Consider the following 56,034-nt stretch of genomic DNA (forward strand, 5'->3'; position numbering starts at 1 on the left):
GACCGCGCGGGACCATCTGCGGGCGCTCGCGGCGAGCAACCGCCTGCCCGAGACCCGCGTGGACGAGGTTCTGGCGGAGGCCGGCCTCGCCTCGGTCGCCCGCCGCCGCGTCAAGACGTACTCCCTGGGCATGCGGCAGCGCCTGGGCATCGCCGCGGCCCTCCTGGGCGACCCGCCGGTGGTCCTGCTCGACGAGCCGTCCAACGGGCTCGATCCCGAAGGCATCATCTGGATCAGGGAGTTGCTGCGCCGGCTCGCCCGCGAGGGCCGCACCGTGCTCGTCTCCAGCCACCTGATGCACGAGACCGCGTCGTTCGCCGACCACCTCGTCGTGCTGGGCCGCGGCCGGCTGCTCGCCGACATGCCGATGCGGGAGTTCGTCGAGGCGCGCGTGGACCCCCGGGTACGGGTACGCACCACGGACGGCGCGGCCCTTCGCGATCTGCTCGCACGGCACGGGTACGAGGCCGCGCGCAACGAAGGAGCAGGCGAAGGCGAAGGAGGGGGACGCGAAGGGGGACGTGGAGGCGAAGGGGGAAGCGCCGGAGGAGGCGGCGGAGGCGGCGGGGGCGAACGGTGGATCGTGCACCACGCGCGCGTGGACGACATCGGCCGCCTTGTCTCGGGGGCCGGCCTGCCCCTCCTCGAACTGGCGGCGGAGGAAGGCACGCTGGAACAGGCCTACCTCGATCTGACGGCCACGGAGGCCGAGTTCGCCGCCCTGCCCGCCACCCCGTCCCCGACCCAGCCGCAGGAGGCCTGACCGTGTCGTTCGCACCCGTACTCCACTCGGAGTGGCTCAAGATCCGCACCCTGCGGTCGCTCGTCGTGGGACTGGCCGCCGTCGTCCTCGCCACCGCGGCCTTCACCGCGCTGGCCGGGGCGGACAGTTCGGGGGACGCGGACGGGGACTTCGACCCGCTGTTCACCGCGTTCTTCGGCGTCAACTTCGGGCAGATCGCGGCGATCACGTTCGGCGCGCAGGCCATGTCGTCCGAGTTCCAGGGAGGTGCCCTGCGGGTCTCGCTGACCGCCGTGCCCCGCCGCGGACGGTGGTTCGCGGCGAAGATGACGGCCGTCGGTGTCCCCGCCCTGGCCGTCGGCCTCCTCACCGGATGCGTGGCCCTCGCCGTGGGCAAGGCCCTCCTCGGTGACCGGGCCGACGGGTTGAGCTGGGGCGAAGGGCTGCGCGCGGTCGTGGGCTGCGGGATCTATCTGGCCCTCATGGCACTGTTCGCGGCCGGCCTGACCGCGTTGCTGCGCAGCGGCGTCACCACACTCAGCATCCTCATCCCCTTCCTCCTGCTGGTCTCCTTCGTGGTCGGCGACATGTCGGGGAACGCCGCCGACCTCCTGCCCGACCGGGCGGGGCAGGTGGTCCTGCACGAGACCTGGGACGGCCTGCTCGGGCCGTGGGCGGGGCTCGCGGTGACAGCGGTGTGGACGTCGGCCGCGCTTCTGGCCGGATGGTGGGGTGTTCGGCGTCGGGACGCGTGAGTCCGGACCGTCGCGTGAGTCCGGACCGGCGTTGTCACCTGACGAGCCGCCACATGTCAGTGGTGACCGCTTTACTGGACTTCATGACCACTGAGCGACACCTCGCCACGATCGACGAGCTGTGCGTCCGCGACTTCCCCGCGGCGCACGGCTGGTCGGAGGTCGGCGCGGGGGGACCCGGCTACCACCTGGTGGTACTGGAGGCGACGCACGGTTTCGGGACGGGTGACCGGGGCGGGCGGGAGGAGATCGCGGACCAGTTCACCGCCTACAGAGAGGGCGTCTCGCAGCGGTTGGGGGAGCGGTGGGGTTCGGCGGAGCCGCGGAGTCTGGCGGGTGTCTTTCTGCGCTCCGAGGATCCGGAGGAGCGGATACCCAAGCCGTGGGCCTACCTCAGTGCCTACGTGGGGTGGGTGGACCTGTGGGAGGCCGACGGCACGGGGCGGTGGGTGGCTGTGGGGGTCGCCGAGCCGGTGGATGGGTCGGAGTTTCAACTCCTGGCCCTGGTGACGGAGTTGCCTCCGCCCTGACCGGACTGCTGGCCGCGATGGGAGCGTGATGATTCGTCTGCGGGCCGGTGGGGGCTGGTCGCGCAGTTCCCCGCGCCCCTGAAGGGCGCCGGCACCGCGCCCCTAGCCGGCGCTGGCCTCCCGCAAGCGCCCGTACTCCTCCGCCATCGTCTTCGCCGTCCAGTGGGCGTTCAGGCCGCTGGGGTTGGGCAGGGCCCATACGCGCGTGGTGCCGAACGTCCGCTCCTGCGGGCCGATCATGGCCTTGCGGTCGTCGAAGGCCGCACGGTAGGCGGTCACGCCCACCACCGCGAGCCATCGTGGCCGCAGCCGTTCGACCTTGGCGGCGAGCAGCCGCCCGCCCTCCCGGTACTCGGCGGCGCTCAGCTCGTCCGCCCGGGCGCTGGCCCGCGCCACCACATTGGTGATGCCGAGCCCGTACGACAGCAACTCGTCCTGTTCCGAGGGCTTCAGCTGCCGCGGGGTGAAGCCGGACAGGTGCAGGACCGGCCAGAAGCGGTTGCCGGGGCGTGCGAAGTGGTGGCCCGTCGCGGCCGTCATCAGCCCGGGGTTGATACCGCAGAACAGCACCTGGAGACCGTCCGCGACGACATCCGGCACGAGCCGGTCGCGGGCGGCCTCCAGTTCGGCGGGGGTGAACCGCGTCAGAGGATCGCCCCCGGCGTGTAGCCCGCGGCCTCCGGGTGCTGCTTCAGGATCTCCTCGACGCGGGCGACGACCGCGGCCACCTGGTCGGCGGCGGCGCCCGTGAAGGACAGCTTGTCGGCCATCAGCGCGTCGAGCTGGGCGCGGTCGAGCGGGATGCGCTCGTCCGCGGCGAGCTTGTCGAGCAGTTCGTTGCGCTCGGTGCCCTGCTCGCGCATGGCGAGGGCGGAGGCGACGGCGTTCTCCTTGATGGCCTCGTGCGCGACCTCACGGCCGACACCCGCGCGCACGGCGCCCATCAGGACCTTCGTCGTCGCGAGGAACGGCAGGTAGCGGTCCAGCTCGCGCGCGACCACGGCCGGGAACGCGCCGAACTCGTCGAGGACGGTGAGGAAGGTCTCCAGCAGGCCGTCAAGGGCGAAGAACGCGTCGGGCAGCGCGACCCGGCGCACCACGGAGCAGGACACGTCGCCCTCGTTCCACTGGTCGCCCGCCAGCTCGCCCGTCATCGAGGCGTAGCCGCGCAGGATCACCATCAGGCCGTTGACGCGCTCGCAGGAGCGGGTGTTCATCTTGTGCGGCATCGCCGAGGAGCCGACCTGGCCCGGCTTGAAGCCCTCGGTCACCAGCTCGTGCCCGGCCATCAGCCGGATCGTCTTGGCGGTCGACGAAGGGGCCGCGGCGATCTGCACCAGCGAGGTCACCACCTCGTAGTCCAGCGAGCGCGGGTAGACCTGGCCCACCGAGGTGAACGCCTGCGAGAAGCCGAGGTGCCCGGCGATCCGCTGCTCCAGGTCGGCGAGCTTCGCCGCGTCCCCGCCCAGCAGGTCGAGCATGTCCTGCGCCGTGCCCACCGGGCCCTTGATGCCGCGCAGCGGGTAGCGGGCGAGCAGTTCCTCGACCCGGCCGTGCGCGACGAGCAGTTCGTCGGCGGCGGTCGCGAACCGCTTGCCGAGGGTGGTCGCCTGCGCGGCCACGTTGTGCGAGCGGCCCGCGATGACCAGCTCCCCGTACTCGCCCGCGAGCCGGCCGAGGCGCGCGAGGACGGCCACCGTGCGGTCACGTACCAGCTCAAGGGAGAGCCGGATCTGCAGCTGCTCGACGTTCTCGGTGAGGTCGCGGGACGTCATGCCCTTGTGGACGTGCTCGTGCCCGGCGAGGTCGTTGAACTCCTCGATCCGCGCCTTCACGTCGTGCCGCGTGACCTTCTCGCGCTCGGCGATCGAGGCCAGGTCGACCTGGTCGAGGACCCGCTCGTAGTCGGCGAGCGCGGCGTCGGGCACCTCGATCCCGAGGTCCTTCTGGGCCCGCAGCACGGCGAGCCACAGCTGACGCTCCAGCTTCACCTTCTGCTCGGGGGACCACAGGGTGGCGAGCTCGGCCGAGGCATAGCGGCCGGCGAGGACGTTCGGGATACGGGGCTTTGCGGGCGCAGTCACGTAAACGGATTCTACTGGCGGTTCCTGCAGGCCAGTGCCACGGGCCGCTTTGTCGGAACCTACGAAACCCTCAGGCCCCCGGCCGGTGCCCCCGCTCCACCGCCCCCTTGTACTCCTCGTACGGCAGCAGTTCCGGGCGTTTGGGCGCACGGCCGTCGCCCGACGAGCGGCCGGTCAGCCTGCGGCCGATCCACGGCAGTAGGTACTGGCGGGCGAAGCGCGCGTCGGCGGCCCGGCGGGCGACCCAGCCGGGCGGGACCGAGGGCGGCATCGGGGTGCCCCACTCGGCGTCCTCCGCCGCGTGCCCGAGCGCCTGCCACACCGCTTCGGCGACCCGGCGGTGCCCCTCGCCCGTCAGATGCAGCCGGTCCACGTCCCACATGCGGGGGTCGCCCAGCGACTGCGCTCCGTAGAGGTCGACCACGAGCGCGCCGTGGCGGGACGCGAGCTCGTCGATGCAGACGAACAGCTCCTCCATCCGGGGGCGGAACCGCTCCATGACCGGGCCCTGGCGGCCGGGGCTGCGCATCAGGACGAGCTGCTTGCAGGCCGGGGCCAGCCGCTCCACGGCCTCCTCCAGGAGCCCGCGCACGCGCACCATGTCGACCTTGGGCCGCAGGGTGTCGTTGAGGCCGCCGACCAGCGTGATCACGTCGGGCTGCATCGCCACCGCGGCGTCCACCTGCTCGGCGACGATCTGTCCGATGAGCTTGCCGCGCACTGCCAGGTTGGCGTAGCGGAAGCCGGGCGTCTGCGCGGCCATCCGGGCCGCGAGGAGATCGGCCCAGCCCCGGTACGTACCGTCGGGAAGGCGGTCCGACATGCCCTCGGTGAAGGAGTCGCCGACCGCGACAAGGCTGGTGAAAGTGGCATTCGTCTGCATGGCGGAAGAAATGATAGCGCGTGCACATACCCACTGGTCTGCCGTGCGCCATGACCCCACGCCCCGCGCCACCGCCGGGGACCGGCACCGGCACCGACACCGGCACCGACACCGGCACCGACACCGGCACCGGGACCGGGACCGGCACCCGCGCCCGGCAGCGCCGTGTTCACGCCGACTGGCCGAACAGCTCCCTCAGTACGTCCTCCATCGTCACCATCCCGGCCAGCCGCCCGTCCTCGCCGAGGACCGCCGCCAGATGCGTACGGCCGCGCCGCATCGCCGTCAGGACGTCGTCGAGCGGCGTGTTCTCCCGGACCCGGGCGATGGAACGCATGTCCCGCACCTGGAACGGCAGGTCGCGGGGCATCGCGTCCAGGGCGTCCTTGACGTGGAGGTAGCCGACGATTCGCAGCCCGTCGTCGACGACGGGGAAGCGGGAGAACCCGGACTCGGCGGACAGGGCCTCCAGCTGCTCGGGAGTGACGCCCACGCGCGCGTAGACCACACTTTCCCGCGGCAGCACCACGTCCCGTACCGGCCGCCGCCCCAGTTCCAGGGCGTCGTGCAGTCGCTCCTGGGCGCGGTCGTCGATGAGCCCCGCCTCACTGGAGTCCTTCACCAGGCGGGCCAGCTCCGTGTCGGAGAAGGTCGCGGACACCTCGTCCCGGATCTCCACGCGCAGCAGCTTCAGCAGCCAGTTGGCGAACGCGTTCACCGTGAAGATCACCGGCCGCAGCGCCCGGGACAGGGCGACCAGCGGCGGCCCGAGGAGCAGGGCCGTGCGCACCGGTTCGGCCAGCGCGATGTTCTTCGGCACCATCTCGCCGAGCAGCATGTGCAGATACGTGGCCGCGGCGAGCGCGATCACGAACGAGATCGCGTGCCCCGTGCCGGTCGACAGCCCCATCGCGTGGAAGGCCGGCTCCAGCAGATGCGCGATCGCGGGTTCGGCGACCACGCCCAGGACCAGCGTGCACAGCGTGATGCCGAGCTGCGCGGCGGCCATCAGCGCGGACACGTGCTCAAGCCCCCAGATCACCCCACGCGCCCGCCGGTCCCCGGCCTCGGCGTACGGTTCGATCTGGCTGCGACGTACCGAGATCAGCGCGAACTCGGCCGCCACGAAGAAGGCGTTCACGACGAGGGTCGCCAGACCGATCAGCAGTTGTACGGCCGTCATCGACCCAGCCCTCCTTCGGTTCCGGCCTCTTCGGTTCCGGCTTCTCCCGGTCCGGCCTCTTCCGGTCCGGATGTCCGGGGCCCGGTTCCCTCGGTGCGGGTGTCCCCGCCGCCCGGCGCGTGCATCAGCACCCGCGCGGCCCGCCGCCCCGTCGCGTCCACCACGTCGAGCCGCCATCCGGCGACCTCGGCCGTGTCCCCCTCGACGGGGATGCGGCCCAGCTCCGTCGCCATGAGGCCCGCGAGCGTCTCGTACGGGCCGTCGGGCGCGCGCAGTCCGACGCGGGCGAGCCGGTCGGTGCGTACGGACCCGTCGGCGGAGTACAGCGTGCGGCCCTCCTCATCCGTACCGGCCGGGGCCAGGTCGGGTGTCTCGTGCGGGTCGTGCTCGTCGCGCACCTCACCGACGACCTCCTCGACGATGTCCTCCAGGGTGGCGACCCCGGCGGTGCCCCCGTACTCGTCGATGACGACGGCCATCGTGCGCCTGCCGGACAGCCGGTCGAGGAGCCGTTCGACGGTCAGCGTCTCCGGTACGAGCAGAGGCTCGCGCATGACCTGTGACACGGTCGTACGGGCCCTGCGGTCGGCCGGCACGCCGATGACGTCCTTGATGTGCGCGACCCCCACGACCGAGTCGAGGTTGCCGCGGTGGACGGGGAAGCGCGAGAGACCGGTCGCCCGGGTCGCGTTCGCCACGTCCTCGCAGGTCGCCTGGACGTCCAGGGAGACGACCTGGACCCGCGGTGTCATGACGTTCTCCGCGGTGAGGTCGGCGAGGTTCAGTGTGCGGACGAACAGTTCGGCGGTGTCCGCCTCCAGGGCGCCCAGTTTCGCGGAGTGCCGGGCCAGGGCGACCAGTTCCTGCGGTCCGCGCGCGGAGGCCAGCTCCTCGGCGGGCTCGATGCCGAAGCGGCGTACGACCCGGTTGGCGGTGTTGTTGAGGTGGGAGATGAACGGCCGGAACACCGCGCTGAACCAGCGCTGCGGGGTCGCCACCCGTTTCGCCACGGCGAGCGGCGAGGAGATCGCCCAGTTCTTGGGCACCAGCTCGCCGACGACCATCAGGAAGACGGTCGACAGGGCCGTACCGATCACCAGCGCGACCGACGGGGTCGCCGAACCCGGCACCCCGGCCGCTTCGAGGGGCCCGGCGATCAGCTTCGCGACGGACGACTCGGCGAGCATGCCGACGACCAGGTTGGTGACGGTGATGCCGAGCTGGGCGCCGGAGAGCTGGAAGGTGAGGTTCTTGACGGCCCTGAGGGCGCCCGCCGCGCCGACCTCGCCGCGCTCGACGGCCCGTTCCAGCTGACTGCGTTCGACGGTGGTCAGTGAGAACTCGGCCGCGACGAAGGCGCCGCAGGCCAGCGAGAGCAGTACGGCCACGGCCAGCAGGAGCACTTCTGTCATCGGGTCACCTCCGTCCCATGATCAGGCAGGTACGGAGGAAGCGCGCGATGTCGACGCGGTGGGACGCCGGGGCGCCGGATGTCGGGGGACTCGCGCATGGGCGGACGCTCACACCTTTCCTGGGGGTTTCCTGGGGGGCGTGTCACTCGACCAGCGGCTTGACCCAACGCCGCCAGTGCTCTTCGGGCGCATACCCCGCGGCGCGCCAGGCATGGTGCGCGGTTTCGTTGCGTGCCAGCACCATCGCGTCGCCGCGGCGCCCGCCGAGCCGTACGAACCGTTCCTCGGCCGCGGTCAGGAGCGCCGAGCCGATGCCCTGGCGGCGCCGGGCCGGGTCCACCGCGAGCCGGTACAGATGGCAGCGCCAGCCGTCGAAACCGGCGATGACCGTGCCCACCAGTTCCCCGTCCCGCTCGGCGAGGATCAGCGCCTCGGGGTCGCGGACGACCAGCCGCTCCACACCGTCCCGGTCGTCGCTGATGCTGGTGCCCTCGGCGGCGGTCCGCCAGAAGGCGAGGACGGCGTCGAGGTCGTCGGGCACGGCGGCCCGTATCCGAAGATCACTCATACGCCGATCCCATCACGGGCGCCGCACATGGACACCGAATTCCACGATCCGGACACCTTGATCCCGACACCGTGATCCCGACACAGTGATCCGGACACATCGATCCGGATGCGTCGATCCGGCGACATCGATCCGACCGCGTCGATCCGGACAGATTCCGGGACGGGGTCACCCGCCCCGGGCCGGTCACTCGTGCGCGATGGCTGCGAGCACGTTCATGCGGGACGCGCGCAGCGCCGGGAGCAGGGCCGCCACGATGCCCACGACGGCCGAGCCCACCACGACCGCGACCAGCGTGGTCCACGGGACCGCGAACGCCTCCATCCCCTGCAGGGCGAGCACCTGCTGCACGCACACGCCCCACACGAGACCGAGCGCGAGCCCCAGGACCGCGCCGAACACGGCGATCACCACCGACTCCAGCCGGATCATCCGGCGCAGCTGCCGGCGGCCGAGACCGATCGCGCGCAGCAGCCCGATCTCGCGGGTGCGCTCCACGACGGACAGGGCGAGGGTGTTGACCACGCCGAGCACCGCGATGACGATCGCGAGCCCCAGCAGCGCGTACACGAGGTACAGCAGCACGGCGATCTGGTCGTGGATCAGCTTCTTGTAGTCCGCCAGGTCACGTACCTGCACCTGCGGATACGGGTCGAGCGTCTTGTCCAGGGCGGCGCGCAGGGCGCCGTCGGAGGTGCCGGAGGCCGCGTTCACGTACAGCGCGGAGTCCTGGCCGCCCGGCACGAACTTCTCGACGGTGGCGAAGCCCAGGAAGAGCCCGCCCTGTGTGCCGAAGCCCTCCGCGGCGTCCTGGTCGGTCAGCGCGGCGACCTTCAGCTCCGTCTTCCGTCCGCCGGGGAACTCGACGGGGATCGTGCTGCCGACCCGCACGTCGTGGTCCTCGGCGAAGCCGGCGTCCATCGCGATGTTCCCGTCCGCGAGCGCCGCGGCCGTGTCCCCCTCGGCGTAGGTGATGCGGGCGACGTCGTCGAGGTCCGGGTCGTAGCCGGACGCGGTCGTCTCGACGCGCTTGCCGTCCGGCAGCCGGACGGCGACCGGCGCGAACCGCTGCCGTACGACGAGCCCCGCACCCTCCGTGGCCATCACCTTCTCGGTGATCTCCTGCGGGAACGGCATGAAGTTGGCGTTCTGCACCACGAAGTCGGCGCCCAGCGTCTTGTCGATCTGCTCGTCGAAGGACTTGGTCATGGACGCGCTCGCCACGGACATTCCGCCGACGAGGGCGAGGCCCACCATCAGGGCGGCGGCGGTGGCGCCCGTGCGACGCGGGTTGCGCAGCGCGTTGCGCTGGCTCATCCGGCCGACCGAACCGAACACGGCGGGGAAGAATCCGCCGAGGACCCGGATCACCGGACGGACGAGCAGCGGCCCCGCGATCACCGTCGCGACGAGGGTGAGGACGACACCGAGGCCCAGCAGCGAGGCGGCGGACGAGGTCTCCGTGGAGGTCGCGCAGCCCACGAGGGCGGCGGCGCCCAGTGCGCCGACGATCGCGCCCACGACGGCCCGTACCCGCAACGGCCGCCCCACGCCGGCGATCTCGGCGTCCGCCAGCGCGGCCATCGGCGACACCGTGGCCGCCCGGCGGGCCGGCAGGTACGCCGCGACGAATGTGACGCCCACCCCGACGACGTACGCCGCCACGGGCGTCCCCCACCCGACGACCATCTCGGTGGTCTTCAGGTTCATGCCGAACACACTCATGAGCTTGATCAGCCCGTAGGCGAGGGCGATGCCGGTGGCAAGGCCGAGCGTCGAGCCCACCAGGCCGAGCAGGACCGCCTCCGTGAGCACGGACCGGCGCACCTGCCGCCGGTCGGCGCCGAGCGCGCGCAACAGGCCCAGTTCGCGGGTGCGTTGAGCGATCAGCATGGAGAAGGTGTTGACGATCAGGAAGACCCCGACCAGCACCGCGATACCCGCGAAGCCGAGCATCACGTACTTGATCACGTCGAGGAATCCGCCGAGCTGGGAAGCGGCCGAATCGGCCTGCTCGTCCGCGGTCTCCAACTCGTACCTGCCCGAACCGAGTTCGGTGGCGATACGCCGCTTGAGCTGGGCGTCGGTCACTCCCTGGTCCGCGTCCACCTGGATGCTGGTGGCGACCCCGTCCCGGCCCAGCAGCTTGTCCGGCGCGACGGCCGGGTCGACGAAGACGAGTGCGGCGCCCGGGTTGGTGGTCTTGAAGGTCGCGATGCCGACGACCTCCACCTTGAACGACCCCGGCTGCGCGATCACCGTCAGCGGATCACCGATGCCCACGTTCTTCTTGTCGGCGGTGTCCGCGTCGATGAGTGCCTCGCCGGGGCCGCGGGGGGCGTGCCCCGAGGTCAGTTTCACGGGGCTGCGGTCGGTGACGTACCAGTCGGCGGCGATGGTGGGCGCGCCCGTGGTCGGGCCCACCGACTCGTTGTCCTTGTCGACGACGGTGACGTTCTCGACGGAGACGTCCGGCCGGGCGAGGGCGACCCCGTCGATCTTCGAGATGCGGTCCACGAGGCTCGTGGGCACCGTCTCGACGGCCCCGGAGGGTATCTGGGACTCCAGATCCTCCTTAGGGCTCAGGGTGACGTCGGCCGAGGTGGACGCGAAGAGCCGGTCGAAGGTCCGGCTGACGGTGTCCGAGAAGATGAGGCTGCCCGCGACGAACGCCACGGACAGGACGACGGCCAGCGCCGAGAGCAGCAGCCGGCCCTTGTGGGCGAGGAAACTCCGGAGTGTCGCCTTCAGCACGACGGCCTGCCTCAGTCCCTGTCGGGGGCGATGCCCTGGTCTGGAACGCTCTTGTGGTCGCTGCTCTGGTCGCCGCCCTGTTCGGGGACGCTCGTACGGTCGGATCCGGAGGAGGGGTCGGATACGCGCTCGGGCTCGGACCTACGCTCGGGCTCGGACCTACGCTCGGGCTCGGACCCGCGCTCGGGCTCGGACCCGCGCCCGGAATCGGACCCGCGCTCGGGCTCCGACCCGCGCCCGGAATCGAGGCCGGGCCCGGAGTCCCCCTCGGACTCCGAGGCCCCGCGGATCGTGTCGAACCTCTTCATGCGCTCCAGTACCGCGTCCGCCGTCGGCCGGGCCATCTCGTCCACGATCCGCCCGTCCCCGAGGAAGAGGACCAGGTCGGCGTGGGCCGCCGCGCCGGGATCGTGGGTGACCATGACCACGGTCTGGCCCAGCTCGTCGACGGCGTCCCGCAGGAAGCCGAGCACCTCCAGGCCGGCGCGCGAGTCGAGGTTCCCGGTCGGCTCGTCCGCGAAGATCAGCTCGGGACGCGAGGCGAGCGCCCTGGCGCAGGCCACCCGCTGCTGCTGACCGCCGGAGAGTTGCGCGGGCCGGTGCTTGAGGCGGTCGCGCAGACCCAGCTGGTCGATGACCTGGTTCAGCCACTTCTCGTCGGGCTTCTGGCCCGCGATGTCCATCGGCAGGGTGATGTTCTCCGCCGCGTTCAGCGTCGGGATCAGGTTGAACGACTGGAACATGAAGCCGATACGGTCCCGCCGCAGCCGGGTCAGCTCGCGGTCCTTGAGCCCGGTGATCTCGGTGTCGCCCAGCCACACCTGGCCGGCCGAGACGGAGTCCAGCCCCGCCAGGCAGTGCATCAGGGTGGACTTCCCGGATCCCGAGGGACCCATGACCGCCGTGAAGCGGCCCCGCGCGATGTCCACGTCGACCGAGTCGAGGGCGAGCACGGCCGTCTCACCCGACCCGTACGCCTTCGTCAGACCTCGGGCACGGGCCGCCGACTCCTCGGCGCCCGTGCGCCCGAGGGCGTGCTCCGCAGCTGCTGTGGACAAGGCCGCCTCCCCGTGGTCGGACTCCGGTGTCCGCGGGCGAGCCTAGTGTGATACGGGGCACACCCGGTATCCCCCCGAAGTGCCGGGTGTTCTCCGCCGCAGGTCGGTCCTCTCAGGGTCCATGTAAGGGGCACCCTTAAGGGGTGCCCGGAGGATCGGCCACCCTCGGCCCCTCTTGCCCTTGCTAGCGTTTCGGCGCTAGCTTCGAAGCATGGCTAAGACCCAGCTGAACGTGCGCGTGGACGAGGGCACCGCCCGGGCCGCGCGTGAACGCGCCCTGGCCCGCGGGGTGAGCGTCAACCGCTACATCGAGGAATTGGTCAGACAGGACACCGGGGAAGCCGGCCACACCTTCGTCGAGGCCGCCGCCGACTTCATGAAGCAGTACGAGTCCGTCTTCACCGAGGAGTTCGGCACGGACCGGGCGGCGGACCGGAGCGCGAACCGGGGTACGGACCGGGGTGCGGACCGGGAAGGTCATCGCTGAGCCCTTGAACGAACCACTGAACATCAGAGTCGACCTCGCCTGGCTCCTCATGGTCGCCGAGCACAAGACACCGGGGGACCCGCAGGTCGTCGACTGGGGTGCCCTCGTCGCCGCGGTCGGCCGCCACGAGGCCGAGATCTTCGGCGTCCCCGTGTACGACAGCCCGCACGCCCGTGCCGCCGCACTGCTCCAGGTGCTGCTGCACGTCCCGGCGCTGGAGCGCTCCAACGCGATGTACGCGATGGCCGTCGCGTACGCCTACCTCGTCGCCAGCGGCCTGAAGGTCGTCACCTCGCCCGAGCAGGTCCGCGACCTGGCCAGACTGGTCAAGACGGGCGAGGCCACGGTCCAGGACATCGCGCGCGAGCTGCGCCAGTGGACTCTTTGAGCCCTATCCGCCGGGACATGGTTTCAGGAGGCGGACGGGCGGCGAGCGGTGCCCAGCACGCAGTACGAGCTGGGCGTGCGCGGCCCCCTCTCGGGCACCAGCAGCCGCCGGTGAGGGCCGAGTTCGTACCCCGCGTCCCGGATCGCGCCGACCGGGTCCCGGCCCACATGGCAGCCGCCGAACAGCGGGGGCCACACCGTACGGTCGAGGAGGCGCTGGCCGGCCGCCATCGCCCGGCCACCGCCACTGCCGTGCTCGAAGAAGCGCAGCTCACCGCCCGGACGCAGCACGCGGTGGATCTCGGCCAGGGCCCGCGGCAGATCTCGTACGCTGCACAGCACCAGGGAGACCACGGCCCCGTCGAACGCCTCGCTCTTGACCGGCAGGGCCTCCGCGACCCCCGGCACCACGTCGACGGGTACGTCGGAACGGAGCGCCGCGGTCACGGCCAGCTGCCGCAGCCGGCGCTCGGGTTCGATCGCGACGACCTCCGAGACCGTGCTCGGATAGTGGGCGAAGTTCAGTCCGTTGCCCGCGCCGATCTCGATGACCCGGCCGGAGAGTCCGGCGAGCAGTTCCTCGCGGTGGACACCGATCGTCGGCTCCGCAGCCACGCTGAGCCGGGCGTAGAAGCGGGCGAACAGCGGATGGTGCACCGGAGTCGTGGACAGCGCGCCGGTCTGGGCGGTGCTGGAGCCGCGCGATCGCATGAGGCCTCCCCCTGGGGCGTGGACCTACCGCGATTGTCCCCCCGAAGGACCGCGCTCACCCGTCCGTCACCGCGCATTGCCGCCGCGGCCCGCCCCGCGGACGCCCGGTGCCTGCCCCGCGGCCCCGGTCGGGCGGGGCCACGGGACGGACGCGGACGCACGCGTGGGACGTCAGGCGATGAAGTCCCGCACCTGCTCATAGACGCCGTAGTCGTTGTTCATGTCGGTGTGCGAGACGCATCCGACCTCTACATTGGTGGCGCCGCTGAGGATCGCGCTGGTGTCGGGGGTCAGGGCGTCGTCGCAGTTCGACCAGTAACTGGCGTAGGAGACACCGCCGGGTGTCTCGTCCCCCGTGTTGAGCGACGTCAGGAACGAACTGCCCGTGTACATCTCAGCGGTGGCCAGTTGCTGGGCGGTCGTGACGTTCGACCGGCCCCAGTCGTACGACCAGGAGTGGAGCTCGGCACTCGTGTAGCCGTCGGCCTCGAAGTCGGCGACCCAGTCGTCCCAGCTGCTCGACGAACTGCTGAGTCCGTGTACGAAGACGACGGGATTGTGGGTGCCGCGTGGGCCGGGGAAGCGGGCAGGAACAGGAACATGAGCAGCGACGCGAGCGCGGCTGCGAAGACCGTGCCGGCAGTGCGAATGCGGCGGGTCATGACGCCTCCTGACGGGGGTGGGTTCGGCAGGAGTGTCCGGTGGGGTCTACGCGCGCCGCATCGGTGTAATCGCCGGTCTTTACGCACCACTTAACTCGCCAGTAACGTAACTGGCGTGGTGACCTCGGTGAACCCCCCGCCTCTCCCGCACCCTTCGCCACCGCCCCTGATGAACGTCCCGCAACAACCGGACAACGCCTCGCGGCCCCCCACGCGAACGCCGTTGTCCGAGGGCGTCCGGGTCAGGGTGCTGTGCGCCGCGCACGGTGATCCCCTCGCCGCGGCGGAACTCGCGGCCGTCCTCGGCGAGCGCCAACGCGCCGGTCTGGACCCGCTTCCGGCGGACCTCGTCGGTGCGGTACCGGGCCTGCTGCGCGCCCGCCGCCCCGAACTCCGCTCGCTCGCCCCGGCCACCCGGCGCCTGCTCCTGATCGCCGCCGCCGACCAGCACCCGTTCGCCGCGCGCGCCTACCAACGGGCGCTCGCCGCCGCCCGGTTGGACACCGGTCCCCTCGACGACGCAGAGGCGGCCGGGCTCGCCCGTACGACCTCCGAGGGTGTCGTGTTCCGGGACCCCTGGACCCGTATCGCCGCCTACGAGACGGCGTCCGCCGTCGACCGGCGCGAGACGCACCGCCTGCTCGCCCGGGTCCTGCGCGGCGAGGGCGAGGCGCCCCGGCGGTCCTGGCACCGGGCCGCCGCCGCGCTCGGCCCCAGCCGGCGCCTCGCGGCGGAACTGCGCGCCTCGGCCCACGAAGCGCGCGCCGCCGGCGAACACGCCCTGGCCTGCGGGCTCCTCGAACGGGCGGCAGCCCTGACCCCGGACCCGCGCGAACGCCCGCGCCTGCTGGCCCGGGCCGCCGCCGACGCCTGGCGCTCCGGCGACGGCGACCGGGCCCGCCGCCTGGCCGCCCACGGAGACGTCGACGTCGACGGCCTGAGCGGAGTGCTCGCTCTACGCGCGGAGAACGCCACGGAGGCGTTCGACGCGCTGCTCACGGCGGCGGAGCGGGGCGCGGCGCGCGGCGGGGAACGTGACGGGACGGGCGGCGGGCAACGTGACGGGACGCGCGGTGGACAACGTGACGGGGAACGGGACGCCGGCACTGCAGCGCACCTGGTGGCACGTGCCACCGAAGCCGCCATCTACACCGGTGACCTGCGCCGCTGCCGGGAGGCCGCCGCCGTCGCCGCCCGGCTCGGCATCGCCGTGCCCGGCACGCTCGGCGGACTGACCGCGGCGTTCGAAGGCCGGTACGAGGACGCCCGCGACCTGCTGCGAGCGGCCGCCGGACGCTGCGGACCCGGCGGCGACCCCACCGCGCTGATCCACTCCTCCATCGCCGCGCTGCTCCTCGGCGACCACACCCGCGCGGCGTCCGCGGCCGTCCGGGCCGCCGCCTCGGCCCGCGCCCTGGGCGAGCCCGCGACCGTTCCGCAGGCCATGGAGTTCCGGGCGTACGCCGAGTTCTGGACGGGACGCCCGCGATCCGCCGGGGCCGCCACGCTGGAGGCCCTGCGACAGGCGTACGCCACCGGGCAGGACAACGGCGCCTGCCACCTCCAGGCGGCCCTCGCCATGTTCGCGGCCGTCGCCGGGGACGAGGAACTCTGCCGGGCGCGCGCCGAGATGGCCCGCGCGCACGCCCTGGAGCACGGCCTCGGGCTGCCCGCCGCGCTGGCCCTGTGGGCGCTCGCCTTCCTCGACCTCGGCACGGGCCGTTACGCGGCAGCCGCGTCCCGGCTGCGCGCGCTCGCCGGATTCGGCCCCGGGCACGGGCACCGGGCCGTCCGCCATCTCGCCACCCCGCACTACGTGGAGGCCGCCGTCCGCACCGGCGACACGCGCGTCGCGCGCAGCGCCCACGCCGACTACGACCGCTGGGCCCATGTCGTGCGCAGCGCGGACGACCTCGCGCTGAGCGCCCGCTGCCGGGCCCTGCTGACGACCGGGCACGAGGCCGCCGACCACTACCGGACGGCTCTCGACCTCCACGCGGGCGGCACCCGGGACTTCGAACGGGCCCGTACGGAGCTGCTGTTCGGCGGTGCGCTGCGGCGGCTGCGGCGGCGGACGGAGGCGCGGGACCGGCTGCACAGTGCGCTGGAGGCCTTCGAACACTTCGGGGCGCCGCACTGTGCGGCTCAGGCGCGGGCGGAGTTGCGGGCGCTGGGTGCGCCTGTCCGGTCTTCGGCCGGCTCAGCGGGCATGGCCGGTCTGCTGACCGCGCAGCAGCTCACGGTGGCGCGGATGGCGGCGGAGGGGGCGACCAACCGGGAGATCGCTGCTCGGCTGCTGCTCAGTCCGCGGACCATCGACCATCACCTGCGCGGGGTCTTCAACCGCCTGGGCATACGATCCCGGATCGAACTGGTGAGACTCCTGACCCCGGAGGAGTGAACGCACCGACCGCGGGCCGGTGGGGCCGTTCGCGCAGTTCCCCGCGCCCCTGAAGACGTCGTTCGTCCGCGGGCCGGTGGGGGTTGCTCGCGCCGTTCCCCGCGCCCCTGAAAACCGCGTTCGTCTGCGGGCCGGTGGGGGTTGCTCGCGCCGTTCCCCGCGCCCCTGAAAACCGCGTTCGTCTGCGGGCCGGTGGGGGTGGGCCGCGCAGTTCCCCGCGCCCCTCGGGGAGGGGCTGCGCCCCGTCCCACTCAGGGGCGCGGGGAACGGCGCAGTCTTTTCGTCTTTGGCTTTTAGGGGCGCGGGGAACGGCGCGATCTTTTGTCTTTGCTCTTAGGGGCGCGGGGAACGGCGCAATCTTTTGGCTTTGGGCCGCACAGGAACGTGGCGCCCAGCCCGGTCCTTCAGGGGCGCGGGGAACTGCGCGGTCGGCCACACACGGCCCGCACCCCACCACCGGCCCGAGCCCATCCCGCTCAGACGGCCCCCGCGTGCGCGGCCGCGAACACGTCCGCGTCCCACGTACCGCCCAGCCCCGGCCCCAGCCAACTCCCCACCGCCCCGGGGAACTCCGCAGCCGGCCCCCGCCCAACCCCCTCCGGCAACGCGCCCAGCAACGGCGCACCCGCCACGACAGGAAGATCGAGGACGTTGCATCGCGACGCCAGATCCGGTTCGTCCGGCCAGCTGCCGATGACCACACCGAGCAGATCGAGCCCCCGGGAACGAAGTTCCCGCGCGGTCAGCTCCGTCGTGTTGAGCGTTCCGAGCCCGGCGGAGGCAACCACCACCACAGGGGCCCCCAACAGCCGCGCGGCGTCCGCGAGCGTCCCGCCCGCGTCGTCGAACCGGACGAGCAGCCCGCCCGCCCCTTCCACCAGCACGAGGTCGTGCTCGGTGGCCAGCTCGGCCGCGGCCTCCGCCACCTGTTCGGGCCGCACCGGCGCGAGACCGGCCCGCCGGGCGGCCGTTCCGGGCGCCAACGGCTCGGGATAGCGGGCGAGTTCGACGGCCGTGACCGCACCGGCGAGCCGCGCCACTTCCTCGGCATCGCCGGGTTCGCCCGGCAGCACACCTGTCTGCGCGGGCTTGAGTACGGCCACCGACCGCCCGGCCGCGACGGCCGCCGCGGCCACCGCGGCCGTGGCGACGGTCTTCCCGACCTCCGTGCCGGTCCCCGTGATCACCAGTACCGTCATCTCAGCCCTCTCGCGCCGCCGCGCACGCGGCGGCCGTGATCCGCGCCAGATCGGCGTCACCGGTGACGTACGGCGGCATCGTGTAGACGAGGTCCCGGAAGGGACGCAGCCACACGCCTTCGCGCACCGCCGCCCGGGTCGCCGCCGCCATGTCGATCTCGTGGTCCAGCTGCACGACCCCGATGGCACCGAGGACGCGTACGTCCCGGACGCCGGGCAGTTCCGCCGCCGGCGCCAGCCCGTCCCGCAGCCCCGTCTCGATCCGTTTGACCTCGGTCTGCCAGTCCTGGCCGAGGAGGAGGTCGATCGAGGCACACGCCACGGCGGCGGCGAGGGGGTTGCCCATGAAGGTCGGGCCGTGGGCGAGTACCGGCACCTCGCCCCGCGAGATGCCTTCCGCGACCCGCGAGGTGCACAGCGTCGCCGCCATCGTCAGATACCCGCCGGTCAGCGCCTTGCCGACGCACATCACGTCCGGCGTCACGCCCGCGTGGTCCGCCGCGAACAGCGCCCCGGTGCGCCCGAAGCCCGTCGCGATCTCGTCGAACACGAGCAGCACGTCGTGGGCGTCGCACGCCTCGCGCAGCACCCGCAGATACGCGGGGGAGTGGAACCGCATCCCGCCCGCGCCCTGCACCACCGGCTCGACGATCACCGCTGCCAGCTCGTCCGCGTGCCGTTCGATCAGCGCACGCAAGTGATCGGCGTACGCCTCCTCGTACGCGACCGGTGGCGCGTCGGCGAAGACCTGGCGCTGGAGCACGCCCTGCCACAGCTCGTGCATCCCGCCCTCGGGGTCGCACACCGACATCGGCTGCCAGGTGTCGCCGTGATAGCCGCCGCGCCAGGTCAGCAGTCGCTGCTTGCCGGGGCGGCCGAGCGAACGCCAGTGCTGGAGGCACATCTTGACGGCGACCTCGACGGACACGGAGCCGGAGTCGGCCAGGAAGACGTGCTCAAGTCCTTCCGGAGACATGTCGACAAGGCGCTTCGCCAGTCGCACGGCCGGTTCGTGCGTGAGCCCGCCGAACATCACATGGCTCATCCGGCCGAGCTGGTCGCGGGCCGCCTCGTTGAGGGCCGGGTGGTTGTAGCCGTGGATCGCGGACCACCAGGACGACATGCCGTCGATCAGCTCGTCGCCACCCCCACCGCCACCGTCGTCGGCCAACCGCAGCCGCACCCCGCTCGCCGACTCCACGACGAGCGGTTCCTGCCGACCGGGCATCGGTCCGTACGGGTGCCAGACGTGCCGCCGGTCGAGTTCGAGCAGCTCACGCACGGCAGGGCCGGGGGACGGGGGCAGATCAGGCATTGGGTGCGAGATCCGTTCCGGCGCCCCGACGGCGTACCGAGACCAGGTCCGTACGCGCCTCGGAGTTCCGCACGGCCTCCTGGACCAGCTCCTCGGGAGCCGTCTCCTGTGCGGTCGAGCCGCAGGGTCCGCAACCGCCGCCCCCGTGCGAACCGCACCCCGTACCGGCCTCGGTGTCAGTGTGCGAGCCGCAGCCGGCGTGCGCGGTGGCCCGGTGCTCCGGGAGCGTCACCTCGCCCGTGCCCTCCACCTCGAAACCGGCGTCCGCGATCATGTCCAGGTCCGCCTTGCCCGCCTGGCCCTCACTGGTGAGGTAGTCGCCGAGGAAGATCGAGTTGGCGAGGTGCAGGGCGAGGGGCTGCATCGTACGGAGATGGACCTCGCGCCCGCCCGCGATGCGCACCTCGACGTCCGGGCAGACGAACCGGACCATCGCGAGGATGCGCAGACACCGCTGCGGGGTGAGGTTCCACTCCTTGGCGAGCGGGGTGCCCTCGAAGGGGATCAGGAAGTTGACCGGGACCGAGTCCGGGTCGAGGGCCCGCAGCGCGTAGACGACGTCGACGAGGTCCTCGTCGCTCTCGCCCATGCCCGCGATCAGACCGGAGCAGGCGGACAGACCCGCCGCGTGCGCCCTGCGGACCGTGTCCACGCGGTCGGCGTACGTGTGGGTGGTGGTGATGTCCCCGTACGTCCCCTCGGACGTGTTGAGGTTGTGGTTGTAGGCGTCCGCCCCCGCGTCGCGCAGCCGCTCGGCCTGGCCGTCCGAGAGGAGTCCGAGGCACGCGCACACCTCGACGCCCTCGTTCTGGTCCTTGATCGCCTTGATGGTGTCCGAGACCCGGTCGACGTCACGGTCGGTGGGACCGCGTCCGCTCGCCACCAGGCACACCCGCTTGGCGCCGCCCGCCAGCCCGGCCGCCGCGGCCTCGGAGGCCTGGTCGGGCTTCAGCCAGGTGTACTTGAGGATCTCGGCCTTCGAGCCGAGCCGCTGCGAGCAGTAGGAGCAGTCCTCGGGGCACAGACCCGACTTGAGGTTGACGAGGTAGTTGAGCTTCACCCGTCGGCCGAACCACTGGCGGCGTACCTTGCCGGCCGCGGCCACCACATCGAGGAGTTCGTCGTCGGAGGTGGCCAGCACGGCCAGGGCCTCGTCGCGGGTCGGCAGCTCGCGCCGAAGCCCCTTGTCCAGCAGCGTGTTCAGCAGGTCCATGAGATCCGATCCTGGCCTATCCGACCGTGCCGGGCCAAGGAGGGACCGGACAACAGAGACGGTTCGACGTGTGGGTATTGCCACATCATGGGCGGCTGGTGATCCCGCTAGGGTCTGTGCGTTGCCTACAAAAGGCAGCTGTGCGTTGTCTGCACAGGACAGTGGGGACGGCCGGGCGGAAAGTCGTGTGTCGGGGCCCCATGGGACACCCGCACCCACACCCCATCTCATGGCCGGAGGGCACATGGCGCGATCGCCGTTCGAGTGGATCGACGAGCAGGCGCGAGCGCGCTCCAAGGCCGGACTCGTCCGCACCCTGCGCCCGCGCCCCGCGGACTCCGCGCTCCTCGACCTCGCCGGGAACGACTATCTGGGCCTGGCCCGGCACCCCGAGGTCACGGAGGGCGCCGCGCGGGCCGCCCGGACCTGGGGCGGCGGTGCCACCGGCTCCCGGCTCGTCAGCGGCTCCACGGAGCTGCACGCGGAACTCGAACACGAACTGGCCGAGTTCTGCGGCTTCGAGTCCGCCCTCGTCTTCTCCTCCGGCTACGCGGCCAACCTCGCCGCCGTCACCGCGCTGGCGCCGCACGGCTCGCTCATCGTCTCCGACGCGGGCAACCACGCCTCGCTGATCGACGGCTGCCGGCTCGCGCGCGGCACCACGCAGGTCGTCGCCCACGCCGACCCGGACGCCGTCCGCAAGGCGCTGGACACGCGGACCGGGCCCGCGATCGTCGTCTCCGACACGGTCTTCTCGGTGGACGGCGACGCGGCCCCGCTGACGGCCCTGGCCGCGGCCTGCCGGGACGCGGGGGAAGCGGGGCAGTCCGGCAGGCCGGGCGCGGCGCTGGTGCTGGACGACGCGCACGGTCTCGGCGTCATCGGCGACGGCGGGCGGGGCGCCGCGTGGGCGGCGGGACTCGCGGGCGCGCCCGACGTCGTCACCACCGTCACCCTGTCGAAGTCGCTCGGCAGCCAGGGCGGCGCCGTCCTCGGACCGGCCCACGTCATCGAGCATCTGGTGAACGCGGCCCGCACCTTCATCTTCGACACGGGACTGGCCCCCGCGGCGGCGGGCGCGGCCCTGGCGGCCCTGCGTCTGCTGCGCGGGGAACCGGAAAGGGCCGCACGCGCGCGTGCCGTCGCCACCGCCCTCTACGAGCGCCTGACGGCCGAGGGTCTCGAAGCCGTACGGCCCGACGCCGCCGTCGTCTCCGTACGCGCCCCCTCCCCGGAGCAGGCGCTGCGCTGGGCCGCGGAGTGCCGTGCGGCGGGTCTGGCCGTCGGCTGCTTCCGTCCCCCGTCGGTGCCGGACGGCATCTCACGGCTGCGGCTCACGGCCCGCGCGGATCTCACCGACGGGCAGGTCGACCGGGCTGTCGGCGTGATCATCGAAGCGCGCCGATAAAGCCTTCCCAGGCGGCGGGGGCGAAGAGGAGGGCGGGCCCCGACGCGTTCTTGGAGTCGCGCACCGCGAGCAGCCCGGCCCACGGGCCGAAGTCCGGCCGGGCCGTCTCGACGCAGTTGTTCATTCCTGTGCTGCGGCTGCTGCGCTGCCACCGCACACCGTGCAGATGAGCGCTGGGATGGGTGCTGGAAGGTACGTACCGAGGCGTGGCGGGCATGGTGCCTCCTTATGCGCCGTCAGCTACACCGGCGATGAAATCCAACGTGTCCTCGGGCGAAAGGGCCTGGCCCTGAAGGGAGTTGAAGGCCTCCTCGTACGACTGGAGGTCCTCTCTCTGTTCGAGATAAAGGCTACTCGTCAAGTGGTCGAGAACAACCACATCCAGATCAGATCTGTTCGTAAACGAAAAAATAACAAAGGGGCCTGTGACTCCGATGTGAGCCCCAACTCCGAAGGGCAGCACCTGAATCCGCACGTGAGGGAGGTGCGCGGCCTCCCGCAGCCGGTCCAACTGCCGTGCCATGACCTCCGGTCCACCGACGGTCCGCCGCAGCACCGCCTCATCCAGAACGGCACTCAGCCGGAGCGGTTTGTTCGAACGCAGCACCGCCTGGCGCGCGAGACGCACCTTCACCAGCATCTCGACCAGGGCGTCGATCTTGCCGTCGGGCACCCCGTCCAGGGCGGCCCGTGTCACCGCGCGGGCGTACTCCGGTGTCTGCAGGAGGCCCGGAACCACGGAGTTCTCCAGCGTGCGCATCGCGCCCGCCTGCGCCTCAAGGCTGATGAAATCGCTGTACGTCGACGGCAGAAGGCCCCGGTAGGCGTGCCACCAGTGGTGCCGGCCGTCGCCGTCCGCGCCCGCCAGCACGACCAGCAACTCGTACAGCTCCGGGTCCCGGACGTCGTACGCGTCCAGGAGCCGCCGTACGTCCGCGGGCTTGACCCCGCTGCGGCCGGTCTCGATCCGGCTCACCTTCGACTGGTGCCAGCCCACGAGGCGCGCCGCCTCACCGCTCGTGAGGCCCGCGCGGGCACGCAGGGCACGCAGTTCGGCGCCGAGCTTACGTCGGCGCACCGCGGGGCCGTACTGCATGGCCGTCTCCTTCCGACCGTCGCGCAAGCGCTATAGCGCCCGGCGTCACGCCGACGGTAGAGGACAAACCAGCCGCCCGCCCAAATACGGTCGACGGTCGCAGAGTTCACCGCTTCGAGCGACAGATATATGCATATCTTGGTGGATCGGCACCACGAACGCCGAGGTAGTGGCACTCTGGCGCAAGCACCAGTCCGGGACCGACTCGAAGTCATCCGCTTCGGTCGGACCCCGGTCCCGTGGGAAAGGGACGACGTCGCATGGCAGACCACCAGGAAGCATCCGTCACTCTGCCGAGCGATCCCGCCTCGGTCTCCGCCGCCCGTACGTATGTCACCGACGTACTGGCGGAATGGGGACTACCGGCCGACTCGGAGACCGCCGACACGGTTCGGCTCATCGTCTCCGAACTCACCACGAACGCGGTACAGCACACCTTCGGACTGTCACCCACCTTTACGGTGGACATCGAACTCGACCGTGACGAACAACTGCGCATCGGTGTGACCGACAGCCACCCGCGCTTCCCGAAACGGCTGCCGGCGGCTGTTCAGCAGGACAACGGCCGGGGCATGGTGATCATCCGCTGGCTGACCGCGGAGTCCGGCGGCAAGCTCACGGTCCGCCCCACCAGCGAGGGCGGAAAGACGGTGTCGATCATGCTCCCCTGGACGGCCCCCGCACAGCCGGTGCGCGCCGAGTAGGGCCCTGAAGGGGCGCGGGGAACTGCGCGCCCAGCCGCGGCGAGCCCGCACGCAGACAACGTTCCCAATGTTCGGAGGAGCGCCCGTCCGGAGAAGCCCTTTAGTCGTCCGGAGCCTTGTCCGCGGCCCGCTTCAGCAGATACGGCAGGACCTCCCACAGCCCGACGCACAGGAGCAGCGTGGTCGCCCCGGCCACGATCCCCTCGGTCCGGTCCACCGCAACGTCCACGACGAGCAGTACGGAGCCGGTGAGAGCGAGCGCGAGGGCGGCCAGACCGAGCTGCGCGAGCCGGGACGAGGCATTGACCACCAGGGGCTTGGCGCCCTGCTGGAAGAGCCTGCGGTGCAGGGCGGCGGGGGCCGTGAAGAGCGCGGCCGCCAAGACCGAGAGCAGCAGGGTGACGACGTACGTGGTGCGCTGCACGGTGTCGAGGGACGGGAACCGCGGGGTGAAGGCGAGGGTCAGCAGGAAGGCGAAGAGGATCTGGATGCCTGTCTGGGTGACCCGGAGCTCCTGAAGGAGTTCGAGGAAGTTCCGGTCGGCGCGCTCAAGACGGGTCTCGTTGCGCTCCTCGTGGTGGTGCGGAGCGGTCATGAGTGAACGAGTAACCATTCGACGGCCGAAATCACGCGTGAGGCCCTGGCCACTCACGGGTGTCGGGCCGGATCCCGTACGGGCGTCGGGTCGGATCCCCTCACGGGCGTCGGGCGGATCCCTCACAGGTGTCGGGCCGGGTCCCTCACGGGGTGGCCGTGGCGATCGCCACGGCCACCCCGTGGGCGGATCACCTGACCCGGCCGTACCAGACGCTCTTGGTCCAGATCTTCTGGAGCTTCACCACGTCCCCGGTCTTCGGGGAGTGCCAGATCCGTCCCTTCCCGGCGTAGATGCCCACGTGGTAGACGTTCCGGCCCGAGTGGAAGAAGACCAGGTCCCCCTGCTTGCGGTTCGAGGAGGAGACGTGGTTCGTCTTGTTGTACTGGGCCGCAGCCGTGCGGGGCAGCTTCTTGCCCGCCTTCTTGAACGAGTACAGCGTGAGGCCGGAGCAGTCGAAGCGCTTGGGCCCCGTGGCCCCGTACTTGTACGGGGAACCCTTCTTGGAGGCCGCCACCTTGAGTGCCTTCGTCGCGGGGGTGGCCGCTTCCGCGTCGGACGCGAAGCCAGGGGCCACTATGCCGCCGCCTACGGCGGCAATGGTGAGGACCGATGCGGTACCGGCCCTGCTGAACAGCGACGGGACACGATTGAGCGCAGTCATGCGCAACCCTTCGTCAGCCGCCTGTGAAGGATGACCTGTCGGATTCGGGCTGGCGAAGTTGCCCGGCCGCAGCTGCGGCTTCACCCCAAGGGCCACTCGGATCTCTCCGGCGGCCCGTCATGCTTGGGTCCTCCACTCCTGCCGATGCACTTCTGTCGACCGGTCATCCGGGCAGCGGCAGGACTCGGCGTCCGCCCGGACCGCCCCGCCGCTTCTGGCGGGGGCTTGTCGTCGCAGGGATCTTGACGCACTGATGTCCCAAAAGCCGAGCGGAATCGGCGATTTGTGGGCTTACTCACCACTCACCCGTTCGGGTGGACAGCCCTTTCTACGGGTGGGCGTCGAGGGCCTCAAGGACCCCCGCACCAGCACCGGAATGGTTGATTCCGCCTCGGACGTACGCACGTTGCGCAACTCCCGGGGGCCTGCGGGAGCAGCCCCGACTACGCCAACCGGGGGTACTTCTTCTGGTCCGTTTCAACTCTGGTGCGGACGCCTCGTCAAATGCCTGAGTGAGCCCGGACCGATGGGTGTACGTCAGGTGTCGGAGCCGGGCGGCAGGGCGATCCGGCCCGCCCTGCGCTCACCGTCGAGGACGCGCAGGGCCCGGGCAAGGGTTGCGGCATGCAGTTCGTGTTCGCCCCGCTGGTGCATCAGGGTCAGGGCGTCGCGCAGCGCGGTGGCCCTGCCGACCAGGGCCTGGGCCGCGCGCAGTCCGCGGTAGGTGTCGCCGGAGCGGGCCGGGTTGATCCGGCCGAGCAGGTCGACCACCTCCAGATAGCGGTCGATCAGCTCGGCCTCGGCCCGCGTCAGGGCCGGCAGCGGGGGCAACTCGGGTGGGAGCATCGACGGATCACCCCACGCCGGGGGTGCCGGACGTGCCTGATACGTCGTCGGACGCGCCGAGGGCTGCCTTGCGGCTCGGGACGATCCTGTCGATCAGCCCGTACTCCAGCGCCTGGCGGGCGTCGAGGATCTTGTCCCGCTCGATGTCCGCGCCGATACGCTCCCGGCTCCGCCCCGTGTGCAGGGCGAGCATTTCCTCCATCCGGGCGCGGGTGCGCAGCAGTTCGTCCGCCTGGATGGCCAGGTCGGACGCCTGCCCCTGGACCGGCTCGGACAGGTACGGCTGATGGATGAGGACGCGGGCGCCCGGCAGCGCGTACCGCTTGCCCGGTGTGCCCGCGGCCAGCAGTACCGCGGCGGCCGACGCGGCCTGCCCGAGGCAGATCGTCTCCACCTCGCAGCTGACGAACCGCATCGTGTCGTAGACGGCGGCCATCGCGCTGAAGGAGCCGCCGGGGGAGTTGATGTAGAGCGAGATGTCCCGGTCGGGTGCCTGGTACTCAAGGTGCATGAACTGGGCCATCACGTCGTTCGCGGACGTGTCGTCGATCGGCGTCCCGAGAAACACGATCCGCTCTTCGAGGAGCTTGGAGTACGGGTCCATGGTCCGCGTCCCCGAACTGGTGCGCTCGGTGAACTCGGGCAGGACGTGGCGGGCGGACGGTCGGGCGGACGGTCGGGGTGTTGAGCGGGTCACGACACACGCCTCCTCCGGGAGAGGTCCTGTAAAAAATGTACAGGACGTACATGACGTTATGATGGGGAGCATGGCCTACGAGATTCCGGTGACGCAAGCCAGGGCTGAACTCGCCGACCTGATCAACCGCGTGGTGTACGGCGCGGAACGCGTCGTCGTGACGCGGCACGGAAAGCCGCTCGTCGCGCTGGTCTCGGCGGCTGACCTGGAACGACTTGAGAAGCTCGACGCGGTGGGGGACGAGCAGGTGATCAGCGCGGTGTCCGGGGTCCGGCCCGCGCCCGCGCCCGGGTCCGGCGACCGACAGCGATTCGGGATCACGGCGGAGCATCGGGGGCCGGGGGTGTCGTAGGCGGGACGTTGGGGTGCGCGGGTCCCTGACGGGGTGTCCGGGGTCCGTCGTCGGGTGCGGGCCCGGTGGGGGCTGGTCGCGCAGTTCCCCGCGCCCCTGAGGTGGGTGGGGGCTGGCGGCGGATGTCGAGTCCGCCGGCCTCTGGCCGACGGGACGCTCCGGCCGTCACTCCGCCGGCTATGCCGCCGCGGTCGACGGACTGCCCGCACCGTCACTACCCCAGGGGCGCGGGGAACTGCGCCACCAGCCCCCACGGGCCCGCACCCGGCATCGAAGCGCAAGCGGCCGAACTTGTCCGGCTGCCTGGCCGTGACTCGCCCAGGGGCGCGGGGAACTGCGCGGCCGGCCCCCACGGGCCCGCACCCGGCGTTGGAGGGTCAGGCGGGTGAAGTTGTCGGGCTGCCTGGCCGTGACTCGCCCGGGGGCGCGGGGAACTGCGCGGCCGGCCCCCACGGGCCCGCACCCGGCGTCGGAGGGTCAGGCGGGTGAAGTTGTCGGGCTGCCTGGCCGTGACTCGCCCGGGGGCGCGGGGAACTGCGCGGCCGGCCCCCACGGGCCCGCACCCGGCGTTGGAGGGTCAGGCGGGCGAGCTTGTCGGGCTGCCCAGGCCCTCACTCGCCCAGGGGCGCGGGGAACTGCGCCACCAGCCCCCACCGGTCCGCACTCGAAGCAAAAGACCGTGCACCCCCGTCCGCTACTGCGGGGGTGCACGGTCGGTTCGTGGGGTGGGGCGTCAAGGCGTCCGCGCCGACCCCCGCCCAGACACCGCGCGGCGCTTCAGCGCGCTGCCCAGCAGCACCGCCCCCAGCCCCAGCGCCGCCCACCACGCCAACGTCAGCGCCGGCCCGGCCGCCGCCGCCCCGTCGAAGAAGGAGACCGAGCGCAGCAGCGAGGCCCCGGCCCCCGGCGGCAGCCACTGGCCGATCACGCCGGCCGGCGCGGGCAGCATCTCGGGCGCCGAACTCGCCCCGGAGAACGGATTGCCGATCATCATCACCACGAACGCGCCAAGCCCGATCCCCGGCGTGCCGAGCAACGCCGCGAGCCCCGCCACCGCGCCGCTCACGGCCAGTGTCGAGAGCGCCAGCGCGCCCGCCTCGGGCCACCAGCTCCCGGTGAACGCCCCGAGCCAGCTGCCCGCGATGAGCGCGGCCACCGTACCCACCACCGCGGCCGCGCCGACCAGCGCGGCGACCGCGCGCCGGCCGCGCAGACCCAGCAGGGTCACCACCGCTCCCGCGGCGATACCGGCGAGCGTCATGGGCATCACGCTGGACGTCAGGACCGAGCCTCGCGGGTCGTCCGCCGAGCCGGGAACGACGTCGACGGTCTGCATCGGGGCGCCGTCCGCCCGTTGGGCCACGGCCTGCTGGAGCGACTGCGCCACGAGCGGGCTTGCCGCCGAGGCCGTGAGCAGCTTGGGGCCCTGCTCGGTGACGACGACCGCGCCGTATACGGTCCGGGCCTCGATGGCGTCGCGGGCGGCGGCCTCGTCCGCGTAGCGGTGGATCTCGAACGCGCCCTCGTGAGCTTCGAGTTGCTTCTGCACCTGGGCGGTAGCGGTCGCCGGGCCCGCCACGCCGAGCGGCAGATCGTGGGGAGCCGTACGCGCCGCTGGCCAGGCGAAGGCCCACAGGGCGAGGGCCGCCAGGACCGGGATCAGCAGGACGACGGCAGCGATGTGCCGGCGGCGCGAGGGCTGCGGGGTGGGGTGGGGTGCCGACGCGTCCGGCGTCGGCGTCACCGGTGCGGTGGGTGTGGGCGTGGGCGTGGGTGTCGGTCCAGATGCGGACGTAGCGGACGTGGCGGACATGATTCTTCCCTCGATTCGGGTGGGGTGAGTTAAAAAGAAGGATCGTTCGTTTTAGCTGTGGGTTCACTGTCTCGCCGGTGCTCGGGCTTGTCAAGAAGGAATGTTCGTTTTAGTTTTTGGTCATGGCTCGCGTATCCCAGGAACACCTCGACGCCCGTCGCCGCCAGATCCTCGACGGCGCGGCCCGCTGCTTCGCCCGCAACGGGTTCCACGCCACGTCGATGCAGGACGTGCTGAAGGAGGTGAACCTCTCGGCCGGGGCCGTCTACCGCTACTTCAGCGGGAAGGACGAGCTGATCGCGGCGATCGTCACCGAAGTCCTCGGGGGCGTCCGTGAGGCCTTCGAGGAAGCCGCCCGGCACACGCCGCCGCCGATGCCCGACGTACTGGTGGGGCTGGTCATGACCCAGGTGCTCGGCCTGGGCGGTCCGGGAAAGCACGGTCTGACCTGGGACGGGGAGGCATCCTTCCCCCGGCTGATGGTGCAGGTCTGGACGGAGACCCTCCGCGACGGTGAGCTGTCGGCGTTGCTGCGGGAGGGGTTCGGGTCGGTGCGTGATGCGTGGGTGAAGGTGGTGGAGGGGTATCAGGAGGCGGGGGTGATGCGGGCGGATATTCCTGCGGAGCATGTTGCGCGGACGCTCATTGCTGCGGCGCAGGGGTTTGCTGCGCAGCAGGCGCTGTTCGGTACCGCGCCTGCGGAGGTTTTGCAGGATGGGTTGCGGGCGTTGATGAGTGTGCGGGCGCCGGGGTAGTCGCGCCGTTCCCCGCGCCCCTGAAAGATTGCGCCGTTCCCCGCGCCCCTGAAGACAAAAGACTGCGCCGTTCCCCGCGCCCCTGAAGACAAAAGACTGCGCCGTTCCTCGCGCCCCCAAAGGCAAGAGACTGCGGCGTTCCCCGCGCCCCAGGGACGCGCCCCAGGGACGCGGGGCCGGGTGCGCGTGGCGGTTAACGTGTTTGAAACTCTGCGGAACTAGCCTGCACCACCATGTCACCTGGGGTTTTGGTGGCTGCGGCAGTCGGGCCCCGCACGGTCCGGCGTGAGGACTGTGAGGTGGGAAGCCGTGCAACTGACGCCGCACGAGCAGGAGAGGCTGCTCATTCATGTGGCCGCCGACGTGGCCGAGAAGCGCCGGGCCCGGGGGTTGAAGCTGAACCATCCCGAGTCCGTCGCGTTGATCACCTCGCACATCCTCGAAGGAGCCAGGGACGGCCGTACCGTGGCCGAACTCATGGCCTCCGGACGCAAGATCCTCACCCGCGAGGACGTCATGGAGGGCATCCCCGAGATGATCCACGACGTACAGGTCGAGGCGACCTTCCCCGACGGCACCAAACTCGTCACCGTCCATGACCCGATCGTCTGACGGGGGAGCAGCGGCAGCCATGATTCCCGGAGAGTTCTTGTTCGCCGAGGGCCCCGTCGCCTTCAACGAAGGCCTCGCGGTCACCCGGCTCACCGTCCTGAACGCCGCCGACCGGCCCGTCCAGGTCGGTTCCCACTACCACTTCGCCGAGGCCAACCCCGGTCTCGACTTCGACCGCGCCGCCGCGCACGGCAAGCGGCTCAACGTCGCCGCCGGCACCGCCGTGCGCTTCGAGCCCGGCATCCCCGTCGAGGTCGAACTCGTGCCGATCGCCGGCGCCCGTGTCGTGCCGGGTCTGCGCGGCGAGACCGGAGGAGCCCTCGATGCCTGAGATCTCGCGTGCCGCCTACTCCGACCTGTTCGGGCCCACCACGGGCGACCGGATCCGGCTCGCCGACACCGACCTCCTGATCGAGATCGAGGAGGACCGTTCCGGCGGGCCCGGACGCGCGGGCGACGAGGCCGTGTTCGGCGGCGGCAAGGTCATCCGGGAGTCCATGGGGCAGGCACGCGCGACGCGCGCCGAAGGCACCCCGGACACCGTCGTCACGGGCGCGGTGATCGTCGACCACTGGGGGATCGTCAAGGCCGACGTGGGCATCCGCGACGGCCGGATCACCGGCATCGGCAAGGCCGGCAACCCCGACACCATGGACGGGGTGCACCCGGACCTGGTCATCGGCCCGGAGACCGAGATCATCGCGGGCAACGGCCGTATTCTCACGGCCGGTGCCATCGACGCCCATGTGCACCTGATCTGCCCGCAGATCGCCGACGAGGCGCTGGCCTCCGGCATCACGACCCTCGTCGGCGGCGGCACCGGGCCCGCCGAGGGGTCCAAGGCCACCACCGTCACCCCCGGGCCCTGGCACCTCGCCCGGATGCTGGCGGCGATGGAGCAGTACCCGCTCAACTTCGGACTGCTGGGGAAAGGCAACACCGTTTCCGAGGAGGCGATGCTGTCCCAGCTGCGGGGCGGCGCGCTCGGCCTCAAGCTCCATGAGGACTGGGGCTCCACGCCCGCCGTCATCGACGCCGCGCTCACCGTCGCGGACCGCACCGGCGCGCAGATCGCCATCCACACGGACACCCTCAACGAGGCCGGGTTCGTCGCCGACACGCTCGCCGCCATCGCGGGGCGCACGATCCACGCGTACCACACGGAGGGCGCCGGAGGCGGGCACGCGCCGGACATCATGACCGTGGTCTCCGAGGCGCACGTGCTGCCCAGTTCGACCAACCCGACCCGGCCCTACACCGTCAACACCGCCGAGGAACACCTCGACATGCTGATGGTCTGCCACCACCTGAACGCCGCCGTCCCGGAGGACCTGGCGTTCGCGGAGTCCCGTATCCGGCCCACCACGATCGGCGCCGAGGACATCCTGCACGACCTCGGCGCGATCTCGATCATCTCCTCCGACGCCCAGGCCATGGGGCGCGTCGGCGAGGTCATCATGCGGACCTGGCAGACCGCCCACGTCATGAAACGGCGCCGGGGCGCACTGCCGGGGGACGGGCGCGCGGACAACCACCGCGTACGTCGCTATGTCGCCAAGTACACGATCAACCCGGCCGTCGCCCAGGGTCTCGCCCGCGAGATCGGCTCCGTCGAGACCGGCAAGCTCGCCGACCTCGTGCTGTGGGAGCCCGCGTTCTTCGGCGTCAAGCCGCATCTCGTCGTCAAGGGCGGGCAGATCGCGTACGCGCAGATGGGCGACGCCAACGCGTCCATCCCCACGCCTCAGCCGATCCTGCCGCGGCCCATGTTCGGCGCGATCGGCCGGGCTCCCGCGGCCAACTCGTTCAACTTCGTGGCGCCGATCGCCATCGAGGACGGGCTGCCCGAGCGGCTCGGACTCGGCAAGCGGTTCGTGCCGATCGAGTCGACGCGCGGGGTGACCAAGGCGGACATGCGCGAGAACGATGCCCGGCCGCAGGTGCGGGTCGATCCCGACAGCTTCGCCGTCACCATCGACGGGGAGCTGGTGGAGGCGACGCCCGCGGCCGAACTGCCGATGGCTCAGCGGTATTTCCTGTTCTGAGGCTCAGTTCTGAGGCTCAGTTCTGAGGTCAAGTTCTGAGGTCGTGTCCTGAGGCCATGGTGCACCAGGGCCGGTTCCACCTTTTGGTGATCTAGCGATCCGAGGCTCGTCATGTCGCGTGCTGCGTTGCTCGTCCTGGCCGACGGCCGGTTTCCCGCCGGAGGGCATGCCCACTCCGGCGGGGCCGAGGCGGCGGTCAAGGCGGGCCGGATCACCGGGGCCGCGGACCTGGAGGAGTTCTGCCGGGGGCGATTGCACACGGCCGGGCTGGTGTCCGCCTCGCTCGCCGCGGCTGCGGCGCTCGGGGTCGACCCGGTGGAACTCGACGGGGCCGCGGACGCTCGTACGCCGTCGCCCGCGTTGAGGATCGCCGCGCGCAAGCTCGGGCGGCAGCTGATGCGGGCCGGGCGGGCGACCTGGCCGTCCGCCGAACTCGACGCGCTGGCCGGGCGGTTCCCCAAGGGCGCCCATCAGCCGGTGGTGCTCGGGGTGGTCGCGCGGGCCGCCGGGCTCGGGGCGGACGACGCGGCGTACTGCTCCTTGTACGAGTGTGTCAGTGGGCCGGCGAGTGCGGTGGTGCGGTTGTTGAGTCTTGATCCGTTCGATGCGACGGGGGTGTTGGCGGGGTTGGCTCCTGAGCTCGATGTGGTGGCCCAGCGGGCCGTCGAGGGGGCGCGGTGTGCGGTTGAGGGTGGGGTGGGGGTGTTGCCGGCGGGGGGTGCTCCGCTGTTGGAGATCGGGGCGGAGGCGCATGCTGCTTGGGCTGTGCGGTTGTTCGCGTCCTAGGGGGTTTCGCCCCCGCCGCCCCTACCCTTCCCGTCACTGCATGGGGGCTGCGCCCCCTCGCCCCCCCCGTATCGCGCTTCGCGCTCGTCCTCAAACGCCGGACGGGCTGGAAGGGGCGCGGACGGGCTGGAAGGGTCGCGGACGGGCGAAGGGTCGCGGCGTGCTGAAAGGGGCGGGAGGGGCTGAAAGATCAGTGAGTGGGTTGGTGGGCAATAAATGGAGTTGGAGTCGTAGTCATGCATCTTGATCAAGGTCATACCCATGACGGGCCCGTCGCCGTCAGTGCCGATGCTCATCGGGCCGATGGGCGGCGGCGGGCTCTGCGGATCGGGCTCGGGGGGCCCGTGGGGTCCGGGAAGACCGCTACCGTGGCCGCGTTGTGCCGGGCCCTGCGCGACGAGTGGTCCTTGGCCGTGGTCACGAACGACATCTATACGCGGGAGGATGCCGAGTTCCTGTTGCGGGAAGCCGTGCTGCCGCCCGAGCGGATCACCGCCGTCGAGACCGGGGCCTGCCCGCACACGGCGATCCGGGACGACATCTCCGCGAACCTCGAAGCCGTCGAGGACCTGGAGGACGAGGTCGGGCCGCTGGAGCTGATCCTCGTGGAGTCGGGGGGCGACAATCTGACGGCGACCTTCTCCAAGGGGCTCGTCGACGCGCAGATCTTCGTGATCGATGTCGCGGGCGGGGACGACATCCCGCGCAAGGGCGGGCCCGGGGTCACCACGGCCGACCTGCTCGTGGTGAACAAGACCGATCTCGCCCCGTACGTCGGATCGGATCTCGGACGGATGGCCGCCGACGCCAAGGCTCAGCGGGGCGAACTGCCCGTCGTCTTCCAGTCGTTGCGCGCCGAGGGCGGGGACGGGGTCGAGGCCGTCGCCGACTGGGTGCGGGCGCGGCTCGCCGCGTGGGCGGCGTGACCTCCGGGGCGTCCGGGGTGCGGGCCGCCGCGCGGATCGGTGCCCGGCCGGACGGGCGGGGCGGGACCGCGCTGCCCACCCTGGAGAGCGGGGGCCCGCTCGCCCTGCGGCGGACGCGGGCGAGCGGTTCCGAGGCCCGCGTCATGCTGGTCGGCGCGATGAGCGGGCCGCTGGGCGGTGACCACTTCACCGTGACGGCCGAGGTCGCCGAAGGGGCACGCCTGCACGTCGGGTCGGCCGCCGCCACCATCGCACTGCCGGGGCAGGCGAAGGGGGAAGCGCGGTACGACGTACGCCTGAAGGTGGACGACGGGGGTGAACTGCGCTGGCTGCCCGAGCAGTTGATCTCCGCCAACGGGAGTGATCTGCGCGTCGCCACCCGGGTCGAGCTTGCGGCCGGGGCTCGGCTCACTCTGCGCGAGGAGCAGGTGCTCGGGCGGGCCGGTGAGGAGCCCGGACGGCTCAGCAGTCGGCTCACCGTCCTGCTCGACGGACGGCCGCTGTTCGACCAGGAGCTCTCCTGCGGACCCGGCGCGCCCGGCGGATGGGACGGGCCCGCCGTGCTCGGGGGGCATCGCGCACTCGGCCAGCTGCTCGTCGTACGGCCGGAGTATGTGACGCGGCCGGTCGAGCCGCGGTCGCTGGGGGAGTACGCCGCGCTCACCCCGCTCGCCGGGCCGGGCGCCCTGGTGACCGCCGTCGCCGCCGACGCGCTCCAGCTGCGCCGCACCCTCGACGAGGCCCTGCGTGAACTGGACCGCGGCACGGGCTGAAGCACCGGCGAAACGAACGTCACCGCTCAACGGACAGAGTTGTTCCGGTTATCGGATTGGCAAAAAAGACACATTGCCCCTGTTCTCAGGTACCTCACAGCCGAAAGGATCCCCCGTACTGACCACGACGACAGTAGGGGGAGAACTCTCTTGAGAGGTATGAGAAAGGTGACGGCGTTCGGCTCGGCCGGAGCGCTCGTCACCGCGACACTCATAGCCGGCGCCGTCGCGGCTCCGACGGCCAACGCGGAATCCCGCCACGGTCAGAACAGCCACGTCAGCCAGACGCGCGGCGCCGAGATCGCCGCCGCCCGCGCCGCGAAGGCCGGCATCGACTGGCAGGACTGTCCGGCGGACTGGGGCATCGCGAAGCCCATCCAGTGCGGCTGGGTCACCGTGCCGCTCGACTACGCGAAGCCCAACGGCAAGAAGATCAAGCTCGCCCTCGACCGCATCGGCAACACGGGCACCAAGGCGGAGCGCCAGGGCGCCCTCGTCTACAACCCGGGCGGCCCCGGCGGCTCCGGACTGCGCTTCCCGACCCGCGTCACCAACAAGAACCCGCTGTGGGTGAACACCTCGAAGGCGTACGACTTCGTGGGCTTCGACCCGCGCGGAGTCGGCCACTCGGCGCCCATCTCCTGCATCGACCCGCAGGAGTTCGTGAAAGCGCCCAAGGCGGACCCGGTGCCCGACTCCGAGGCCGACAAGCGCGCCCAGCGCAAGCTCGCCGCCGAGTACGCGGACGGCTGCGCCGAGCGCAGCGGCGAGATGCTGCCGCAGATGACGACCCCGAACACCGTCCGCGACCTGGACGTCATCCGGGCCGCGCTCGGCGAGAAGAAGCTCAACTTCCTGGGCGTCTCGTACGGCACGTACATCGCCGCCGTCTACGGCACGCTCTACCCGAACCACGTGCGCCGCATGATCGCGGACAGCGTCGTCAACCCGTCGCGCGAGAAGATCTGGTACGAGGCCAACCTCGACCAGGACGTCGCCTTCGAGATGCGCTGGAAGGACTGGCAGGACTGGGTCGCCAAGAACGACGCGGCCTTCCACCTCGGCGACACGCGCGCCGAGGTCCAGGACCAGTGGCTGAAGCTGCGCGCCACCGCCAAGAAGAACCCCATCGGCGGGGTCGTCGGCCCGGCCGAGCTCATCGGCTTCTTCCAGAGCGCGCCCTACTACGACTCGTCGTGGGTGCCGGTCGCGACCGTCTTCAGCAAGTACGTCGCCGGTGACACCCAGGCGCTCGTCGACGCCGCCGCGCCGGACCTGACCGACACCGCCGGCAACATCGCGTCGGAGAACGGCAACGCCGTCTACACGGCCGTCGAGTGCACCGACGCCAAGTGGCCCACCAGCTGGAAGAAGTGGGACCGCGACAACAGCAAGCTGCACAAGAACTACCCGTTCATGACGTGGGCCAACGCCTGGCTGAACCTGCCGTGCGCGACCTGGCCCGCCAAGCAGCAGACCCCGGTGAACGTGAAGACCGGCAAGGGCCTGCCGCCCGTCCTGATCGTGCAGTCCACGCGTGACGCCGCCACTCCGTACGAGGGCGCCGTCGAGCTGCACAAGCGCTTCAAGGGTTCCCGTCTGATCACCGAGAAGGACGCGGGCTCGCACGGCGTGACGGGGCTGGCCAACCCGTGCATCAACGAGAAGGTGGACACCTACCTGCTCACCGGCAAGGTCGGCGCGGCCGACGTGACGTGCACCCCGCACGCCACACCCAAGCCGTAGCGGCCGGTAACGACACAGATGGAGGGGGGCGGCCGTGTTCACCGGCCGCGCCCCTTCCACGTCCTGGGCCTCCACGTCCTGGGCCTCAGGCGGACCGTCCCGCCAGCCAGGCGTCCTCGGCCGCGTAGTCGAAGAGGTCGCCGTACGTCGCGTACATCTTCGGGTACGCCTCCCGCCAGTCCCCGCCGTTCCTCCGGTGTCCGGCCAGCCGGCGCTCGATCCAGGCGACCGTCTCCGGCAGCCGGTCGGCATACCGCGTCACGGGCCGGTACCCCAGCTCCCGCTCCGCCGCCGTCATGTCACAGATCACCGGATGCGGCACCGACCACGGGGTGTCGCCCACGCCCGGGACGGGAGGCGGCCCGTCGACCAGGACGGTCTCGGGCGCGGCCCCCATCACGGCGTCGATCGCCCCGGCGATCTCCGCCACCGTGGGCGCGTCGGGGTCCACGGCGTTCAGGACGCGGGTGCCCGGACGCGCGGCGGCCAGCCGGACCAGCTCCGCGACGGTGCGGACGCTGACGGGATGGAAGCGGCTCGCGCCCCCGAAGGCGAGGACCCGCCGGTCACGGCCGTCCAGATTGCGTTTGACGAAGTACAGCTCACGCGGCGTACGGCAGTGCGGCCCGTGCACGGCGCCCGCCCGCAGCAGCGTGGCGGGCAACCGGTCCGCGACGGCGAGGAGCGCGCGCTCAAGCCCCGCCTTGCGGGTGCTGTACGAGGACTCGCCGAGCGTGACCGTGCGCTGGTCCTCCGGCAGGGGCACCGGGTAGCGGGGGAAGCCGTCCGGTTCGGCCTGCGAGTCGAAGCCACGGCCCTTGTCGTCCTCGTACACCGACACGCTGGAGATGACCACGGCCGATCCGACGCGAGGGGCCAGCGCGGTCAACTGCCGTGCGTGCTCCGGCCCGTAGGCCACCATGTCCACCAGTACGTCGCAGCCGTCGCCGACCGCGGCGGCCAGGGCCGAGTCGTCGGAGCGGTCGACTCGGGCGGTGTGTACCTCGTCCGGCCAGTCCTCGTCGCGTCCGCCGCCCCGAGAGAGAGCCGTCACCTCCCAGCCGTCCCCGGCCAGCGCGCCCACGGCGGCCCGCCCGATCTGTCCCGTCGCCCCGATCACCACAGCTCGTCGTGTCATGGGGCGACCGTAGGGCGCACGCCGCGCTGGTACCCAGTCGATTAGCTGGCGGCAGAGCGCCGGGCCGGCCATCGGCGGAGCAGGTGCGGGTGCGTCGTGGCTGGCGGCGCAGTTCCCCGCGCCCCTGGAGGCTCGCTGCGTCCTCGCCCCCTCAGGGGCACCGGCACCCGCACCCGCTACCCGTCAACGCTGCGGCAGGCGCGGGAACTTGCGGGACTTCGCCTTCTCGGCGGCCTCCTCCGCCTTCACGTCGGCCGCGTACCGGTCCACGTACTCCTGCTCGGAGAGGGTGAGGATCGCGTACATGATCTCGTCGGTGATGGCGCGCAGGATCGCCTTCTCGTTCTCCATGCCCGCGTAACGGGAGAAGTCGAGGGGTTCCCCGAAGCGGATCGCCACCGGGTGGACCTTGGGGATCTTCCGGCCGGGGGGCTGGGCCTCGAAAGTGCCGATCATCGCGCACGGGATGACGGGGACCTCGGCCCTGAGCGCCATCACCGCGACGCCCACCTTGCCCTTGTAGAGGCGGCCGTCGTGCGAGCGGGTCCCCTCCGGGTAGATGCCGAGCAGTTCGTCCTTGCTCAGGACGCCGAGCCCCTCACGGATCGCCGCCTTGCCCGCCTCCTTGCCGGAGCGGTCCACCGGGATCTGCCCGGCGCTGCGGAAGAAGAACGCCGTCAGCCGTCCCTTGATGCCGGGGCCCGTGAAGTACTCGGCCTTGGCGAGGAACGTGATGCGCCGCTTGAGGATCGCGGGCATCAGGAAATGGTCCGAGAACGACAGGTGATTGCCCGCGACGATGGCCGCGCCCGTCGCCGGTACGTGCTCCAGACCCTCGATCCGGGGCCGGAAGACCAGCCGCAACAGCGGGCCCAGGATCACGTACTTGAGAACGTAGTAGAACAACGGGTCGCTCCTCGCTTCGCCGGATCGACCGGACAGGTCCTGGCTGGTCAAACAGGTGTGCTGCGGGACGCCAGTGTAAGTGCAGGCCTCGGCCCGTGTAACCGTCCCTGATCGGACTCATGCTGGACCGGTGTGCCCCAGCCGCACCACCCGCCGACGCGGCGGGTGGCTCGTTCCCGACGGATCCCGCGCCCTCAGCGCCGGCCCGCCCACCGGCCGCCCCCTGAGGTGTCGCCCCGTGAGGTGCCGCTCCGTGAGGCGTCAGTCCCTGAGGTGTCAGTCCTTGAGGTGTCGCTCCGTGGGGTGTCGGTCCGTGCGGACTCGTCGTCCCATGAGCCGACCACCGTGGTCAGGTCGTCCAGCAGCCGCTCGGTGTCCGCGGTCAGAGCACCGAGTGCGGGCGCCGCGGCCCGGCGGCCGTCCGAGAGGGCCGAGGCCAGCCGGTCGTGGGCCGCGACGGCCGCCTTGAGTGCCTCGCGGGCCCGGCGGTGTGCGTCGGCCGTGCCGTCCCGGCAGTCGAGGACGTCACCGGCCGCCCGCAGCACCGGCGACAGGATCCCCGGTACGCCGAGTGCGGACTCCGGGAGTGCGGCCGCCTCGGACAGCGACCGCGTGATCGCCCTGATGTGCTCGGTGATCCGGTCCCAGGTGAAGTCCCACTCGACGGGCGGCGGCGGTACGGCGGCCGAACGGCGCAGTCTGCGCCCCGGGTTGAAGCGGTGGCTCTCGTCCGACCACCGGCGCGCGGTCCGCAGCTCCGTCACCACGTCGGCCAGCCGCACCGCGCTGTCGTACCAGGAGCGGGCCCGTTCCTGGTCGTACGACGTCTCGACGCCGTCGGCGACCTCGTGCAGCAAGTCGGCGCAGTCCCGCGGCAGTCGGGCGCGCAGGTGGTGGACGCGGCCGGAGTGGACCGGCGGCAGGACACTCGCGTTCACGGCGATCCCGATGGCCGCTCCGAGCAGGGTCTCCAGCAGGCGATGCAGTATGTCGAAGCCGCTGTAGGAGCCGTAGGCGAGGACGAACAGCGCGGCCGTCGGCGCGTAGAGGCCCTGGGTGCCGAGCCGCGCGTAATTGCCGAGCAGCACGGTCAACGGCAGGGCCAGCGCCATCGCGGCCATCGTGTCATGGGTCAGCGCGAGGGCGCCGGTGGCGAGCAGGGTGCCGGTCACGACCACCACGACCTGCTGCACGGCGTTCAGCAGCGACCGGTAGACGGTGCTCTGCACCAGGAACAGCGCGGTCCACGGTGCCAGAAGTGCCATCGGCGCGTTCCACCACCAGCCGGCGAGGGCCCAGGCCAGCAGAGCGGCGCCCGCCGCCTTCAGGGACTGGACCGCCGTGTCGCGCTCGGGCCCGGACTCGGTGAAGCATCTGCGCACCGAACGCCCTACGGCGGTGGCCTCCCTGGCGAGGGCGTTCCCCACGTGACGTTCCCTTTCGTTCACCGCGTCCCGGCGCCGGCCGTTCGAAAAGCGGAGGCCGCGCCCGGCCCGGGTACCCGCACCGGGGAACAGTCACTCTCCCCGCGCCCGGTGTGTCGGAGTGTCGGAATGCGGAGAAAGGGGACTCGGGCGGTGGCAGCGGACCACGATCACGATCGCTGGAGGAGCCATACCATGCGCGCACTGACCTGGCAGGGCAAGCGGGACGTCCGGGTGGAGACCGTCCCGGATCCGCGCATCGAGAAGCCCGACGACATCATCGTCAGGATCACCTCCACCGGCCTCTGTGGTTCCGACCTCCACCTGTACGAACTCTTCGGGCCCTTCATCGACTCCGGCGACATCCTCGGCCACGAGCCGATGGGCATCGTGGAGGAGGTCGGACCGGACGTCACCGCCTTCGCCCCCGGTGACCGGGTGGTCATCCCCTTCAACGTCTCCTGCCGCGACTGCTACATGTGCGACCAGGGGCTCCAGTCGCAGTGCGAGACGACCCAGGTCCGCGAGCGCGGCAGCGGCGCCTCCCTGTTCGGATACACCAAGCTGTACGGGCAGGTGCCGGGCGGGCAGGCGGAGTTCCTGCGGGTGCCGTTCGGCAACAAGCTGCCCATCAAGGTGCCGGAGGGGCCGCCGGACGACCGGTTCGTCTATCTGTCGGACGTCCTGCCCACGGCCTGGCAGGCGGTGGAGTACGCGGCGATCCCGCCGGGCGGCAGTGTCACCGTGCTGGGGCTCGGGCCCATCGGCGACATGACCACGCGGATCGCCCAGCAGCGCGGCGCCGGTCTGGTCATCGGGGTGGACCTGGTCAAGGAGCGCCTCACCCGTGCCAGTGCCCACGGGGTCACGTGCTTCGACGCCCGCATGGACGGCAAGGACCTGACGGCGGCCGTCCGGGACCTCACCGACGGGCGCGGGACCGACGCGGTCATCGACGCCGTCGGTATGGAGGCGCACGGTACGCCGTTCGCCAAGGCGGCCCAATGGGTCACCGGGCTGCTGCCCGACGTGGTGGCGCAGCCGATGATGGAGAAGGCCGGGATCGACCGGCTGGGCGCGCTGTACGCCGGCATCGAGCTGGTGCGGCGGGGCGGCACGCTGTCCATCTCCGGGGTCTATGGCGGCGCCGTCAGCCCGATGCCGCTGCTGACGATGTTCGACAAGCAGATCCAGGTGCGGATGGGGCAGGCGAACGTGTGGCGCTGGGTGGACGAGATCCTGCCGTTGCTGACGGACGCGGATCCGCTCGGCGTGGACACGTTCAAGACGCACTCCATGCCGCTGGAGGACGCGCCTAAGGCGTACGCGATGTTCCAGGCGAAGGAGGACGGAATGGTCAAGACCCTCCTGAAGCCCTGACCCCGCTTCGTGGGCGCCTCTAGAGCCCCGGCCCACCACGGCCCCGACAGGGGCGTCTGAGGTCCCGGCCCGCCACCGGCCCCGTTAGGGGCGCGGGGAACTGCGCGAACGGCCCCCACCGGGCCGCACCGGGCATTCGACCCGCGGTCCCCCATCCCAGGGGGCGGGGCGGGGCGGTCGTGCGTCGGCTGCGGGCCGGTGGGGGCTGGCCGCGCAGTTCCCCGCGCCCCTAAAAGCGGAAAGACCGCGCCGTTCCCGCGCCCCCAGGGAGCCTGCGGCTCAGGCGCCCTTCCTGAGGACCTCCTCCAGGGTGCTCAGGGCCCCGCGCAGGTCCTCGTCCGTGATGGTGAGCGGCGGTGCCAGCCGGATCGTGGAGCCGTGGGTGTCCTTCACCAGGATTCCCTCGCGCATCAGCGACTCGCTGATCTCGCGGCCCGTCCCGATGGCGGGGTCGATGTCGACGCCCGCCCACAGACCCCGCGCCCGGAACCCCCGGACCCCCTTGCCCACGAGGGCCGCAAGGCCGTCCCGCAGGAGCACGCCCGCCTCCTGTGCCCGGCGCTGGAACTCGCCCGTCTCCAGCAGTTCCACCATGGCGGAGCCGACCGCCGCGGCCAGCGGGTTGCCACCGAACGTCGAGCCGTGCTCGCCCGGCCGCAGTACCCCCAGCACCTCGCGCCGCGCGACCACCGCGGAGACCGGCACGATGCCGCCGCCGAGCGCCTTGCCGAGCAGCACCACGTCCGGGACGACGTCCTCGTGCTCGACGGCCAGCGTGCGGCCCGTACGGCCGAGGCCCGACTGGATCTCGTCGGCGATGAAGAGGCACCCGGCCCGCGTGGTCAGCTCGCGCACACCCCGCAGATAGCCGTCGTCCGGAATGACGACCCCCGCCTCGCCCTGGATCGGCTCGATCAGCACGGCCGCGGTCGTCTCGTCGATCGCCGCTTCGAGTGCGGCGAGGTCGTTGTACGGGACCACCCGGAAGCCGGGTGTGAAGGGGCCGAACCCGGAGCGGGCGCTCTCGTCGGTGGAGAAGCTGACGATGGTCGTCGTACGGCCGTGGAAGTTGTCGGCGGCCACGATGATCGTCGCCCGGTCGGCGGGGACGCCCTTGACCTCGTACGCCCATTTGCGGGCCACTTTGACGGCGCTCTCCACGGCCTCGGCGCCCGTGTTCATCGGCAGCACCATGTCCAGGCCGGTCAGCGCGGCCAGCGACTCGGCGAAGCCGGCCAGCCGGTCGTTGTGGAAGGCCCGCGAGGTCAGCGTCAGCTGGTCGAGCTGGCGGTGCGCGGCCTCGATCAGGGCCGGGTGGCGGTGCCCGAAGTTGAGCGCCGAGTAACCGGCCAGCATGTCGAGGTAGCGGCGGCCCTCCACGTCCTCGACCCAGGCACCCTCGGCGCGGGCGACGACCACGGGCAGCGGGTGGTAGTTGTGCGCGAGGACGGGCTCCTCGGCGCTGATCAGCTCGGCGGACGAGCGCAGGGAACGGCTGGGCGCGACAGTCATGAGCGGATCTCCTGTGTGCAGCACTTGATGCCGCCGCCGGCCTTCTGGAACTCCGACAGGTCGACGGGGACGGGGACATAGCCGTGGCGGTCCAGTTCGCCCGCCAGGGCCTCGGCGCGCGGCGCGATGAAGACGTGGCGGCCGTCCGAGACGGAGTTCAGGCCGAACACCATGGCGTCCTCGCGGGTGGCGACCACCGCGTCCGGGAAGAGCAGGCGGAGTACTTCACGGCTGCCCGCGGAGAAGGCTTCCGGGTAGTACGCGATGTTCGCCTCGGGGCCGTCGTCGAGCACGAACAGCGCGGTGTCGAGGTGGTAGAAGCGAGGGTCGACCAGCGTGAGGCTGACCGTGGGGACGCCGAAGTACTCCTGCACCTCGTGATGGGCGGACCGTGCCGTACGGAACCCGGTGCCGGCCAGCAGATGGCGGCCGGCGAACACCAGGTCGCCCTCGCCCTCGCACACCGATTCGGGCCGGTGGACGTCGAAGCCCGCGCTCTTGAACCACGTCTCGTACGCGCTCGACTCCGGGCGGCGCTGCGGCGCGTGGAAGAGCGAGCCGAAGACCCGGCCCGCGACGACGAGCGCCGAGTTCGCGGCGAAGACCATGTCCGGCAGACCGGCGACCGGCTCCACGCTGTCGACGGTGTGGCCGTGGGCGCGGTAGGCGGAGATCAGCTCCGACCACTGGCCCCGGGCCAGATCGACGTCGACCTGCGTGTCCTCACGCATCCAGGGATTGATGGCGTACTGCACGGCGAAGTGTCTGGGTTCGCAGACCAGGAACCGCCTGGGGCGCGGCACACGACTCATGGGCACAGAGGGGTTCCTCCGCTTTCCTGAGGTGTCGGGTGGGATGCCTCAACGGTAGAAAGCGGGGGAGCGGCGCGACAAGAATCGGGAATTGCGCGCTGCCGAAGAAACGCTGCGTCTTGGGGCCGTTCGGCGCACGATCGGTGCGTGATTGACCCGAACGGGTGGAGGAACGGCGGATTCAGGCTTCCGGGGCCGGCTGGCTCGCCCCCGCCTCGGGGCTCTCCGGCAGCAGATGCGACAGCACCATGAAGCTGACCGTCTTGCGGATGAACGGCTCCACCCGGATCCGCTCAAGCACCTCCTCGAAGTGCTCCACGTCCCGGGCCCGTACATGCAGCAGCGCGTCCGCCCCACCGGTCACCGTCATCGCGGCCGTGATCTCCGGATGGTTGCGCACCACTTCCGCGAGCCGCCGCGGCGGCGCCGCGCCCTCGCAGTACACCTCTACGTACGCCTCCGTGCGCCAGCCCAGCGCGGCCGGTTTCACCGTCGCCGTGAACCCCGTGATCACGCCCGTCTCGCGCAGCCGGTCGGCCCGGCGCTTGACCGCGGTGGCGGACAGCCCGATCGCCGCGCCGATCTCGGCGAAACTCGTGCGGGCGTTCGCCATCAGAGCCGTGACGATCTTCCGGTCGAGATCGTCGAAGGGCGCGGACACGGGTCTCATGCGGGCACTGTATCCAGCGGCGATGCGGCAGTGACGCGGTGGCGGTGCAGCGGCGATCCGGCCGAGGTTCCAGCGCCGACGCCCGTGCCCGCCGCATGTGCAGGCGCGCGGATTGCTCCTACACTCCGGGTTCATGCTGCGCGCCCTCGCCGTCGACGACGAACCGCCCTCCCTCGAAGAGCTGCTCTATCTGCTGGACGCCGATCCACGGGTGAGCAGCGTCGAGGGCGCGAGCGACGCCACGGCCGCGCTGCGGCGGATCAACCGGGCCCTGGACAGCGGCCCGGACGGCGACGAGGGCATCGACGTCGTCTTCCTCGACATCCATATGCCCGGTCTCGACGGACTCGACATGGCACGGCTGCTCGCCGGGTTCGCCAAGCCGCCGCTCGTGGTGTTCGTCACCGCGCACGAGGGGTTCGCCGTCCAGGCCTTCGACCTCAAGGCCGTCGACTACGTCCTGAAACCGGTCCGCAGGGAACGCCTCGCCGAGGCCGTGCGCCGGGCCGTGGAGCAGATGGACGCGGCCCCGCTGATACCCGTGCACGAGCCCGACCCGGACCACATATCGGTCGAGCTCGGCGGGGTCACCCGGTTCGTCGCCGTCGAGGACATCACGCATGTCGAGGCCCACGGCGACTACGCGCGACTGCACACCGACCAGGGCAGCCACCTCGTCCGCATCCCCCTGTCCACCCTTGAGGAACGCTGGCGCTCACGCGGTTTCGTCCGTATCCACCGCCGCCATCTCGTCGCTCTCGGTCACATCAGCGAACTCCGCCTGGACGCGGGTACGGTGAGCGTCCTGGTCGAGTCGGTCGAACTCCAGGTCAGCCGCCGCCACGCACGGGAACTGCGGGACCTGCTGATGCGCCGGACCGCGAGCTGAGGAGGCGCAGGTGCCCCACGACCCCACCGACCGGCGTGTCCCGACCGACCGCCGGGTCGTCGTCACCGGCCCGCCGCGCCGTACGCGTCCGCTGTCCCGCTCCCGGCCGCGGACCGAGATCGACGAGCAGACCACGCTCGGCCACACCTACGTCCGCTCCCTGATGCGCAGCCAGCTGCGGGCCGCGCTCACCGTCTTCGCCGTACTCATCCTCTTCGTGGGCCCGCTGCCGCTGGTGTTCACCGTGCTGGGAGACAGTTCGAGCCTCGAATGGATCGTGCTCGGCTTCTGCGTCTACCCGCCGCTGGTGCTCCTCGCCGGCTGGTACGTGCGCCGCGCCGACCGCAACGAGAAGGACTTCGTCCGTCTCGTGGAGGACCGCTGAGCACGTGAACGAGAACTACGCCGTTCCGGCGGTCGCCCTCGTGGTCGTCGCGACCGTCTTCGTCGGCGCCTTCGGACTGCGCATCTCCCGCACCACCTCCGACTTCTACGTGGCCTCCCGCACGGTCGGCCCCGGCCTGAACGCGGCGGCCATCAGCGGCGAGTACCTCTCGGCCGCCTCCTTCCTCGGCATCGCGGGCCTCGTCCTCGTCCAGGGCCCGGACATGCTCTGGTACCCGGTCGGCTACACCGCCGGCTATCTCGTCCTGCTGATCTTCGTCGCGGCCCCGCTGCGCCGCTCGGGCGCGTACACGCTGCCGGACTTCGCCGAGGCGCGGCTCGCCTCGCAGGGCATGCGCCGGCTGGCCGGAGCCTTCGTCGTCGGGGTCGGCTGGCTGTACCTGCTGCCCCAGCTCCAGGGCGCGGGGCTGACGCTGAACGTGCTCACCGGCGCGTCCAAGTCCCTCGGCGGTGTCATCGTCGCGGTCGTCGTGGTGGCGACCGTCGCCGCGGGCGGTATGCGCAGCATCACCTTCGTCCAGGCCTTCCAGTACTGGCTCAAGCTCACCGCCCTGCTCGTCCCCGCGCTCTTCCTCGTCCTCGCCTGGCAGGACGACGGGGCACCGCGCCACGCCTTCGACGAACCGGCCACGTTCCGCGAACACCGGGTCGTACGCATCGACGCCGGACTCGACCTGAAGCTCGCCGGGCCGCTGACCGTCACCGCGGACGGCACGGTCGACGGCGTGCGGTACGAGGACCGGCAGGTCAGGCTGCCCGCGGGCGTCCACCGCATCGAGCGGGGCACCCGGCTGTCCTTCAGCAAGGGCGACCCCGTGCCCGTCGCCGACCGCGGCGACAACGGCGGCATGTCCACCTCGCTCGCCGCGGGCCGCGAGGAACGGCCGCTGTACGCCACGTACGGGCTGATCCTCGCCACCTTCCTCGGCACCATGGGGCTGCCGCACGTCGTCGTGCGCTTCTACACCAGCCCGCACGGCGTGGCCGCCCGCCGTACCACCGTCGTCGTGCTCATGATGATCGGCTTCTTCTACCTCATCCCACCGCTCTACGGCGCCCTGGGCCGCCTGTACGCCCCCGAGCTGACCCTGACAGGGGACGCGGACGCCGCCGTGCTGCTGCTGCCCGACCGGGTCGTCGGCGGACTCGGCGGGGACCTGCTCGGCGCACTGGTGGCCGGCGGGGCCTTCGCCGCGTTCCTGTCCACCGCGTCCGGTCTGACCATGGCCGTGGCGGGCGTGCTCACCCAGGACGTGCTGCCCTCCCGGGGCGTACGGCACTTCCGGCTCGGCACGGTCCTGTCCATGATCGTGCCGCTCGCGGCGAGCATGCTCGTGGGCGGACTGCCCGTCGCCGACGCCGTGGGGCTCGCCTTCGCGGTCTCCGCCTCGTCGTTCTGCCCGCTGCTCGTCCTCGGCATCTGGTGGCACCGGCTCACCCCGCCCGGCGCGGCGGCCGGGATGCTCGTCGGCGGCGGCTCGGCGCTCCTCGCGGTCGCGGCCACCATGGCCGGTTTCCCCGGGACGGGCTCACTGCACGCGCTGCTCGCCTGGCCCGCGCTGTGGTCGGTGCCCCTGGGCTTCCTCACCATGGTGCTGGTGTCGCTGGCGACGCCCCGGCGCGTCCCGGCCGGGACGGCGGCCATCCTCGCCCGCTTCCATCTGCCGGAGGAACTCGCCGGGGGCCAGGTGCGCACGGAGGCGAAGGGGAGCCCGGAGATCAAGGGGAGCACGGAGAGCAAGGAGATCAAGGCGTGAGCGGATTCCTGGCGGGCCTCTGCGTGGCCGTGCTGCCGCTGCTGGCGGCCGGATTCTGGTTCGGCCGGCGCACCGCGCACTCGCCGAGCCCCGGCGGCCTCGGCACCCCCGTCGAGCACGCCACCTTCGAGACCCTGCACACCGCGTCCCTCGCCGCGCCCCCGCTGCGCGCGGGCCTCACCGGTGAGACGGCCCGCAAATCCGCGCGACGGCTGCGCACCCTGCTCGGCACCGACGCGCTCTGCCTCACCGACCAGGAGACCGTGCTGGCCTGGGAGGGCGCCGGCGAGCACCACCGGGAACAGATCATGGAACGGATCGGCGGCCCCCTGGAGACCGGCCGCGGGGAGGCCTTCCGCCTCGTCTGCGACGAGCCCTACTGCCCGCTGCGCTGGGCCGTCGTCGCCCCGCTCACCGTCGACGACCGGGTGTACGGCGCACTCGTCGCCTGCGCGCCCCGCGAGTCCGCCGTGCTCGTACGGGCCACCGGGGAGGTCGCCCGCTGGGTGTCGGTCCAGCTGGAACTCGCCGACCTCGACCAGTCCCGTACCCGGCTGATCGAGGCCGAGATCAAGGCGCTGCGGGCCCAGATATCCCCGCACTTCATCTTCAACTCGCTCGCCGTGATCGCCTCGTTCGTCCGCACCGACCCCGAGCGGGCCCGCGAACTGCTCCTCGAATTCGCCGACTTCACCCGCTACTCGTTCCGCAGGCACGGCGACTTCACCACCCTCGCCGACGAACTGCACGCCATCGACCACTACCTGGCACTGGTCCGGGCGCGCTTCGGCGACCGGCTCTCGGTCACCCTGCAGATCGCGCCCGAGGTGCTGCCGGTGACCCTGCCCTTCCTCTGCCTCCAGCCGCTGGTCGAGAACGCCGTGAAGCACGGCCTGGAGGGCGGCACGGTCAAGGTCGACAAGAGCCGTATCAGCATCACCGCGCAGGACGCCGGCGCCGAGGCGCTCGTCGTCATCGAGGACGACGGGCCGGGCATGGACCCCGGCCGGCTGCGTCGCATCCTGGCGGGGGAGACCGACCCGTCGGACGGCATCGGTCTGTCGAACGTCGACGACCGGCTGCGTCAGGTCTACGGGGACGACTACGGCCTCGTCATCGAGACCGCTCCGGGCGCGGGCATGAAAATCACCGCCCGGTTGCCGAAGTACCAGCCGGGCGTGCACTCGGCGGGGCTGCTGGCCCGCGAATGACCCGCGAACGAGCCCCCCGGGAAAGAGCTACAGGGCTTCCCGGGAGACCGGTCTCGCCATACTCGTCGCGCGGTGCCTCAGGTGGGCCGGGAGGCCACCATCGCCAGGGTGATCAGACCGAGCACCACCCAGCCGAACCACAGCCAGCCGCTGCTGCCGAGCGCCACCGTGTAGGCCGTGACCATCACCAGGCCGCCGACGGTGAGCACTCCCATGGTCTTCGTGGAACCGGGCATCGCAACACCCTCCTCATGGTTCGTTCTTCTCCATGGTGCCCCCGTCTTGGCGAATTGCAGTGCAGACCACGATATGAGTGCCGGAGTTCCAGGCGCTCCTGCCCACCCAGGACGAGCTCGTGTAGATGCTCGGGTCATAGCCGTGGTCGTTGGGCGGTACCTCCTCCTGGCAGGCCGCGGTCGCCCGCCGCCTGGCCTGGGGGAGGGTCGTGTCCGGGCTCATCCGGTGGAAATCGAGGACCTGCTCCTGGTGCGGGCCCTGGCACGAGACGAGTTTGGCGGTGTTGTCGTTGACGCGGTCCAGGCAGTCCCGCTTCTGCATGGTGGCCGTGTCGATGAATCGCATCCCGGCGGGACGACGGTTCCCGATCGGCCCGAACAGTGGCTTGCCGCGCGCGTCGAGCACCAGACAGGCCACACGGCGATCAGCCCTCTCGAAGCCGTCGGAGGTCGGCACGGCGGCGTACGAGCGGACGTCCGCGAGCTTCCTGCGGGTCTCCTCGGTGCGCTGCTCGCACCGGGTGGCGCCGGCCGAGCGGGCGTCCTGCGCGGACGCCGCCTCGAACACGGCCATCACCTGCCCGTACGTCTCCTCGCTGAGGCATTTCACGACCTGCAGTTCCGGGTCCCCGACGAAGGGGGTACTGGTCCACTGCGTTGCGACGCAGTCCCCGTCGGCGAGCGGCTTCGACAGCCCGATCGCGTCCCCGTACGGCTTGGCGTTCTTGTCCCCCGGCGGGTTCGCCAGGGCGTACCAGGCTCCGCCGCCCGCGAGGGCCAGCCCGAGCGCGGTCGCCAGTACGGCCCTCAGGACGTGGTTGCGCTCGCGGCGGCGTCGGCCGGTGGCCGCCGGGGGAGGGCCGTAGCCCTGCCCGGTGGACCACGGGGCCGGAGCCTGGCCCGGGGGCCATGGGAGGGGGGTCTCCTGCGGGGGCGGCCAGCCGGCCGGGCTCACCTGGCGGGGAGGGACCGATGACGACTCCTGGCCGGCGGACGGCGCGTACGACTGCGGGCCGCTTCCGTAGCTCCGCGGGGGCTCGGGCGCCGGGGGAGTGCGGGGCGCGGCCGTATGGGTCATCCCGTTCGCCCACGGAGGTTCCGAGCCGGGGTCGAGCTGGGTGCGGGGATGCGGCTGGGGCGTCAGGATCGCGGACAGCGCGGCCTCGGTCTCCTCGGCGGTGATCCGGCGGACCGGGTCCTTGGTGAGCATCGCCGAGAGCAGCGGCTCCAGGGCGCCCGCGTGCAGCACGGGCCGCGGTTCCTCCAGGACGACGGCGGTGAGCGCCGCGAGGCCCGACTCACGCTCGAAGGGCCCGTACCCCTCGACCGCGTAGTAGAGCGTGCAGCCCAGCGAGAACAGGTCCGCGGCCGCGGTGGGCGGTCCGCCCTGGGCCCGCTCGGGCGCCAGATAGCCGGCGGTGCCCACCAGCGCGGAGGTCAGTGTCCACCGGGTCTCGTCGCCGTCGGGCTGCACGGAGATGCCGTAGTCGGTGAGCAGGACCCGGGCGTACGGCGATCCGGTGCGGTCCGGGGCCAGGAGGATGTTGGCGGGCTTCACGTCCCGGTGCATGACCCCGCGCTCGTGCCCGGCGGTCAGCGCGTCCAGCACGGCGAGCCCGATGCGGGCGCACTCGGCGGGGGCCACCGCCCCGCGCCGGTCGACCAGGGCGCTCAGGTCCAGTGCCCCGGCCACGTACTCCATCACGATCCAGGGCAGGCCCTCGTGCTCCAGGACGTCGTGCACGGTCACGACGTGCGGGTGGCCGCGCAGACCCGCCGCGTGCCGGGCCTCGGCACGGGCCCTGGCCACCCGGGCCGATCGGTCGTGGTCCGCCTCGGCCGGATCGCGGAACACGATCTCCTTGAGCGCGACCTCGCAGGCCAGCCGCTGGTCGTACGCGAGCCAGACATGGCCCATGCCGCCACTGCCCAGCTGGTTCAGCAGGAGGTAGCGGCCGGCGATGACCCGGCCGACTCCCGACTGCGGTGATCCTGATGCCATCCGGTCACTCCCGGGGTTCTGCTCCTCGTGGGTCTACGCCGGGCCCTGGGCCGCCTCGCCGGTGCCCGGCCCGCCGGACGACGGGGCGGGCCCGCTGGACGCGGGCTCGCTCGCCGGTTCGCCGAGCGTGGGCTCCACCGAGGTGGGGCCGGGGCCGGTGGACGACGGGGCCGTGGACGTGGGACCGGCCGTGGTCGGCGTACTGGTCGCGGTCGGGGTCGGGGCCGAGGTCGACGAGGCCGGGGGCGGCGGTGGTTCCTCGACCGGCGAGGACCCGGTCGCGGTGGGTGTGCCGCCGCCGGGCGAGGAGGCCGTCCCGCCACCGGGCGTCGACCGCGTCTCGGACGGTGTGCCACCACCGGGCGACGTCGAACCCGTACCCGACGAGGTTCCGCCACCGGGCTTGGACGTCTTGCCCGACGGAGTCCCCTTGCCCGGAGCCGACCCGCTGCCCTTGCCCGAAGGTGAGGCCGACGTGTCCGAGGGCGACTTCGGCCCGTCCGACGGCGACCTGGGCCCGTCCGACCCGGACGGTGGGGCCGGGCCGGACGTTCCGCCGGAGTCCGTGTCCACGCTCAGCGCCACGGCCTCCCCGAACGCCAGCGGTGTCCCGGCCCCGGGCGTCGAGCCGGTCACCGCCGCGTCACCCGGCGGGAGTTCGTCCCCGTCGTACGCCACGGCCAGGCCCAGCCGGGCCAGCGCCTGCCCTGCCTGGTCGAAGGTCAGCCCCGTCACGGCGGGCACGTCGTGCTCCTTCGTCGCGTCGAAGGTGCTGTCCTGCCCGCCGGTGGTGCCGACGGGCCGGTTGATGGCCGTGTCGGGATCGTCCACGTCGAGGAGGGCGATCCGCTCCAGGGGCTGTGGCGAGGGCTTGACGGTCACCACGCCGGACTTCTCGTAGCCCGCCCACTTCTTGTTGCCGTCCTCGAACTTGACCGAGATCTTCTCGGGATCCTTGTCGAAGGCCTTCAGCGGATTTCCGCAGGAGCACTTCACGGCGGGAAGTCCCTGGTCGTTCACCAGAACCGCGACCCCTGCCTCAAGCAGCGAGTCGTAGGGGACCGCCTTGCCTTTCTTGTAGTCGTGGTTCTTCACGAGAGTGTCGTGACGCAGCAGGACCGGTGTGAGGTCGTCGAGGTACTCCTCGATCCGATCAGGTGTAATACCCGCGATCCGCGCCCATTCCCGGGCTTTCTGTCGATTCTCGGGATCGGTGAGGAAATCCTTGAGCCGCTCGATGTCACAGACCTGCTGGTCGCGGGTGCCCCCGTACAGACCAGGGGTGTTGCCCTGCTGCAGCCCGCTGTGCGCCTCTTCCGGCGCGAGACCCTTACGGTCCCTGCCCAGCGATCCGTCCTCCTCGAAAAAAGGTGCGAGTGACGGTATTCCGGCTGCGACAGCCCGTACCGCGAACAGACGCTGTTCGGTGCATCCGCTGAGGATCAGCGCAGCGGCCAGCAGTACGGCGAGCCTTCGGACCACCGTTTTCCCGGTCCTCAGCAAGCATGCGTGAATTGTCATGACCGCTCCCCCCGGCGGCGGTTCCCCCGAACCCTGCAGAACGGAAGCAGGGCGTCACGCGCCATGCTACTGAATGGCAAAGCCTTTCAGTCAAGGGAAATTGGCAAAGTGCGCGGAGTGGCCGAAAGGCAGAAAGAGATGAGAAGAAACTCAGTGACCGCGTGCGTCGAGTGAGGCCAGATAGGCGTTGTACGCCTCAAGTTCCTTGTCGCCGTCACGGTCCGCGGCCCGGTCCGAACGCCGTGCCTGCCGCTGCTCGGAGCGATACCACTGGAAGAGCAGGGCCAGCAGCACGAGCACGGACGGGATCTCGCTGAACGCCCAGGCGATACCGCCCGCCGCGGTCTGGTCGGAGAGCGCGTCGATGCCCAGCGAGGCCGCCGGATTCTTGTACGTCTCGACCATCGGCTCGGACGCCATCATCAACGCGATACCGAAGAACGCGTGGAACGGCATCCCGGCGAACAGCTCCAGCATCCGCATCAGATAGCCGGGCCGGTGCGGGCCGGGGTCGACACCCATGATCGGCCAGAAGAACACCAGGCCGACGGCGAGGAAGTGGCACATCATCGCGACGTGCCCGGTCTTCGACCCCATCAGGAAGTCGAAGATCGGCGAGAAGTAGAGCGCGTACAGGCTGGCGATGAAGAGCGGGATCGTGAAGGCCGGATGCGTGACGACCCGCATGAACCTGCTGTGCAGCAGCATCAGGAGCAGCTCGCGCGGCCCCTTGCGCCCGCGTCCCGCAGTCGGCAGCGCGCGCAGCGCCAGGGTGATCGGCGCGCCGAGCAGGATCAGGATGGGCGACAGCATGCTGATCACCATGTGCTGCACCATGTGCACGCTGAACATGACCATGCCGTAGTCGTTCAGCCCGGTGCACAGGACGAGCATGACGGTCAGGACACCGACGACGAACGCCACGGTCCGCCCGACCGGCCACGCGTCACCGCGCCGCACCAGCCGCGCCACGCCCCACCCGTAGAGCGCGAGCCCCACGAGGCAGGCGACGAGGAAGAACGGGTCCGGGGACCATTCGAGCCCCCGCCCCAGCGTGAACGGCGGCAGGTCCATGGACGTGCCGTGCCCGCTGTGATCCATCCGCCGGCTCCTGTTTCGTACGGGTTGAGCGCTGTCTGTCCCCCACAGACTAGAACCGCCCCCGGTCGGGCCTACGACCGGGGGCGGTTCCGGGGCGCCCCGTCAGGGGCGCGGGGCTGTATCGATTTGCGGCTCCGCCGCGTGGGCGCGCTCAGCCACGTGCGACCCGCAGCCTACGAACCACCCGCGCCCCCCAGCTCTTCCGGCTGCGCGTCAGAGCACGGTCTCCGCTTCCGCGTACCGCGAATCCGGCACGGTCTTCAGCGTCTCGACCGCCTCCGCGAGCGACACCATCACGATGTCAGTGCCGCGCAGAGCGGTCATGTGCCCGAACTCACCCCGGTGCACCGCCTCCACCGCATGCCACCCGAACCGCGTCGCGAGCACCCGGTCGTACGCGGTCGGCGTCCCCCCGCGCTGGACGTGCCCGAGGATCACCGGCCGGGCCTCCTTGCCGAGACGCTCCTCCAGCTCGATGGAGAGCTGCCGGGCGATGCCCGCGAACCGCTCGTGCCCGTAGACGTCCTTACGGCCCTCGTCGTACGTCATCGTGCCCTCGCGGGGCTTCGCACCCTCCGCGGCGACGACGATGGCGAACTTCTTGCCCGCGGAGAAGCGTTCACCGACCTTGGCGGCCAACTCCGCGATGTCGAAGGGCCGTTCCGGTACGACGATCGCGTGGGCGCCCGCGGCCATACCGGAGTGCAGCGCGATCCAGCCGGTGTTGCGGCCCATGACCTCGACGATCAGGACGCGCTGATGGGACTCGGCGGTGGTCTTCAGCCGGTCCAGGGCCTCGGTAGCGACGCCCACGGCCGTGTCGAAGCCGAAGGTGACGTCCGTGACGGCGATGTCGTTGTCGATGGTCTTCGGCACGCCGACGATCGGCAGACCGCTGTCCGACAGCAGGCGGGCGGCCTTGAGCGTGCCCTCGCCGCCGATCGGGATGATCGCGTCGAGTCCCAGCTCCTCGACATGGCCCCTGGCCCGCTCCACACCGTCGCGCAGATGCGCGGGCTGGACCCGGGAGGAACCGAGGATCGTGCCGCCGCGAGCCAGGATGCCGCTCACCGCGTCGAGGTCGAGCTTGAGGTAGTCGCCTTCGAGGAGGCCCTTCCAGCCGTCCCGGAAGCCGATGACCTCGTCGCCGTGGTCGACGACGGCGCGGTGTACGACGGACCGGATGACGGCGTTCAGACCGGGGCAGTCGCCACCGGACGTGAGGACACCAATGCGCATAGTCCGGAATACCTTCTCAACGTGGACCGGGAACCGGACCACGCTGTCCGGCAGGACGCCGCCACCCTACCGGCGGCAGGGGGCGGCTCCGCACTGTGCGTCCGCCTGCTGGACGTGCCCGCTCACCTGTGCGGGCACGTCACCGGATGGGCTGTCCCGGCAGGCTCAGGCAGGCTGCTGAGCAGCCGAGATGCGCTCGTTCCGCAGCGCCTCGTACCACCGGTCGTCGATCGGCGGCAGCGCGTTCACATCGAGCGCCAGCTTGAGCAGCAGATCCGCGATCAGCGGGTTACGGGCCAGCACGGGCCCGTGCATGTACGTCCCGAAGACCGTGTCGTTGTACGCGCCCTCCGTGCCGTCGCCCGTCCCGTTGCCCTTGCCCAGGCGCACGTTCGCGAAGGGGCGGGCGGTGGGGCCCAGGTGCGTGATGCCCTGGTGGTTCTCGAAGCCGGTCAGCGGCGGCAGACCGAGGCGCGCGTCGATGTCGCCCAGTACGTCACCGACGCACCGCTCGCCCTCGCCGCGCGTGGAGTGCACGTCGAGCAGACCGAGGCCGGGCTCGCGCTGGCCCAGGTCGTTGATGAACTCGTGGCCGAGGATCTGGTAGCCCGCGCACACCGAGAACACGATCGCGCCGTTGCCGACCGCGCGGTGCAGACCGCCGTCGCGGCGCAGCCGCTCCGCCGCGAGCCGCTGCGGCCGGTCCTCGCCGCCACCGATGAGGTAGATGTCGCCGGAGGTGGGGATCGGCTGGTCGCTGCGTACGTCGAGACGGGCCACGTCCAGACCGCGCTGGCGCGCCCGGCGCTCGACCACGAGCGCGTTGCCCTGGTCGCCGTACGTGCTCAGCAGGTCCGGGTAGATCCACACCAGCCGAAGGCTGTTGTCACTCATTCTCTTCGTCCTCCGGGGTTCAGTTGCCGACACGACGCCTCAGGTCCTGGAAAGCGGTGTAGTTCGCGATGACCTCGATACGGCCGGGCGGCGCCTGCTGCACGGCCTGGTCGAGGTTCTCGCAGACCTGGAACTGCTGGTTCGCGACCTCCAGACGAACGGCGAGGTCCAGCTTGCGGTCGCCCAGCACGAAGATCGGGTGACCGGTGAGCCGGGTGTAGTCGACGTCCCACAGCCAGGAGGTGTCGGTACCGTCGGCGCCGCGCGCGTTCACCGACAGGATCACCGGGGTCGGCGGCGGGTCGATCAGGGAGAACGTCTCCAGCCAGCCCGCCGGGTTCTTGGCGAGCAGTAGACGCAGGTCGCGCTGCATGAACTGCACGACGTCGTAGCGTCCGGCCACGGCCTGTACCTGGTACATGCGTTCCAGGGCGACCTGCGGCGGTACGCCGAAGACGGCGGCGACGGCGGCCGACGAGGCGGCGTTCGCCTTGTTGGCGCGGCCCGGCAGCTGGAGGTGGATCGGCCAGGCCGAACCGTGCGGGTCCAGGACGTGGTCCCCGGAGAGCGCCCAGCTGGGCGTGGGACGGCGGAAACCGCAGTCGCCGCAGAACCAGTCGTCGCCGGGGCGCTGCATCACGCCGCCGCACGACGGGCAGGACCAGGCGTCGTCCTTCCACATCTGGCCGGCGGCCACCCACACCACGTTCGGCGAGGAGGACGCGGCCCAGACGACCAGCGGGTCGTCCGCGTTGGCGACCACGACCGCCTTGGA

The 56,034-nt window shown here is 71.5% G+C and carries 53 protein-coding genes, 2 pseudogenes and 1 riboswitch (2 of these 56 cut by a window edge); of the genes and pseudogenes, 22 read left to right on the forward strand and 33 right to left on the reverse strand.

Annotated features, from left to right (window positions below; all coding sequences use genetic code 11):
- The 3 genes from C6Y14_RS23435 to C6Y14_RS23445 form a co-directional block, all read left to right on the forward strand.
- A protein-coding gene (locus C6Y14_RS23435) for an ABC transporter ATP-binding protein (protein WP_107018758.1) crosses the window boundary here: on the forward strand, window positions 1-763 show its 3' portion. It extends 269 nt beyond the left edge of the window; only the last 763 of its 1,032 coding nucleotides appear in the window; its start codon lies off the left edge, out of view; its stop codon occupies window positions 761-763.
- Between the two features lie 2 nt (window positions 764-765).
- The gene (locus C6Y14_RS23440) at window positions 766-1,497 is read left to right on the forward strand and encodes an ABC transporter permease subunit (RefSeq protein ID WP_107018759.1); all 732 of its coding nucleotides are present in this window, start codon (window positions 766-768) and stop codon (window positions 1,495-1,497) included.
- Between the two features lie 83 nt (window positions 1,498-1,580).
- Entirely contained in the window at window positions 1,581-2,027 is a 447-nt protein-coding gene (locus C6Y14_RS23445; protein WP_107018923.1) for a hypothetical protein, read from the forward strand.
- A 102-nt stretch (window positions 2,028-2,129) separates the two neighbouring features.
- Here C6Y14_RS23445 and mug read toward each other — a convergent pair whose 3' ends face one another.
- The 8 genes and pseudogenes from mug to C6Y14_RS23485 form a co-directional block, all read right to left on the reverse strand.
- Window positions 2,130-2,675, reverse strand: coding sequence for a G/U mismatch-specific DNA glycosylase (gene mug, locus C6Y14_RS23450; RefSeq protein ID WP_107018760.1), 546 nt, complete (start codon window positions 2,673-2,675; stop codon window positions 2,130-2,132).
- On the reverse strand, window positions 2,672-4,111 hold the full coding sequence (purB, locus tag C6Y14_RS23455; RefSeq protein WP_107018761.1) for an adenylosuccinate lyase: 1,440 nt from the start codon (window positions 4,109-4,111) through the stop codon (window positions 2,672-2,674). Before purB ends, mug begins: the two co-directional genes overlap by 4 nt.
- 70 nt (window positions 4,112-4,181) lie before the next feature.
- Window positions 4,182-4,994, reverse strand: coding sequence for an SGNH/GDSL hydrolase family protein (locus C6Y14_RS23460; protein WP_107018762.1), 813 nt, complete (start codon window positions 4,992-4,994; stop codon window positions 4,182-4,184).
- A gap of 169 nt (window positions 4,995-5,163) precedes the next feature.
- Window positions 5,164-6,177, reverse strand: a complete 1,014-nt coding sequence (locus C6Y14_RS23465) for a hemolysin family protein (protein ID WP_107018763.1) — start codon at window positions 6,175-6,177, stop codon at window positions 5,164-5,166.
- Window positions 6,174-7,589 (reverse strand): hemolysin family protein, encoded by a 1,416-nt coding sequence (locus tag C6Y14_RS23470; RefSeq protein WP_107018764.1) that lies wholly within the window; start codon window positions 7,587-7,589, stop codon window positions 6,174-6,176. The genes C6Y14_RS23465 and C6Y14_RS23470 overlap by 4 nt, the downstream gene beginning before the upstream one ends.
- A gap of 142 nt (window positions 7,590-7,731) precedes the next feature.
- Complete coding sequence (locus C6Y14_RS23475; RefSeq protein WP_107018765.1) at window positions 7,732-8,157, reverse strand: GNAT family N-acetyltransferase; 426 nt, start codon at window positions 8,155-8,157, stop codon at window positions 7,732-7,734.
- Between the two features lie 186 nt (window positions 8,158-8,343).
- Window positions 8,344-10,911 (reverse strand): ABC transporter permease, encoded by a 2,568-nt coding sequence (locus C6Y14_RS23480; RefSeq protein WP_107018766.1) that lies wholly within the window; start codon window positions 10,909-10,911, stop codon window positions 8,344-8,346.
- 257 nt (window positions 10,912-11,168) lie between these two features.
- Window positions 11,169-11,969, reverse strand: a pseudogene (locus C6Y14_RS23485) (ABC transporter ATP-binding protein); the annotation flags it as partial.
- Window positions 11,970-12,180: 211 nt separating this feature from the next.
- Between C6Y14_RS23485 and C6Y14_RS23490 the strand changes: the two are divergent.
- Window positions 12,181-12,456, forward strand: a complete 276-nt coding sequence (locus C6Y14_RS23490; protein ID WP_107018767.1) for a toxin-antitoxin system HicB family antitoxin — start codon at window positions 12,181-12,183, stop codon at window positions 12,454-12,456.
- Window positions 12,457-12,505: 49 nt separating this feature from the next.
- A complete protein-coding gene (locus C6Y14_RS23495) occupies window positions 12,506-12,844 on the forward strand; it encodes a fic family toxin-antitoxin system, toxin component (protein WP_107018924.1) in 339 nt (112 codons plus the stop codon).
- A 23-nt stretch (window positions 12,845-12,867) separates the two neighbouring features.
- Here C6Y14_RS23495 and C6Y14_RS23500 read toward each other — a convergent pair whose 3' ends face one another.
- Together C6Y14_RS23500 and C6Y14_RS23505 are read right to left on the reverse strand one after the other, a co-directional pair.
- Window positions 12,868-13,554 carry a class I SAM-dependent methyltransferase gene (locus C6Y14_RS23500; RefSeq protein ID WP_107018768.1) on the reverse strand — a complete coding sequence of 229 codons (687 nt, stop codon included), beginning with the start codon at window positions 13,552-13,554 and terminating at the stop codon, window positions 12,868-12,870.
- Between the two features lie 171 nt (window positions 13,555-13,725).
- A pseudogene (locus C6Y14_RS23505) lies at window positions 13,726-14,216 on the reverse strand (esterase/lipase family protein).
- A gap of 169 nt (window positions 14,217-14,385) precedes the next feature.
- On the opposite strand from C6Y14_RS23505, the gene C6Y14_RS23510 reads away from it, so the two are divergent.
- Complete coding sequence (locus tag C6Y14_RS23510) at window positions 14,386-16,617, forward strand: helix-turn-helix transcriptional regulator (RefSeq protein WP_107018925.1); 2,232 nt, start codon at window positions 14,386-14,388, stop codon at window positions 16,615-16,617.
- Between the two features lie 476 nt (window positions 16,618-17,093).
- On the opposite strand, the gene bioD is transcribed toward C6Y14_RS23510, so the two are convergent.
- Genes bioD through bioB form a run of 3 tightly spaced genes read right to left on the reverse strand, consistent with a single transcriptional unit; the run spans window position 17,094 to window position 20,344 of the window.
- Entirely contained in the window at window positions 17,094-17,816 is a 723-nt protein-coding gene (gene bioD / locus C6Y14_RS23515; RefSeq protein WP_107018769.1) for a dethiobiotin synthase, read from the reverse strand.
- 1 nt (window position 17,817) lies between these two features.
- Complete coding sequence (locus C6Y14_RS23520) at window positions 17,818-19,131, reverse strand: adenosylmethionine--8-amino-7-oxononanoate transaminase (RefSeq protein WP_107018770.1); 1,314 nt, start codon at window positions 19,129-19,131, stop codon at window positions 17,818-17,820.
- Entirely contained in the window at window positions 19,124-20,344 is a 1,221-nt protein-coding gene (gene bioB, locus C6Y14_RS23525) for a biotin synthase BioB (RefSeq protein WP_107018771.1), read from the reverse strand. The genes C6Y14_RS23520 and bioB overlap by 8 nt, the downstream gene beginning before the upstream one ends.
- A gap of 244 nt (window positions 20,345-20,588) precedes the next feature.
- Between bioB and C6Y14_RS23530 the strand changes: the two genes are divergently transcribed.
- A complete protein-coding gene (locus C6Y14_RS23530) occupies window positions 20,589-21,752 on the forward strand; it encodes an 8-amino-7-oxononanoate synthase (protein WP_107018772.1) in 1,164 nt (387 codons plus the stop codon).
- Here the strand turns inward: C6Y14_RS23530 and C6Y14_RS23535 are convergent.
- Window positions 21,733-21,969 (reverse strand): DUF397 domain-containing protein, encoded by a 237-nt coding sequence (locus tag C6Y14_RS23535; RefSeq protein ID WP_107018773.1) that lies wholly within the window; start codon window positions 21,967-21,969, stop codon window positions 21,733-21,735. The two genes, C6Y14_RS23530 and C6Y14_RS23535, sit on opposite strands and share 20 nt — an antisense overlap.
- A gap of 9 nt (window positions 21,970-21,978) precedes the next feature.
- Window positions 21,979-22,848, reverse strand: a complete 870-nt coding sequence (locus C6Y14_RS23540; protein ID WP_107018774.1) for a helix-turn-helix domain-containing protein — start codon at window positions 22,846-22,848, stop codon at window positions 21,979-21,981.
- A 260-nt stretch (window positions 22,849-23,108) separates the two neighbouring features.
- On the opposite strand from C6Y14_RS23540, the gene C6Y14_RS23545 reads away from it, so the two are divergent.
- Window positions 23,109-23,552, forward strand: coding sequence for an ATP-binding protein (locus tag C6Y14_RS23545; protein ID WP_107018775.1), 444 nt, complete (start codon window positions 23,109-23,111; stop codon window positions 23,550-23,552).
- Window positions 23,553-23,652: 100 nt separating this feature from the next.
- On the opposite strand, the gene C6Y14_RS23550 is transcribed toward C6Y14_RS23545, so the two are convergent.
- The 4 genes from C6Y14_RS23550 to C6Y14_RS23565 form a co-directional block, all read right to left on the reverse strand.
- Complete coding sequence (locus tag C6Y14_RS23550) at window positions 23,653-24,147, reverse strand: DUF6328 family protein (RefSeq protein WP_107018776.1); 495 nt, start codon at window positions 24,145-24,147, stop codon at window positions 23,653-23,655.
- A gap of 190 nt (window positions 24,148-24,337) precedes the next feature.
- Complete coding sequence (locus C6Y14_RS23555; RefSeq protein WP_107018777.1) at window positions 24,338-24,811, reverse strand: C40 family peptidase; 474 nt, start codon at window positions 24,809-24,811, stop codon at window positions 24,338-24,340.
- Between the two features lie 3 nt (window positions 24,812-24,814).
- Window positions 24,815-24,970, reverse strand: a riboswitch (cyclic di-AMP (ydaO/yuaA leader).
- 378 nt (window positions 24,971-25,348) lie between these two features.
- Window positions 25,349-25,657: a hypothetical protein gene (locus tag C6Y14_RS23560; protein ID WP_107018778.1), complete on the reverse strand. Its 309-nt coding sequence runs from the start codon at window positions 25,655-25,657 to the stop codon at window positions 25,349-25,351.
- A gap of 7 nt (window positions 25,658-25,664) precedes the next feature.
- Entirely contained in the window at window positions 25,665-26,354 is a 690-nt protein-coding gene (locus C6Y14_RS23565) for an ATP-dependent Clp protease proteolytic subunit (protein ID WP_404828819.1), read from the reverse strand.
- Between the two features lie 70 nt (window positions 26,355-26,424).
- Here C6Y14_RS23565 and C6Y14_RS23570 point away from each other — a divergent pair, with 70 nt between their 5' ends.
- Window positions 26,425-26,706 (forward strand): type II toxin-antitoxin system Phd/YefM family antitoxin, encoded by a 282-nt coding sequence (locus tag C6Y14_RS23570; RefSeq protein ID WP_107018780.1) that lies wholly within the window; start codon window positions 26,425-26,427, stop codon window positions 26,704-26,706.
- 733 nt (window positions 26,707-27,439) lie between these two features.
- Here C6Y14_RS23570 and C6Y14_RS23575 read toward each other — a convergent pair.
- Entirely contained in the window at window positions 27,440-28,519 is a 1,080-nt protein-coding gene (locus C6Y14_RS23575) for an ABC transporter permease (protein WP_225891232.1), read from the reverse strand.
- Window positions 28,520-28,641: 122 nt separating this feature from the next.
- On the opposite strand from C6Y14_RS23575, the gene C6Y14_RS23580 reads away from it, so the two are divergent.
- From C6Y14_RS23580 to C6Y14_RS23615, 8 genes are all read left to right on the forward strand, one after another.
- A complete protein-coding gene (locus C6Y14_RS23580; protein ID WP_107018781.1) occupies window positions 28,642-29,274 on the forward strand; it encodes a TetR/AcrR family transcriptional regulator in 633 nt (210 codons plus the stop codon).
- Window positions 29,275-29,583: 309 nt separating this feature from the next.
- Entirely contained in the window at window positions 29,584-29,886 is a 303-nt protein-coding gene (locus C6Y14_RS23585) for an urease subunit gamma (RefSeq protein ID WP_107018782.1), read from the forward strand.
- A 19-nt stretch (window positions 29,887-29,905) separates the two neighbouring features.
- Window positions 29,906-30,217 (forward strand): urease subunit beta, encoded by a 312-nt coding sequence (locus C6Y14_RS23590; RefSeq protein ID WP_107018783.1) that lies wholly within the window; start codon window positions 29,906-29,908, stop codon window positions 30,215-30,217.
- Window positions 30,210-31,931 carry an urease subunit alpha gene (locus C6Y14_RS23595; RefSeq protein WP_107018784.1) on the forward strand — a complete coding sequence of 574 codons (1,722 nt, stop codon included), beginning with the start codon at window positions 30,210-30,212 and terminating at the stop codon, window positions 31,929-31,931. The genes C6Y14_RS23590 and C6Y14_RS23595 overlap by 8 nt, the downstream gene beginning before the upstream one ends.
- 111 nt (window positions 31,932-32,042) lie before the next feature.
- Window positions 32,043-32,717 carry an urease accessory protein UreF gene (locus C6Y14_RS23600; protein ID WP_107018785.1) on the forward strand — a complete coding sequence of 225 codons (675 nt, stop codon included), beginning with the start codon at window positions 32,043-32,045 and terminating at the stop codon, window positions 32,715-32,717.
- A 236-nt stretch (window positions 32,718-32,953) separates the two neighbouring features.
- Entirely contained in the window at window positions 32,954-33,643 is a 690-nt protein-coding gene (gene ureG, locus C6Y14_RS23605) for an urease accessory protein UreG (protein WP_107018786.1), read from the forward strand.
- Window positions 33,631-34,416 carry an urease accessory protein UreD gene (locus C6Y14_RS23610; protein WP_107018787.1) on the forward strand — a complete coding sequence of 262 codons (786 nt, stop codon included), beginning with the start codon at window positions 33,631-33,633 and terminating at the stop codon, window positions 34,414-34,416. The genes ureG and C6Y14_RS23610 overlap by 13 nt, the downstream gene beginning before the upstream one ends.
- 159 nt (window positions 34,417-34,575) lie before the next feature.
- A complete protein-coding gene (locus C6Y14_RS23615) occupies window positions 34,576-36,162 on the forward strand; it encodes an alpha/beta hydrolase (RefSeq protein WP_107018788.1) in 1,587 nt (528 codons plus the stop codon).
- 85 nt (window positions 36,163-36,247) lie between these two features.
- On the opposite strand, the gene C6Y14_RS23620 is transcribed toward C6Y14_RS23615, so the two are convergent.
- The 3 genes from C6Y14_RS23620 to C6Y14_RS23630 form a co-directional block, all read right to left on the reverse strand.
- Window positions 36,248-37,285, reverse strand: coding sequence for an NAD-dependent epimerase/dehydratase family protein (locus tag C6Y14_RS23620; RefSeq protein WP_199854838.1), 1,038 nt, complete (start codon window positions 37,283-37,285; stop codon window positions 36,248-36,250).
- A gap of 198 nt (window positions 37,286-37,483) precedes the next feature.
- Complete coding sequence (locus C6Y14_RS23625; RefSeq protein ID WP_107018790.1) at window positions 37,484-38,206, reverse strand: lysophospholipid acyltransferase family protein; 723 nt, start codon at window positions 38,204-38,206, stop codon at window positions 37,484-37,486.
- Window positions 38,207-38,400: 194 nt separating this feature from the next.
- A complete protein-coding gene (locus C6Y14_RS23630; protein WP_107018791.1) occupies window positions 38,401-39,633 on the reverse strand; it encodes an FUSC family protein in 1,233 nt (410 codons plus the stop codon).
- Window positions 39,634-39,825: 192 nt separating this feature from the next.
- Between C6Y14_RS23630 and C6Y14_RS23635 the strand changes: the two genes are divergently transcribed.
- Window positions 39,826-41,010 (forward strand): alcohol dehydrogenase catalytic domain-containing protein, encoded by a 1,185-nt coding sequence (locus tag C6Y14_RS23635; RefSeq protein ID WP_107018792.1) that lies wholly within the window; start codon window positions 39,826-39,828, stop codon window positions 41,008-41,010.
- Window positions 41,011-41,289: 279 nt separating this feature from the next.
- Here the strand turns inward: C6Y14_RS23635 and rocD are convergent, their stop codons facing one another.
- From rocD to C6Y14_RS23650, 3 genes are all read right to left on the reverse strand, one after another.
- Window positions 41,290-42,522, reverse strand: a complete 1,233-nt coding sequence (gene rocD, locus C6Y14_RS23640) for an ornithine--oxo-acid transaminase (protein ID WP_107018793.1) — start codon at window positions 42,520-42,522, stop codon at window positions 41,290-41,292.
- A complete protein-coding gene (gene ddaH / locus C6Y14_RS23645) occupies window positions 42,519-43,340 on the reverse strand; it encodes a dimethylargininase (protein ID WP_107018794.1) in 822 nt (273 codons plus the stop codon). Before ddaH ends, rocD begins: the two co-directional genes overlap by 4 nt.
- A 175-nt stretch (window positions 43,341-43,515) precedes the next feature.
- On the reverse strand, window positions 43,516-44,004 hold the full coding sequence (locus C6Y14_RS23650) for an Lrp/AsnC family transcriptional regulator (RefSeq protein ID WP_107018795.1): 489 nt from the start codon (window positions 44,002-44,004) through the stop codon (window positions 43,516-43,518).
- 133 nt (window positions 44,005-44,137) lie between these two features.
- On the opposite strand from C6Y14_RS23650, the gene C6Y14_RS23655 reads away from it, so the two are divergent.
- The 4 genes from C6Y14_RS23655 to C6Y14_RS23670 are packed head-to-tail and all read left to right on the forward strand — an operon-like array spanning window position 44,138 to window position 48,266.
- Window positions 44,138-44,893, forward strand: a complete 756-nt coding sequence (locus C6Y14_RS23655; protein WP_107018796.1) for a LytR/AlgR family response regulator transcription factor — start codon at window positions 44,138-44,140, stop codon at window positions 44,891-44,893.
- Window positions 44,894-44,903: 10 nt separating this feature from the next.
- On the forward strand, window positions 44,904-45,278 hold the full coding sequence (locus tag C6Y14_RS23660) for a hypothetical protein (protein ID WP_107018797.1): 375 nt from the start codon (window positions 44,904-44,906) through the stop codon (window positions 45,276-45,278).
- Window positions 45,279-45,282: 4 nt separating this feature from the next.
- Entirely contained in the window at window positions 45,283-47,055 is a 1,773-nt protein-coding gene (locus tag C6Y14_RS23665) for a sodium/solute symporter (protein ID WP_107018798.1), read from the forward strand.
- The gene (locus C6Y14_RS23670) at window positions 47,052-48,266 is read left to right on the forward strand and encodes a sensor histidine kinase (RefSeq protein ID WP_107018799.1); all 1,215 of its coding nucleotides are present in this window, start codon (window positions 47,052-47,054) and stop codon (window positions 48,264-48,266) included. The genes C6Y14_RS23665 and C6Y14_RS23670 overlap by 4 nt, the downstream gene beginning before the upstream one ends.
- A 77-nt stretch (window positions 48,267-48,343) precedes the next feature.
- Here the strand turns inward: C6Y14_RS23670 and C6Y14_RS23675 are convergent, their stop codons facing one another.
- The 7 genes from C6Y14_RS23675 to C6Y14_RS23705 form a co-directional block, all read right to left on the reverse strand.
- On the reverse strand, window positions 48,344-48,502 hold the full coding sequence (locus C6Y14_RS23675; RefSeq protein WP_107018800.1) for a hypothetical protein: 159 nt from the start codon (window positions 48,500-48,502) through the stop codon (window positions 48,344-48,346).
- Between the two features lie 13 nt (window positions 48,503-48,515).
- Window positions 48,516-50,504: a serine/threonine-protein kinase gene (locus C6Y14_RS23680; RefSeq protein WP_107018801.1), complete on the reverse strand. Its 1,989-nt coding sequence runs from the start codon at window positions 50,502-50,504 to the stop codon at window positions 48,516-48,518.
- A gap of 33 nt (window positions 50,505-50,537) precedes the next feature.
- Entirely contained in the window at window positions 50,538-52,025 is a 1,488-nt protein-coding gene (locus tag C6Y14_RS23685; protein WP_107018802.1) for a PASTA domain-containing protein, read from the reverse strand.
- A gap of 150 nt (window positions 52,026-52,175) precedes the next feature.
- Window positions 52,176-53,126: a cytochrome c oxidase assembly protein gene (locus C6Y14_RS23690; protein WP_107018803.1), complete on the reverse strand. Its 951-nt coding sequence runs from the start codon at window positions 53,124-53,126 to the stop codon at window positions 52,176-52,178.
- Between the two features lie 213 nt (window positions 53,127-53,339).
- A complete protein-coding gene (locus C6Y14_RS23695) occupies window positions 53,340-54,365 on the reverse strand; it encodes a 6-phosphofructokinase (RefSeq protein WP_107018804.1) in 1,026 nt (341 codons plus the stop codon).
- A 165-nt stretch (window positions 54,366-54,530) separates the two neighbouring features.
- A complete protein-coding gene (locus C6Y14_RS23700) occupies window positions 54,531-55,259 on the reverse strand; it encodes a type 1 glutamine amidotransferase (protein ID WP_107018805.1) in 729 nt (242 codons plus the stop codon).
- 19 nt (window positions 55,260-55,278) lie between these two features.
- On the reverse strand, window positions 55,279-56,034 hold the 3' portion of the coding sequence (locus C6Y14_RS23705) for a MurT ligase domain-containing protein (RefSeq protein WP_107018927.1). Its footprint extends 483 nt past the window's final position; only the last 756 of its 1,239 coding nucleotides appear in the window; its start codon lies off the right edge, out of view — the gene reads right to left on this strand; it ends in the stop codon at window positions 55,279-55,281.

The sequence above is a fragment of the Streptomyces dioscori genome (assembly GCF_003024195.1).
GTDB lineage: Bacteria > Actinomycetota > Actinomycetes > Streptomycetales > Streptomycetaceae > Streptomyces > Streptomyces dioscori.

Bases quoted from the DNA above. Each gene is read 5' to 3' on its own strand.
- C6Y14_RS23445 (WP_107018923.1), top strand. From the start codon at position 1,581: ATGACCACTGAGCGACACCTCGCCACGATCGACGAGCTGTGCGTCCGC.
- C6Y14_RS23460 (WP_107018762.1), bottom strand. From the start codon at position 4,994: ATGCAGACGAATGCCACTTTCACCAGCCTTGTCGCGGTCGGCGACTCC.
- C6Y14_RS23465 (WP_107018763.1), bottom strand. From the start codon at position 6,177: ATGACGGCCGTACAACTGCTGATCGGTCTGGCGACCCTCGTCGTGAAC.
- C6Y14_RS23470 (WP_107018764.1), bottom strand. From the start codon at position 7,589: ATGACAGAAGTGCTCCTGCTGGCCGTGGCCGTACTGCTCTCGCTGGCC.
- C6Y14_RS23475 (WP_107018765.1), bottom strand. From the start codon at position 8,157: ATGAGTGATCTTCGGATACGGGCCGCCGTGCCCGACGACCTCGACGCC.
- C6Y14_RS23490 (WP_107018767.1), top strand. From the start codon at position 12,181: ATGGCTAAGACCCAGCTGAACGTGCGCGTGGACGAGGGCACCGCCCGG.
- C6Y14_RS23495 (WP_107018924.1), top strand. From the start codon at position 12,506: ATGGTCGCCGAGCACAAGACACCGGGGGACCCGCAGGTCGTCGACTGG.
- C6Y14_RS23500 (WP_107018768.1), bottom strand. From the start codon at position 13,554: ATGCGATCGCGCGGCTCCAGCACCGCCCAGACCGGCGCGCTGTCCACG.
- C6Y14_RS23510 (WP_107018925.1), top strand. From the start codon at position 14,386: ATGAACGTCCCGCAACAACCGGACAACGCCTCGCGGCCCCCCACGCGA.
- bioD (WP_107018769.1), bottom strand. From the start codon at position 17,816: ATGACGGTACTGGTGATCACGGGGACCGGCACGGAGGTCGGGAAGACC.
- C6Y14_RS23520 (WP_107018770.1), bottom strand. From the start codon at position 19,131: ATGCCTGATCTGCCCCCGTCCCCCGGCCCTGCCGTGCGTGAGCTGCTC.
- bioB (WP_107018771.1), bottom strand. From the start codon at position 20,344: ATGGACCTGCTGAACACGCTGCTGGACAAGGGGCTTCGGCGCGAGCTG.
- C6Y14_RS23530 (WP_107018772.1), top strand. From the start codon at position 20,589: ATGGCGCGATCGCCGTTCGAGTGGATCGACGAGCAGGCGCGAGCGCGC.
- C6Y14_RS23535 (WP_107018773.1), bottom strand. From the start codon at position 21,969: ATGCCCGCCACGCCTCGGTACGTACCTTCCAGCACCCATCCCAGCGCT.
- C6Y14_RS23540 (WP_107018774.1), bottom strand. From the start codon at position 22,848: ATGCAGTACGGCCCCGCGGTGCGCCGACGTAAGCTCGGCGCCGAACTG.
- C6Y14_RS23545 (WP_107018775.1), top strand. From the start codon at position 23,109: ATGGCAGACCACCAGGAAGCATCCGTCACTCTGCCGAGCGATCCCGCC.
- C6Y14_RS23550 (WP_107018776.1), bottom strand. From the start codon at position 24,147: ATGACCGCTCCGCACCACCACGAGGAGCGCAACGAGACCCGTCTTGAG.
- C6Y14_RS23555 (WP_107018777.1), bottom strand. From the start codon at position 24,811: ATGACTGCGCTCAATCGTGTCCCGTCGCTGTTCAGCAGGGCCGGTACC.
- C6Y14_RS23560 (WP_107018778.1), bottom strand. From the start codon at position 25,657: ATGCTCCCACCCGAGTTGCCCCCGCTGCCGGCCCTGACGCGGGCCGAG.
- C6Y14_RS23570 (WP_107018780.1), top strand. From the start codon at position 26,425: ATGGCCTACGAGATTCCGGTGACGCAAGCCAGGGCTGAACTCGCCGAC.
- C6Y14_RS23575 (WP_225891232.1), bottom strand. From the start codon at position 28,519: ATGTCCGCCACGTCCGCTACGTCCGCATCTGGACCGACACCCACGCCC.
- C6Y14_RS23580 (WP_107018781.1), top strand. From the start codon at position 28,642: ATGGCTCGCGTATCCCAGGAACACCTCGACGCCCGTCGCCGCCAGATC.
- C6Y14_RS23590 (WP_107018783.1), top strand. From the start codon at position 29,906: ATGATTCCCGGAGAGTTCTTGTTCGCCGAGGGCCCCGTCGCCTTCAAC.
- C6Y14_RS23595 (WP_107018784.1), top strand. From the start codon at position 30,210: ATGCCTGAGATCTCGCGTGCCGCCTACTCCGACCTGTTCGGGCCCACC.
- C6Y14_RS23600 (WP_107018785.1), top strand. From the start codon at position 32,043: ATGTCGCGTGCTGCGTTGCTCGTCCTGGCCGACGGCCGGTTTCCCGCC.
- ureG (WP_107018786.1), top strand. From the start codon at position 32,954: ATGCATCTTGATCAAGGTCATACCCATGACGGGCCCGTCGCCGTCAGT.
- C6Y14_RS23615 (WP_107018788.1), top strand. From the start codon at position 34,576: ATGAGAAAGGTGACGGCGTTCGGCTCGGCCGGAGCGCTCGTCACCGCG.
- C6Y14_RS23635 (WP_107018792.1), top strand. From the start codon at position 39,826: ATGCGCGCACTGACCTGGCAGGGCAAGCGGGACGTCCGGGTGGAGACC.
- rocD (WP_107018793.1), bottom strand. From the start codon at position 42,522: ATGACTGTCGCGCCCAGCCGTTCCCTGCGCTCGTCCGCCGAGCTGATC.
- C6Y14_RS23650 (WP_107018795.1), bottom strand. From the start codon at position 44,004: ATGAGACCCGTGTCCGCGCCCTTCGACGATCTCGACCGGAAGATCGTC.
- C6Y14_RS23655 (WP_107018796.1), top strand. From the start codon at position 44,138: ATGCTGCGCGCCCTCGCCGTCGACGACGAACCGCCCTCCCTCGAAGAG.
- C6Y14_RS23675 (WP_107018800.1), bottom strand. From the start codon at position 48,502: ATGCCCGGTTCCACGAAGACCATGGGAGTGCTCACCGTCGGCGGCCTG.
- C6Y14_RS23680 (WP_107018801.1), bottom strand. From the start codon at position 50,504: ATGGCATCAGGATCACCGCAGTCGGGAGTCGGCCGGGTCATCGCCGGC.
- C6Y14_RS23685 (WP_107018802.1), bottom strand. From the start codon at position 52,025: ATGACAATTCACGCATGCTTGCTGAGGACCGGGAAAACGGTGGTCCGA.
- C6Y14_RS23690 (WP_107018803.1), bottom strand. From the start codon at position 53,126: ATGGATCACAGCGGGCACGGCACGTCCATGGACCTGCCGCCGTTCACG.
- C6Y14_RS23695 (WP_107018804.1), bottom strand. From the start codon at position 54,365: ATGCGCATTGGTGTCCTCACGTCCGGTGGCGACTGCCCCGGTCTGAAC.
- C6Y14_RS23700 (WP_107018805.1), bottom strand. From the start codon at position 55,259: ATGAGTGACAACAGCCTTCGGCTGGTGTGGATCTACCCGGACCTGCTG.